Consider the following 51,264-nt stretch of genomic DNA (forward strand, 5'->3'; position numbering starts at 1 on the left):
TGGAGCAGCTTGGTAGCTCGTCGGGCTCATAACCCGAAGGTCGTCGGTTCAAATCCGGCCCCCGCAACCAATTTTCGGACGATGACAATTCCTTGTTTTGTGCGAAAGATGCTATCCCGTCATGCAATGAGGCGGTGATCATCACCTTCTGTACTGCTCTTTCAATAATGCTGCGAAGCATGAATCCCTAAAATGAAACCCATGTCCGATACAGATGTTCGGATGTTTTTGTCGTTTCACTTTTCTACCTTAAAAACCACTGTCTCTCTTAGCATAGAAAGATAGGGTGTTTCCCTTGTTCATTAACAGACTTATCCACAGAAAATGAAATGTGGATAACTTGGTTGATAACAATGAGTAGACAACATATTCCTCTTGTCAAGAAAGGATCTTTTTTCGTTTTTACAATTAATGTTTAAATGCGTAAATTTGTATTCATTTGTTTTTAAAGGGTTTTTGTGTTTTTTCTTGATTTTAATGACGTTGCTTTTTGATCATTAAGCTCTGCTTTATTGATCCTAGTCATTGATTGGATATGTGTTTAACTTTTTTTGTCTTCGAGTTTGTAAGTAACTTTGCTAATTTTTTCCACATTTTGAAATTTGAGATGGGAATCAAATATTGCAACGCAAAAATGTGTGGTTGTTATCTTGCATCTCTTGGTAGCCCTTTATCGACGATGCGTATCAGTCTTTGCTTTTTTACATCAAGGGAGAAGTGGCCAGCTTGGGCTGCTTGTTCTTCCAATGCCCAGTTGATGTGTTCATCCAGTAATTCACTCATTCCCTTGCGAGACTCAAGAGCCGTGACGATTTGTGGAGAGAAAGGTGCGTTGCCCATCGCGACGGCAATATTTCTGAGCCATTGCAGATGGCCAATGCGGCGAATCGCGGAGCCTTCCATGTTTTTTAGGAAAGTCGGTTCGTCCCACTGAAACAATGCAATGAGCGAGGCGTTGTTCAAGGGCGATCTCCGGTGGAAGTCACCTTGTTGTGTCAAGTCTGCGTAACGGTTCCAAGGACACACTAATTGGCAGTCATCACAGCCATAAATTCGATTGCCAATTGCTTTACGAAACTCTGGCGCGATGATTCCGTCGTGTTCGATGGTGAGATAAGAAATGCAGCGACGAGCGTCGACAACTTTGTTATCGACAATAGCTTGGGTGGGGCAAGAGGTGATACAGGCTTGGCATTTTCCGCACGCCTCTTCACTGGCTTGGTCTACTGGTAATGGTAAATCAATCAGCAGCTCGCCTAGGAAGAACCATGAACCTGCGTCTTTATCGAGAATGAGCGAATGTTTTCCTGTCCAGCCAAGCCCAGCTTTTTGAGCTAAGGGGCGCTCTAGGATCGGTGCTGAATCAACGAAAGGGCGATAGCCAAATTGACCCACTTCGGCTTCAATTTTTTTTGCGAGGGCAGAAAGCTGCTTGCGCACTAATTTATGATAGTCACGGCCGAGAGCGTAGCGGCTAATATAACCTTGTGTCGGATCCGCGAGATCGGCTGCGAATTGCGCTTGAGGAGGCAGGTAGTTCATACGAACACTGATCACTCTTACGGTTCCTGGTAAGAGTTCGGCTGGACGTGCGCGCATCATGCCATGTCTTGCCATCCAATCCATGCTGCCGTGATAACCTGCGTCGAGCCATTTTTGCAACTGTGCTTCGTGCTCCGTTAAATCAATGTCGCAGATCCCGACTTTTTCAAAGCCGAGTTCTTTTCCCCATTGTTTTATTTGCTGTGCAAGTTGCTGGTAATCCATGGTGACTGCCTGTTCAAAACGGACGCGGATCTTACTGGATCTTCACGTTAGGTTCTAGCACAACCCTCAATCGAGAGCGATTTTTCGTTGAAATGACAATTGGGTGCTTGTCTCTCAAAATGGACACGGTTTACTATTCGTGTTCTTTTGATTTTTATATAGTCAACTTCGATATTCAGAGATACATGATCATGAACGCAAAACAGTTCGAACTGAAAGATGAGCAGGCGACCATACTGCTTGGAACACAACTCGCCCATCTTTGTTCTCAACAGACCACGATTTACTTACACGGTGATCTTGGGGCTGGAAAAACCACTTTTAGCCGTGGTTTTGTAAGAGCGCTTGGTCATGCTGGTAACGTAAAAAGCCCAACCTATACCTTAGTCGAGCCTTATCAGTTAGCCGATTGGCAAGTGTATCATTTTGATCTTTACCGTTTGGCCGATCCTGAAGAGCTCGAATTCATGGGCATTCGCGACTATTTTACCGCGGATGCGATCTGCTTAGTGGAGTGGCCGGAGAAAGGGGAAGGTCTCCTCCCTAAACCGGATCTGGATATTGATATTCGCTATCAAGGTGAACAACGTATTGCTCAGGTAAAAGCAAATAATGACTATGGCCTAAAGCTGCTCAGTAAATTGGAGTTATGTTGAGTTTAAAGCGCATTCAAAAAGCAGCAGTTTGGCTGTCTGCTCTTTACTTTTTGATCCCTTCTTTAGTTTGGGCCAATGTTTTACAAGGCGTGAGGGTATGGCCTTCACCGGATGAAACTCGAGTGGTGGTAGATTTAGCGGACGAAGCAAACTTCAGCTATTTCTCATTGACCAAGCCTGATCGTTTAGTGGTGGATCTGAAAAGTACATCACTCAAAACTAAGCTGCCGATTACCGTCAGTGATAGCCCGGTGCTGTCTCGCATCCGTCAAAGCTCACCGCCAGAGCAAGGCACCTATCGTTTGGTGTTTGAGTTGAAGAAAAGCGCCCCGGCTGAATTGTTCAAGTTGGCGCCAACCCCTGGAGGTGACTACGGGCACCGCTTGGTGATCGACTTACCGCACAAAGCTCGCAGTACAACGACATCGAGCAACAATAATGCGAAACCGCAAACGGTGAATAAGGACATTCAATCTGTTCAACGAGCGGAAGAAATTTTGATCGTGATTGATCCCGGCCATGGGGGTGAAGACCCAGGTTCGATTGGTCCGACGCGTCGCTATGAAAAAAATGCCACATTGAGCATTTCACACAAAATTGCCGCAGAGCTTGACGCGGTTCCTGGTATCAAAACCAAGCTGACGCGTTCTGGGGATTACTTTGTCAACCTCAACCGCCGCGTGGCGATTGCTCGTGAAAACGACGCACACCTGTTGATCTCTGTGCATGCGGATGCTTTTACTTCACCGCAACCACGTGGTGGATCGGTGTTTGTGTTGAATACCCGTCGCGCGAACACGGAAATTGCACGTTGGGTTGAGAATCACGAAAAGCAATCTGAAATCTTGGGTGGTTCAGGCGCGGCGTTTACGAACATCAATGATAAGAACGTCAACCAAACCTTACTGGATTTACAGTTTAGCCACTCGCAGAAAGAGGGCTACAAACTCGCCACAGAGATTTTGTCGGAAATGGGAAAAGTTGCGCAGTTGCATAACAGCCAGCCAATCAACACCAGTTTGGCGGTTTTGCGCTCCCCACAAATCCCTTCAGTACTGGTAGAAACAGGATTTATCTCCAACCCAACCGAGGAAAAACTGCTGTTTCAGCGCGCACACCAAGATAAGCTGGCTAAAGCGATCTCAAAGGCAGTGCTGAAATACCTGAAAGATAATCCACCGGAAGGAACGGTGTTTGCCTCCAGTGCGAAGCCGATTGTTCACACCGTTAAACGGGGTGAGTCGTTAAGTGTGATCGCTGAGCGTTATGGCACTTCAACGCAAACGATCATGAAAGACAATCAGTTAAAATCTTCAACTCTGTCGATTGGTCAAACGTTGAAAATTCACCGTGGTGTGCCCGGACCTAAGGTGATTGCGGCTCAACCGAATACCGTGGAAACCAAGACCATTACCCACAAGGTCAGCAAAGGTGAATTTTTGGGCATGATTGCCGATCGTTACAAGGTATCGGTCGCTGATATTCGTCGAGAGAATAAGCTCAAGTCTGACACCTTATGGGTAGGGCAGAAATTGAGCATCACCGTGAACTTGAAAGATCAACCGATCCGCAAACACACGGTAGCTCGTGGAGAGTTTCTGAGTAAAATTGCAGCCAAGTATGGTGTGAGTGTTTCGAGCATCCGCCAAGCGAACAATTTGCGTTCCGATGAGCTGGCAATTGGGCAGGTATTGATTATTCCAAATAAATAGGCAGAGAGATGACGATCCGGATACTACCAGCGCGTTTGGCGAACCAGATAGCGGCTGGTGAAGTGGTTGAACGCCCCGCTTCTGTGGTCAAAGAGTTAGTGGAAAATAGCCTTGACTCAGGGGCAACTAAGATTGACATCGATATCGAGAAAGGCGGCGCAAAGCTGATTCGTATCCGTGATAACGGCTCTGGTATTGTGAAAGATGAGCTGGGCCTTGCGCTAAGTCGACACGCAACGTCAAAAATCCACACCTTGGACGATCTGGAAGCGATCATGAGTCTTGGGTTTCGTGGAGAAGCGTTAGCCAGTATCAGTTCAGTATCGCGTTTGACCCTTACCTCTCGCCCTGCAACGCAAGAGCAAGCGTGGAGTGCTTATACGGAAGGGCGGGATATGCAGGTAAAACTGCAGCCTACCGCTCACCCGATTGGTACCACCGTTGAAGTGGTCGACCTGTTTTTTAACACCCCCGCCAGACGCAAATTTCTTCGTACTGAGAAAACCGAATTTGCTCATATTGATGAGCTGCTAAAACGGATTGCACTCAGCCGCTTTGATGTGTCGATAACCTTACGCCACAACGGCAAAGTGATCCGCCAATACCGTGCTGCACACAATGATCTTCAGGCAGAAAAACGCTTAGCCACCGTTTGTGGTCAAGCGTTTGTACGTTGCATGCTGAAAATAGAGCTAGAACATCAAGGCCTCAAACTTCACGGTTGGATCACCACGCCAGAAGGGGCTCGCCAGCAAAGTGATCTGCAATATTGTTATGTTAATGGCCGGATGATGCGCGACAAGCTCATCAATCATGCCATTCGCCAAAGCTATGAGACGAGCTTAAAGCCTGAGCAATTTGCCGCTTATGTTCTATTCATTGAGTTGGACCCACATCAAGTTGACGTCAACGTTCATCCGGCCAAACATGAAGTGCGATTCCATCAAGCCCGCTTGGTGCATGATTTTATTTATCAAGCGCTTGCAAGTGCGTTGGCGCAAAGTGACAGTATCGAGCAACCGCAAATCAATGAGTCAGCTTTTCATTATCAAGCCGAGCCAGAAGTTGCTCCACAAGGCAGCTTTCCTGCCGAAAGTAATGAGGTTCCACAAGCGGTTTATCATGCGATTGAAAAAGCGCCAGCCTATCCACGAAAAGCAGGACAAGAGCAACAGTTACAGCCAGTAGCACCTTTGGAAAGCTCGTTTTCTAGTGAACAAGGCCGTGAAGTTTCACCTGCGCCACACAATGAGCGCAAGGCTTGGATGGAGTCACGATCCCCTGCGCGCCATACAACATCTTCAAATCAGAGTGAACGCTATGGCGAGCCAGCACCCAGCAAACAGCAAGTCAAAGCCTATGCTGAGTTACTTCATACCCCGGATTTTCCGTCCCAGAATGTGGAATGTCATCCGTCGCCCTCTATCGCCTCTCCTGTCCAAGAGTTAGGGAAGGCGGTATCTGTGGTGGCGCAACGTTATCTTTTGACGACAACGAAGGCGGGTTGCCAACTGATTTCTCTTGCTCGTGCAGAGTTCTATCGAACCCTTGGGCAACTGAATGGCGATAAAGCGCCATTGAAGTCTCAGCCTTTGTTGGTGCCGCTTTCGCTAAAACTGGAAAAAGGGTTGGTTCATGCCGCGCAAGAGCATCAAGATCGTTTTGCTCGCATGGGGATCCTCTTCAAAATGCGTAATGAGAAAGCCCTGATGGTGATGGGGGTGCCTGCGCCATTAAGGCAACAAAATTTACAACTTCTTATTCCAGATCTGTTATCTTACGCCGCTTCGCAAGCCCAGAAGGAAGAGCAGGCAAAAAATGACACGGCGATGGCGCAGTGGTTGGCGTTGCGTGTGGCAAAAGTGAAAAGCCACTATACACTTTCTGAGGCGATACAAATTATTTCGGAACTCGAACAACTCTGGCAAGAGAAGCTCCCGCTACAGGATTCTCAACTGGTCACGAGTGTCGATTTCTCGGCAACGATTGCACAACTGACATGACACCATGACTGAACAATTACCTTTAGCTCTGTTTTTAATGGGGCCGACAGCATCGGGAAAAACGGAATTAGCAATCCGATTGCGTCAACGATATCCAGTTGAACTTATCAGTGTCGACTCTGCTCTAATTTACAAGGGCATGGATATTGGCACTGCCAAACCTGATGAACGCGAGCAACAACTGGCACCGCATCGTTTGATCGATATTTTAGATCCGACCGAAGCCTATTCTGCGGCTGATTTTCGTCGTGATGCTCTCGCAGCAATGAACGAGATCGTTGCACAAGGCAAAATTCCGCTGCTTGTTGGTGGAACTATGCTGTATTTCAAGGCGTTACTCGAAGGTCTGTCACCACTTCCTGCTGCAAATGCTGAAATACGTCAGCAAATTGAACAAGAAGCATTGACGAAAGGTTGGTCAGTATTGCACGATGAGCTTCAAGAGATTGATCCTGTATCGGCAGCGAGAATACACCCGAATGATCCGCAAAGATTGTCGCGTGCATTGGAAGTTTATCGAATTTCAGGTAAAACTCTTACTGAGCTGACGGAAACGAAAGGGGAAAGTTTACCGTTTCGTGTCAAGCAGTTCGCAATAGCTCCCAAGGAAAGGGCAGAGCTCCATCGTCGTATTGAACTGCGTTTCGATAAAATGATGGAAGCCGGATTTGAACAAGAAATGAGAGCCTTGTATACACGCAAGGATCTTCATCCGGATCTTCCTTCCATTCGATGCGTCGGTTACCGACAGATGTGGGACTATTTAGACGGGAATTGCACTTTAGATGAAGCGATCTATCGTGGTATCTGTGCAACTCGTCAATTGGCCAAGCGACAAATTACCTGGTTGCGCAGCTGGGATAATTTAACTTGGTTGGATAGCGAAAACATTGAACAGTCACTAGAAACTCTCTCAGAAGCCATAGCATCTGATAGAGATAGCTGTGTATAATGTGATCGTTTTTGCGTGAATACACTCTAATAAGGATCAGTTTCTGGTAACTTGCTGTTTAGGCTGCTAGTAACTAAGGGTGTTTTTTGTTCGTTTAGCTCAGATGCAAAGGCATTTTCTTTTGCAGTGCACCACTAGCTAAATAATTACAACTACAAATTAAATAAGGAAAATAAAATGGCTAAGGGGCAATCTCTACAAGACCCATTTCTAAACGCACTCCGTCGTGAGCGTATCCCTGTATCGATTTACCTAGTAAACGGTATCAAGTTGCAAGGTCAGATCGAGTCGTTCGATCAATTTGTGATCCTGCTGAAGAATACAGTAAACCAGATGGTTTATAAGCACGCAATTTCTACTGTGGTTCCTGCTCGTCCAGTGAGTCACCACAGCGGCGAGCGTGGCTCAGATCGTCCAAGCGAGAAATCGGAAGATTAATTTCGTTATCGATCATTTAAACACTTTAAGGAGTTGATTGCTTGTTTGACCGTTATGAATCCGGTGAGCGAGCCGTACTTGTTCATGTCAACTTCACGCAACAAGGCGAGTGGGAAGACCTTGCAGAATGTGAAATGTTGGTTTCTTCCTCAGGGGTAGAAACGTTACAGGTCATTACTGCAAGTCGTCAATCACCACACGCCAAATACTACGTCGGAGAGGGAAAGGCTCAGGAAATTGCTCAAGCTGTGCAATTGACCGGAGCTGAAATCGTGATATTTAATCACGCCCTCTCTCCTGCCCAAGAGCGCAACCTCGAAAGATTGTGTCAGTGTCGAGTCATCGACCGTACCGGTCTGATTCTGGATATTTTCGCCCAACGAGCTCGTACCCACGAAGGTAAACTTCAAGTGGAGTTGGCTCAGCTTCGACATATCTCTACTCGCTTAATTCGCGGTTGGACGCACCTTGAGAGGCAAAAAGGTGGTATTGGCTTGCGTGGACCTGGGGAAACTCAGCTTGAAACAGACCGCCGTTTACTGCGTGAGCGTATTAAAGCGATTTTGCGTCGTCTAGAAAAAGTAGCGAAACAACGTGAGCAAGGGCGCCGTGCCCGAAATCGTGCAGAAATTCCAACCATTTCTTTGGTCGGGTATACCAACGCAGGGAAATCCACCCTGTTTAACCGTATCACTGAAGCTGGGGTTTATGCTGCCGACCAATTGTTTGCGACGTTGGATCCGACTCTGCGTAAGATTGAACTGGCGGATGTAGGGCCAGCCATTTTGGCGGATACGGTCGGATTTATTCGACATCTACCACATGATCTGGTCGCAGCATTTAAAGCAACCTTGCAAGAAACGCAAGAAGCTGACATTTTGTTACATGTTGTTGATGCCAGTGATGAGCGTTTTCGTGAGAATATTCAAGCTGTTCACGTAGTACTAGAAGAAATCAATGCTCACGAGATACCAACGCTCGTGGTGATGAACAAGATAGACAATATGGAAGACCAACGTCCACGTATTGAGCGCGATGATGAAGGGGTACCCCAAGTCGTCTGGCTTTCTGCAATGGATGGTCAAGGTATCGATCTCCTGTTTGAAGCGCTGACGGAACGTTTGGCCTCAAGCATGGTGGAGTGCCAGTTGCGAATCCCTCCACAACATCAAGGACGGTTTCGTAGTACATTCTTCCAGATGAAATGTATTCAACAGGAAGAATATGATCAGGATGGTAACTTGTTGATCGATATTCGAATGCAGCAAGTAGATTGGTCTAGACTTGAAAAAAGAGAAGGGGCAGTTTTGAGTGACTTTATCGTTACTTAAAGGACTGCTACAGTATAACGTCATATCAAATGATGGAGCTTTCTAATGGCGTGGAATGAGCCTGGAAATAACAACGGCAACAATGGCCGCGATAATGACCCTTGGGGTAACAATAATCGTGGTGGTCAGCGTCCGGGAGGACGAGACCAAGGGCCGCCGGATTTGGATGAAGTGTTTAACAAACTGAGTCAAAAGCTGGGTGGTAAGTTTGGCAACAAGGGAGGGCGTGGGCCTTCAATTGGTGGTGGCGGTGCAATTGGCTTTGGTGTCATTGCCGTTATTGCCGTACTTGTCTGGGTTTTCGCAGGCTTCTACACCATTGGTGAAGCGGAGCGTGGCGTGGTGTTACGTCTAGGCAAATACGATCGTATCGTTGATCCTGGTCTAAACTGGCGCCCACGTTTTATTGACGAAGTCACACCTGTGAACGTGCAAGCCATTCGCTCGCTGCGTTCATCCGGTACGATGCTGACTAAAGACGAAAACGTCGTGACGGTTTCGATGGATGTTCAGTACCGTGTTGCGGATCCTTACAAATACCTGTTCCGAGTGACTAACGCTGATGACAGCTTGCGTCAAGCGACAGACTCGGCACTGCGTGCCGTGATCGGCGACTCATTGATGGACAGCATTTTGACCAGTGGTCGTCAGCAAATTCGTCAAAGCACTCAACAGACGCTAAACCAAATCATCGATAGCTATGACATGGGCTTAGTGATTGTGGATGTGAACTTCCAGTCGGCTCGTCCGCCTGAACAAGTAAAAGATGCATTCGATGATGCGATTGCGGCGCGTGAGGATGAAGAGCGTTTCATTCGTGAAGCCGAAGCGTACAAAAATGAAATCTTGCCAAAAGCAACAGGTCGCGCAGAGCGTCTGAAGAAAGAGGCTCAAGGTTACAGTGAACGCACCATCAACGAAGCGTTGGGTCAAGTGGCTCAGTTTGAAAAGCTGTTACCTGAATACCAAGCTGCACCGAAGGTTACGCGTGATCGCCTCTACCTAGATACGATGGAAGAAGTGTATTCAAGCACATCGAAAGTGCTGATTGATTCTGAATCAAGTGGCAACTTACTTTACTTGCCGATTGATAAGTTGGCGGGTCAAGACTCTCAAACGGATACCAAGCGTAAAACGAAATCATCTTCGACTTACGATCAGATCCAATTGGAATCAGAGAGCTCGGCTGACAATACTCAGAACACGCAATCTCGTTCAACAGGTTCACGTCAAGGGAGATACTAAGAATGCGTAAGTTAATGATCCCTGTACTGGTTCTTGTACTTGCAACCCTATTAATGTCGTTGTTTGTCATCCCAGAAGGTGAGCGTGGTATCGTGGTTCGTTTTGGTCGAGTACTCAAAGATACCAATGACGTTACCCGAGTTTACGAACCTGGTTTGCATTTCAAAATGCCGTTGTTTGATCGCGTGAGAACGTTAGATGCACGTATTCAGACAATGGACGGACGTTCAGACCGTTTTGTGACGTCAGAGAAAAAAGACGTCATCATCGATTCGTATGTGAAATGGCGTATTGAAGATTTCGGCCGCTACTATCTTGCAACGGGCGGTGGCAATACGCTAACCGCAGAAGCGTTACTTGAGCGTAAAGTGACCGATATTTTACGTGCAGAAATCGGTGCTCGTGAGATCAAACAGATTGTGTCTGGTCCGCGTAACGGCGATGTGTTGCCAGAAAGCGTGACCAGCGCGGAAGTGAGCACTGAAGCGGCGCGTCAAGCTCTGGAGATCGATGGTGAACGTGACCTGATCATGTCGAATGTATTGAAGGATACGCGTGAAAGTGCCATGAAAGACTTGGGTGTTCGCGTGGTGGACTTCCGTATGAAGAAAATCAATCTTCCGGATGAAATCAGTGAATCTATCTACCGTCGTATGCGTGCAGAGCGTGAGTCAGTTGCGCGTAAGCACCGTTCTCAAGGTCGTGAGAAAGCGGAAGTTATCCGTGCTCAAGCTGAGCTAGAAGTGGCGACTATTCTAGCTGAAGCGGACAAAACAGCGCGTGTCACACGTGGTGAAGCGGATGCTAAAGCAGCGAAGATTTACTCTGATTCTTACAACAAAGATCCTGAGTTCTTTAGCTTCATGCGCTCATTGAAAGCGTATGAGAAGTCATTTGGCACTAAGAGCGATATTCTTGTGTTGGATCCAAAGAGTGAGTTCTTCCAGTATATGAACAACGCAAAAGGCGCCGCAGCAAACTAACACGGTGACCTTGTGTTTTGATGAAAAGGCTCCGTTGGAGCCTTTTTTCTTGTCTAAAACTGGCGTATTAAGGGGTAAATTTAACTCATCATGTAAGCGATAACCGCACCAGCCACGACAAGGCAGCCTCCAATGCGGCGTAACTGATTATCGGGTTGCTCACTTAACTGTGCTACCATATTTCGCCACCCTCTCGGAGCCAGCAATGGCCCCAATCCTTCCACAATCAATACCAGCCCAAGCGCCACCCAAAGTGAGTTCGACATTGCATAAATCCGCAGTGAAAATAAAGTGAAATATTATCAGTGATATGATGGTGGCAAAAGTGGCCGTGCTGAGGAATGACTGAACGGAAGGGATCGCTGTGCACAAAAAATGACTGCAAGATGCGTAATTCGGTGCTAGAATCCTTTTTTAACTATCAATCAGACTTGGAAAGATGGCAAATAACGTAGTCGTTCTGGGCACCCAATGGGGTGACGAAGGTAAAGGTAAAATCGTTGACCTTTTGACTGAAGATGCAAAGTATGTGGTTCGCTACCAAGGCGGTCACAATGCTGGTCATACACTAGTAATCGACGGTGTTAAAACCGTTCTTCACTTAATTCCATCAGGTATCCTACGCGATAACGTAAAATGTGTTATCGGTAACGGTGTAGTACTTTCACCTGAAGCGCTAATTAAAGAAATGAAACCTCTTGAGGAGCGCGGTATTCCAGTTCGCGAACGCCTATTCATTTCTGAAGCTTGTCCTCTCATTCTTCCTTACCATGTTGCTATGGACCAAGCTCGCGAAATTGCTCGCGGTAAAAAAGCTATCGGTACAACAGGTCGTGGTATTGGTCCTGCATACGAAGATAAAGTGGCTCGCCGCGGTCTACGTGTTGGCGACCTATTCGATATGGAAGCGTTTGCAGAAAAACTAAAAGAAGTAATGGAATTCCATAACTTCCAGCTAGTGAACTTCTACAAAGCAGAAGCAGTAAGCTACGAAGAAGTGCTTGAGCAAGCGAAAGGCTATGCTGAGCTACTGACTTCAATGGTGATTGATGTTACTGACGAACTAGATGCAGCACGCAAGCGTGGCGATAAGATCATGTTCGAAGGTGCTCAAGGTACTCTGCTAGATATCGACCACGGTACTTACCCATACGTAACCTCTTCTAACACAACCGCTGGTGGTGTTGCAGCAGGTTCTGGTTTTGGTCCTCGTTACCTTGGCTATATCCTTGGTATCGCAAAAGCTTACTGTACTCGCGTAGGTGCTGGTCCATTCCCGACTGAGCTTTACGATGGTCAAGAAAAGCAAGATCCAGTGGGTAAACACCTAGGTACTGTTGGCCACGAGTTTGGTGCAACAACGGGTCGTCTACGTCGTACTGGTTGGTTTGACGCTGTGGCAATGCGCCGCGCAATCCAAATCAACTCTGTTTCTGGTTTCTGTCTAACCAAACTTGATGTTCTAGATGGTTTGAAAGAACTGAAAATCTGTACTGGTTACCAGATGGAAGACGGTTCTGTTCTAGAAGTTTCTCCAATGGCGGCAGAAGCGTTTGAGAAAGTGACGCCAATCTACGAAACCATGCCTGGTTGGTCTGAGAACACCTTCGGTGCCAAATCTCTAGAAGATCTACCACAAGCGGCGATCAACTACATCAAGCGTATTGAAGAGTTGACTGGCGTGCCAGTAGATATCATCTCTACAGGCCCAGATCGTAACGAAACGATCATTAAGGTTCATCCATTCGAATCTTAATCGCGAACTCAGATGACAACGAAACCGGCCTCTTGGCCGGTTTTTTGTATTCTCTAATGGGAGTCATTTTCCACTGCACTCAAGCTGGTGAAAAACTATACTAGCTATGGCAAGCTATTGCCGATAAGCGGCAATTTTTGTCTAAAGCTAAGCGGTCTTTTGCCGATAATGTTATCAAGCCTGTGATTTCAAAGAGACGCGTTGGCTGAGGATAAACATTAAAGAGTGATGAATATGAGATTACGAACAGTAGCTGCTTCGCTACTGTTGGTGTTGAGTGCTCCTTTTTCTAAAGCGAATGTCGCAGAAGTCGGAGCGCCCGTACCGATTTATACCGAAGCAGAGCTTATTAAGCTGATTGAGCAAAATAAGCACCTTGAGCGTGTGCGCGCGGATAATTGCCAGCTGGTGGAAGATATCGTGGCGCGGGCAACGAGAATTAACCTACCTGCGTACGAGTTCCTTTATGGTGATATGCTGGCGTGGGGTGTGTGTGTCGAGCAAGATGTTGAACTCGGGCTCTACTACATGGAAAACGCAGCCCACCAAGGGCTACCGGCAGCGTTAGAGCAACTGGGGCGCTACTATTCACGTGGTACCTTAGTGCAGCAAGACAAAGAAAGAGCGATTCCCTACCTTCGCGAAGCGGCGGCCATGGGTAACCTCAATGCGCGTATCCATCTTGCTGAACTGCTGCTGCGTGATTATGGCAGCCCTTTGGATTACGAAGATGCCTATCGCTGGCTCTACAACTCAGTCACTGCTGACCAACGTCAGCACCAACGAATTTCAATGCTGCGCCAAGGTTTAGAGCAGCGCATGCCAGAGAATATTATCGCCCGAGCGAAAAGGCGAGATACGTTCTGGTAATACCTTGTCATCACTCTTCTCTCTTTGAATGCCAAAGCCCACCAACTCGGTGGGCTTTTGTGTCTTGTGTGGTTGAGTTCAACGAACCTTGTCGCACTCTAGTACTAAACCACTTTGTGTGGGCCAAAACATTCGTAATGGAACTGTTGTTCAGGCACTCCCATCTCAAGCAATTGTTTGGCGATAAACTGCATAAAGCCAACAGGGCCACAGAAGTACACTTGTACATCAGCCTGTTTGAGGACGGTTTCAATCTCATGCAGGTTCACCCATCCACTGAACTGGAAATCGTCACCGATTTTATCGTCTGAGTTTGGTTGGTTGTACCAAACTAACGAATTGAAATGCGGATGCGTTTCAACCAATTGCTTGACGTGTTGTTTAAATGCGTGTTGTTGGCCATTTTCAGTTGCATGAATCCAAGTCACCGGCGCTTGATGCTCGGTTAGGCTTTCAAGCATAGAAAGTGTTGGCGTGAGGCCGACACCCGCAGAGATAAGCACGACTGGTGCCGTTGGCGCGGCATCAAGGAAAAAGTCACCGGCAGGCGCTGCGAGTTTGACTTTGCTGCCAACGTCGAGATGATCGTGCAGATAGTTAGAGACTCGGCCGCTTTCTTCACGTTTCACTGAAATGCGATAGCAATCAGGACGTACAGAGGATGACAAGCTGTATTGGCGAATTTCTTGATTTTCAAACTGCTCATCGTTGATGTAAATCCCTAAATATTGCCCTGGTTTGAAGCTAACGACAGAGCCACCATCGACGGGCTTAAAGACAAAGCTACAGATGTGTGTACTCTCGTATTGTTTTTCGACCAGTTCAAACTCTCGCAAGCCACGCCAGCCGCCGGTTTGCGATTGGTTGTCTTGATAAATTTGCTCTTCTCGCTGAATGAAGACATTCGCCAGCACACCATAAGCTTCAGCCCAGGCATCGAGCACAGCTTGCCCCGGAGAGAAAAGTTCATCAATGGTTGCCAGCAAGTGACCGCCGACAATTTGATATTGATCGGCAGTGATCAGAAAGCTGGAGTGCTTGTGAGCGATTTTTTCTACCGCGCCTAAGAGTGCAGGCAGATTGTCAATGTTGCTGGCGTAGGCGCAGATGGCGTTGAACAACGCTTCTCGTTGGTCACCATTGCGTTGGTTGCTCATGTTAAAGATATCTTTGAGTTCAGGATTGTGCTCAAACATACGTTGGTAGAAATGGGCGGTCAGTTTTGGTCCTGTTTCGGCCAACAGGGGGGCGGTCGATTTTACAATGTTAATGGTGTTTTCGCTGAGCATAGCGGGCTTCCTATTAGGATTATTTGTTTAATTTTAAGTTGCATCTGTAATGCATGTTTAAAGTTGTATCTCAAATGTATCTTTCAATCAAGAAAAGTTTTAGACTTTCTTCACCAGAGAGGAGCCCACCATGCAACTGACGAGCTTTACTGATTACGCCTTGCGCACCCTGATTTATCTCGCGTCGTTGCCGGATAATGAACAGACCAATATCACCGATGTGACTGAGCTATTTGGTGTTTCACGCAACCATATGGTCAAGGTGATCAACCGTTTGGGGCAGTTAAACTACATTCAAACCGTAAGAGGAAAAAATGGTGGGATCCGCTTGAATCGTCCGGCGAAGACGATTTTAGTTGGAGAGGTTGTGCGAGATTTGGAGCCGTTGGATCTTGTCAATTGCTCGGTGGAGTTTTGCCATATTACGCCCGCATGCCGTTTGAAGGAGCGCTTATATCGCGCGAAGCTGGCCTTTTTGGCGGAGTTGGATGACTGCTCGATCGCTGAGCTGTTGGATGACAACGCAGAGCTCCTGATCTTGCTGCAAAAAGCCTAACTGGCGTTGCCAGTATGCCCTAACCAAAGATAGAGCACACTGTTGCTGCAGAACGTCGTGGAGTTAGCGAATCTCTTCGCCCGAGTCGAGCACGGTTTTACGGACGATGTCAGTAAAGGCCAGTGCTTCTTGGCGAATTTGTTCCTCATTCACCGTGTTGATTTGGCGCTCTTGCATGATCAGCTTGCCATCAACAATGGCATGGCGCACATTGCCGCTGTTGGCTGAGTAAACCAAAGCAGAGTATGGGTTGTAAACGGGGACCATATTTGGCGCTTTGGTATCGATAACGATGATGTCCGCCAGTTTGCCGACTTCAAGAGAACCGATTTTATCTTCCATATGCAGTGCTTTTGCTGCGCCCATGGTCGCCATATCGATCACTTTGAGTGGTGGCATGGCTGCACGATCGTGATTGACCAGTTTGTGGACTTTCGCCACTTGGTTGAATTCATCAATGGTGCTCAGCGTGTTGCCCGACATTGGACCATCGGTACCCAAACCAATACGCACGTTTTCGTTGTACATCTTGAGGGCTGGGGCGACACCTTTGGCGGACTTAATGTTGGCACTCATGTTATGAGCCACGCCCATATCGGCCTGCTTCACTAACTCAATGTCTTTGTCGTCGACCAAAATCATGTGAGCGCCGACGAGGTTGGCATTCAATGCGCCGATTTGATGCATGTACTGCACCGGTGATAAACCGTTTGATCGTTCAGCAATCTTTTCTTGCTCACGGGTGGATTCGGCTAAGTGAATCAAAACAGGTACGTTCTTTTCTAGCGAGAGCTTCGCAATTTTCTGTAGCGTTTCTGTGGTGTTAGTGTAGGGCGCGTGCGGTGCAAACGCTGGGGTAATTCTTGGGTGATCTTGGTATTGGTCGATAAAGTTCAGAGCGTATTGAATGCCTTCATCTGCGTTTTTTGCATCGGCGACAGGAAACTGAATCACACTCTGGCCAAGCACGGCACGCATACCAATTTGGTCGACCGTTTTCGCCACTTCATCTTCGAAGTAATACATGTCTGCGTAGGTCGTTACGCCACCTTTGAGCATTTCAACGTTACCCAAGTTTGCGCCAATGCGCACCATATCGCGTGACACCAGTTTGGCTTCCAATGGGAAAATGTAGCGATGCAGGCGGTCAGGCACATCGTCACCTAATGAGCGAAATACCGTCATCGACACATGCGTGTGCGTGTTAATTAAACCCGGCATCACGATATCGCCGTCGACATCAAGCACTTGTTTTGCTTGATACTGCTTTGCCACATCCGCATCACCCACCGCGATGATTTTGTTCTCTTTTACCACTACAGTGCCGTTTTGATACACCACTTTGTCTTTGTTCATGGTGAGGATCATGGCATCGGTGATCATGAGATCCGCGGGTTGTGCGGCATAACTCATGGACGAAAACAGGCTCATGCCTGCGATGGCAGCAGCAATTACGTTACGTTTCAGCATTCTATTTTCCTTGGAACAGGCATCGGTATAGTTTGCCGCGATAGTAAGAGATTCATGATGAATTGCAAACGTTTGCCCCTCGGTTTGCATACTTCTGTGATCTTGGCACGGAGATGTAAACGAATCAGAAGAATGATGAAAAACTATGAAAAATAAGTGTTAATTTGCTGAAACTGCGACGCGTGGCTGTAGCTTATGAGCAGAGTCAGATATACTACAACCATACCTTCCTTGCTAAATAGGCGTGCCTATGTCAGACGTTATTCAAAACGATCCTTTTGCTGATCGTGAATCAGAAAATTACGAAAATCCCATTCCAAGTCGTGAGTTTATTTTAGAGTTTCTCGAACAAGCTGGCGTACCGATGAATCGCAATGATTTGTTCGAAGCACTGCAGTTAAAAGACGAAGATCAATATGAAGGGCTAAGACGCCGTTTGCGTGCAATGGAGCGCGATGGGCAGCTCGTCTTTACTCGTCGTCAATGCTATGCCTTACCTGAAAAATTGGAAATGATTAAAGGGTACGTGATTGGTCACAAAGACGGCCACGGTTGGGTAAGACCAGAAGGCAGTGTGAACAAAGACGATGACATTCTGTTGCCTCATCATCAGATGAAAACCTTGATTCATGGCGATTTCGTTTTAGTGCAACCAACGGACAACAGCAAGCGCGGCCGCAGGGAAGGGCGTTTAGTGCGTGTGTTGGACGAGCGCAAAGCGCAAATCGTTGGGCGTTTTTTCCTTGAGTATGGCTATTCCTATGTGGTGCCGGACGACTCACGCATTAGTCATGACATTCTCATCCCAAATGAGCACAAAGCGGGCGCTCGCATGGGCAACGTGGTGGTGATTGAAATCACCGATCGTGGTGCTCGCTCACGTGGCATGATGGGCAAAGTGGTGGAAGTGTTGGGCGAAAACATGGCGCCGGGCATGGAAACGCAAATTGCCATTCGTACACACCAAATCCCTCATGAGTGGCCGGAAGAAGTCGATAAGCAGATCGCAAACTTAGGCGAAGAAGTGCCTGAAGAAGCGAAGGTTGGTCGCGTGGACTTGCGTCAACTGCCGTTGGTCACCATCGATGGCGAGGACGCTCGTGACTTTGATGACGCGGTTTACTGTGAGAAGAAAAAAAGCGGCGGCTGGCGCTTATGGGTGGCGATTGCGGATGTGAGCTACTACGTTCGCCCTGACTCGGCGCTCGACAAAGAAGCGATCAACCGCGGTAACTCGGTTTATTTCCCATCACAAGTCGTTCCTATGTTGCCAGAAGTGCTGTCCAATGGCCTCTGTTCGTTGAATCCTCAAGTAGATCGCTTGTGTATGGTGTGCGAAATGACCATTTCAGATAGCGGTAAGCTGTCAGGTTACAAGCACTATGAAGCGGTGATGAATTCCCACGCCCGCTTGACTTACACCAAAGTCAGCCAAATCCTGGAAGGGGATGAAGAGCTGCGTGAGCGTTATGCGCCATTGGTGCCACACCTTGAAGAGTTGCATGCGATGTACAAGGTGCTCAAAGAAGCGCGTGATCAGCGTGGGGCGATTGAATTTGAAACCGTGGAAACCAAGTTCATCTTTAACGCCGAACGTAAGATCGACCGTATTGAGCCTGTGATTCGTAATGATGCACACAAGATCATCGAAGAATGTATGATCATGGCCAACATTGCGTCTGCCTCGCTGGTGGAAAAAGCCAAAGAGCCTGCGCTCTATCGTATTCACGAATCGCCAGGAGAACTTCGTCTGCAAGGCTTCCGCGATTTCTTGGGCGAGTTAGGCTTAGATCTGAAAGGGGGCTTGGAGCCATCACCGACAGATTATGCGGATTTGGTGAAGCAAATTGGCGAACGTGCCGATAAAGAGCTGATCCAGACCATGTTGCTGCGCTCAATGAAGCAAGCGGTGTACAACGCAGATAATGCTGGTCACTTTGGTTTGGCCTTGCAGCGCTACGCGCATTTCACCTCGCCGATTCGTCGTTATCCGGATCTGTTGTTGCATCGAGCGATCAAATATCTGATCGCTAAAGAGAAAGGCCAAAATCAAGATCGCTGGACCCCAACGGGTGGCTTCCACTATTCATTTGATGACATGGATTTCTATGGCGAGCAGTGTTCAATGACCGAGCGCCGCGCCGATGACGCCACACGTGATGTGGCTGATTGGCTCAAATGTGAATACATGCAAGATCATGTGGGTGACGAACTTGATGGGGTGATTGCCAATGTCACCAGTTTTGGTTTCTTTGTTCGTCTGACGGAATTGCACATCGATGGTTTGGTGCACATTTCGACGCTGGCCAATGACTACTATCAATTTGATCCGATTGGTCAACGACTTATCGGTGAAAGCTTTGGTCACATTTACCGTTTAGGCGACGCCGTCAAAGTGAAAGTGCTGGCGGTGAACTTAAATGATAAGCAAATTGACTTTGAATTGGTGGGAACAAGCCGTAAGCTACGCGGCGAAGGCAAAACCGCGAAGAAGCGCGTCGCGGAAGCGAAAGAGAAAGCCAAAGCGAAGAAAAAAGGTGTCGCTCGAGCATCGAAAGCGCCAATGCGTCACGAACCTGTCGTCGAACCGACCAAGCGTCCGGAAGAAAAAGACGGCAAGAAAAAGAAAGTGAAAAAAGCGCAGAAGAAAAAACCACACAGTAAACCGAAGAAAGCCAAGCGCAGTAAAAACGCAGCGGAGTAATCGGTCCGGTATCTTCTACGAGTAAACAGGTTAACCCATGAGTAATGAATTTATTTACGGCATCCATGCTGTAAGAGCCGTTCTGGACAAAGAGCCAGAGCGTTTTATTGAAGCCTATGTGCTAAAAGGGCGTCAGGATGACAGACTGATGCCGATCCTCAATGAGCTGCAAATGGTGGGCGTGTCACTACAACAGATGACACGTAAAACCTTGGATGACAAAGCGCATGGCGCAAACCATCAGGGCATCATTGCACGGGTAAAACCGGCCAAGCAGCTGAATGAGAACGATCTGGATGACATTTTGGCCAAGCACGCTTCGCCACTGTTGTTGATTTTGGATGGGGTGACCGACCCACACAACCTTGGCGCATGTTTGCGTAATGCCGATGCCGCGGGTGTGGCGGCGGTCATCGTACCGAAAGACAAGTCAGCACCGATGACAGCGACCGTTAGTAAAGTGGCGTGTGGCGCGGCCGAAACGGTGCCTTTGGTGCGCGTGACCAACTTGGCGCGCACCATGCGTCATCTGCAAGAGCAAGGTATTTGGATTGTGGGTACGGCGGGTGAAGCAACGCACGATATCTATCAAGCGAAGCTGACGGGCTCTTTGGCCATTGTGATGGGTGCAGAAGGGGATGGCATGCGCCGTTTAACCCGTGAAACCTGCGATGACTTGATCAAAATCCCAATGGCAGGGGCGGTTTCTAGCCTCAATGTTTCCGTGGCCTCCGGCATCTGTTTGTTTGAAGCGGTGCGTCAGAGACTGGCATCACAATAACCACTTCGGTATAGTGAGCGGATGAAATTGAACACAAGGATGGCAATGACCATCCTTTGTTTTTAGTGAGCCAAGTTTAGTGAGCCAAGTAGTGATGACTCAACAAGAGATAAAATTAATCGCCTTCGACCTTGATGGCACCTTGCTAGACAGCGTGCCAGATTTGGCCGTTGCGGCGGATCAAGCGACACGTGCAGTCGGTTTTCCGGGAGTAACCGAGCTGCAAGTTCGCGATTACGTCGGTAATGGCGCAGACATTCTGATTGGTCGTGCCTTGAGCCAAAGCTTAACCATCAACCCAGAGTTGAGTGATGAATTGAGAGCTCAGGCGCGTGAGCTGTTTGATGATTTCTATCAGCAGACTGGTCATAAGCTTAGCCACCTCTACCCAACGGTGAAAGAAACGCTGAAAGAGCTGCACCAAGCGGGCTTCACCTTGGCGTTGGTGACCAACAAACCCAGCAAGTTTGTTCCGGATGTGTTGCAGCAGCACGGCATCGCTGATTACTTTGTCGATGTGCTTGGTGGTGATTCATTCCCAGAGAAGAAACCCAACCCAATCGCACTCAATTGGCTCATGGAAAAACATCAGATTCAGCCAACCGAGATGTTGATGGTGGGCGACTCTAAGAACGATATTCTGGCAGCAAAAAATGCTGGTTGTGCCTCGTTTGGTTTGACCTATGGTTACAACCATGGCGAACCTATTGCCGCCTCTGAGCCGGATTTCGTTGCCGATAGCTTGGCGCAATTGCTTGATGTGGTGCTCGTTTCTGCTTGAAGTGCGATTCGTCTCCGTTCCATACGGTGAAAACCACTAGAAAAATACTCGCTAATGAGTACACTGAGAAAACCGTGCGCTGAGTCTGCACGGTTTTTCATTTATTTAGATTAAGAAGTCAAAGGAATCATCCCCATGAGCAAACCCATCGTATTGAGTGGTGTTCAACCGTCAGGTGAACTAAGTATCGGTAACTACTTGGGTGCTCTACGTCAATGGCAGCAGATGCAAGACGACTATGATTGCCAATACTGTGTGGTAGACCTTCATGCGATTACGGTTCGTCAAGATCCGAAAGCGCTGCATGAAGCGACCCTCGACGCATTGGCCATTTGTCTCGCAGTTGGTGTTGATCCGAAGAAGAGCACGCTATTTGTTCAGTCACATGTACCAGAACATGCTCAACTTGGTTGGCTTCTTAACTGTTATACCCAAATGGGTGAATTGAGCCGTATGACTCAGTTCAAAGACAAATCAGCCCGTTACGCCAACGATGTTAACGTTGGTTTGTTTGGTTACCCAGTGTTGATGGCGGCAGACATCCTCCTTTACGGTGCACATCAAGTACCCGTGGGCAGCGATCAGAAGCAGCACCTGGAGTTGGCACGCGATATCGCGACACGTTTCAACAACATCTATTCACCAGAAAACCCAATTTTCACCATTCCTGAGCCGTACATTCCAACGGTGAACGCGCGCGTTATGAGCCTACAGGATGCGACGAAGAAGATGTCGAAATCGGATGATAACCGTAAGAACGTGATCACTCTGCTTGAAGACCCGAAATCGATCATCAAAAAGATCAACAAAGCGCAAACCGATACCGAAACGCCGCCACGCATTGCCCATGATTGGGACAATAAAGCGGGCATTTCCAACCTGATGGGACTGTACTCTGCGGCCACTGGTATGAGCTTTGAAGAGATTGAAGCCAAGTACCAAGGCGTAGAAATGTATGGTCCATTCAAGAAGGATGTCGGTGAAGCATTGGTGTCGATGCTTGAGCCGATTCAAGCGGAATATCACCGTATTCGTGAAGATCGTGGCTACATGAATGAGGTGATGCGCCAAGGGGCAGACAAAGCATCAGCACGCGCAGCGGAAACGCTAAAGAAAGTATACGAAGTGGTTGGCTTTGTTGGTCGCCCTTAATTCGGACATATTTTTTGACTATTTTGAGGTCGCCGTTAGGCGACCTTTTTTATTATTATAAATCCACTAATTTAAACATTGCTAATATAAGCTAAATTTCATATCACATCTCAATAATTACAACTGAGTTGTAGCTCTAATTTATTTAAATTCATTTCATATTATTTATATTGATTCTTTTATCTGTTGAAAATATAAATCAGCCCATATTAATAGTTTTATAATTGTGAAACATTTCGCATTTAGACTGCATCCCACTTTTCTTTTTTCACCAAATAGAGACATTACTCTAGTTTATTAATGTGCTGGTTAAACCCTAACCGTTGTTGCCTTCAGATAAGGTGACTGGCTTTGTGCGCCCAAAATTTGACCGATATCTATTTCGTTGGCCAATCACTGAAATAACAGAGCCCTGTTTAACCGATACAAACAAATTCCCAAATTGGATATCGAGATACAAGGAAATAGCAATGTTGAAACGAAATGCAGTGGCAATGGCGATCTCCTCGCTATTGATGGCGTCCGCAGCGCAAGCCGCCACCATCTACGAAAATGAGAACGGAGACTATCTCAAGCTGTATGGTGAAGTCGGCGTGGGTGGCCACATTGGTGCGAACTTTGAGTATGGTGAGTTTTACACCGACGAGAAAAGCTACATTGATGACTCGTTCGCAACCATGGGTGTGCGTGGCAAGAATGGCCGAATGCACTACCGCTTAGAGTTGGATTATGAGCGCGAAAACTGGCAATACGGATCGGGTGATTTAGTCCTGAGCATCGATAAATTGTTCCTCGGCTATGACTTGCTGGAAAGCAATGATTTCAACCAATACATCGAAGTGGGCTTAACCGATACCGCCTTTGACGACTACGACAAATGGGGTGACTTCACGTTTGATACCACGGTAGAAACTGGTGAAGCGGGTGACCAAGATATGACCATCAAATACGAAGGTCGATTCTTCTCGGACATCAAAGTGGGTGCGTCATACACCTACGGTGGTAAATCGTCATCGGGCTCTGAGCTAGGCGATATCGTCAATGGTTACTTGGGTTACTTTGGTGAGCGCTTCTCTGCGGTTGTTGGTCTAGAAGGCCGTGGTGGCTCTGATGGTAAGTCGAAATACGGTGAACAGCAGCTGCTTGGTTTTGGTGCTCGCTTTGCGGTAACAGAGGCGATCCATTTAGGCTTTAACGCCTTCCTTGAGAAAGAAGACATTGCTCAAGATAAAACCTTGGTTTCAACCGATCCGACAACAGGTGAGAAAAGCTACGTTTACAACAATTTCCAAACGGAAGAAAACAAAGGTGCGCTTGTGTCGGCTAAGTACATCTTTACCCCTCAGTGGGAGTTCACCGCATCGTACAACTTCGAGCAGTACGAGAAGTGGGATAACACCAGCGATGTTTGGGATGGTAAAGACAACAGCTGGGGTAAAGAGCGAGTTTGGGGCACCTTGGGTGTGAACTACAAACCAACCAAGTCAACCGTGATTGCATTGGAAATGAACACGGGTGAAGCGGCACAAGATGCGTACGCATACGCACGTGTGTACTTCTAATCGGTCAGAGAGGATTTAGGGAAATGAACAAAAAAATGACTTTGCTTGCTGGTGCGATTAGTAGCGTGTTAAGTGGCGCAGCGCTGGCAGATATTAATGACATCATCATCACTGAGTATGTTGAAGGTTCAGCGAGCAACAAAGCGGTAGAAATCAGTAATATTGGTACAAGCAATTACACTTTTGATGGCACGCTATCATTGTATTATTCGTCTTATAAAAATGTTATCAAGAATTCAAAAGGTCAGAATGTACTTGAAGGCATCACTTTAGCACCAGGAAAAAGTATCGTGGTTGTGAATGGTGATTCAAGTACAGAACTTCGCCAGTACGTAGAGCGCCTCGGTGGTAAGGATGCTCTTGTTGTCGCTGGCACTTACGATCAAGTTCAGCATTCAGCAATGAATTTTAATGGTGATGACGCGGTTTGGCTAGGTGTTGGCTCTGATGCTTCTGGCGTTAAAGATATTTTTGGTAACTATGGACATAGTGGCGACAAGATCTGGGCTGATCAAACCATGCGCCGTAAGTCAGGATCTAAACCATCTACGACTTACCAAGAGGCGGAGTGGGAGAAACTGAGCATCAATGCCTTTGGTGGTTTAGGGCATCCAACGGATGTGAACGATGAGCCACTTCCTCCTCCTCCAGCAAATCTTCCTTGTACTGATGCAGAGGGCACAGTTAGCCACAAAACCATCGGTGAAGTGCAAGGCGAAGCTTACTCCTCTCCTTTGATTGAATCGGGCTATACCTCAAAAGACGAATATCTTGTCACGGGTGTGGTCAGTGCTGTGGCCACTTCGTTGGTTAAAGGTTTTTATCTGTACGATGACAACGCCGATGGCAATGTGAAAACATCGGACGGTGTTTTTGTGAAAACATCGGGCGCGGTGAGTAAAGATATGATAGGCCAGCAGATTTGTGTGCGCGCTAAGGTCAATGAAGACTACGGTATGACCACGTTGCTGCCAACGGGCAATATCTGGGAAGTGAAAAACAGCACTCCTGTTGAAGTAACACCGGTGAAACTGGAGCGTATCGATAGCGATGATGACACATTCCGTTCAACGCTAGAGCGTCTTGAAGCGATGCCTGTTGTGCTGGTGGAAGATATGGACGCTGCTGAAGGCAACCAGGATATGCGTGTATCACGTACGTTCAGCTTTGACTACAGCGCGAAGCGCAACAATATGGTCATCGCTTATAAGCGTCCAAACCCGCAACCAAACCAAGACCATGTCGCGGGCAGCGATGCCGCGAAGGCGCAAACCGCGCAAAACAAAGATTACCGCATTGTGGTGGAATCGGATGAAAAACCAGCCAATGGTAAAATCCCTTACTACCCAGAGTTTGCAAGCGACCCACACAACAACTACATCCGTATTAACGATTCCGTTGTAGGCATGACTGGGGTACTTCACTACTCTTACAATGAGTTCCGTTTGATCCCAACAGCGAATGTGACGAAAGCGAATTTTGTTCACAACACACCACGCACATCGTCGCCAGTGATTAAAGAGTCGTACGGGGATGATGGCTTTACCATCAAAGTCGCGACGCAAAACGTGTTGAACTACTTCAACTCGCCATACGGTGGTCATGACAACCAGTTTGGTGACAACCGAGGTGCAGAGTCTCAGCAAGAGTTTGAGCGCCAACAAGCGAAAATCGTCGAAGCGATCTACGGCTTGGATGCGGACATCGTTGGCTTGATGGAAGTGGAAAACAACGGTTTTGGTGATTTCTCGGCGATTCGTGAACTGCTAGAAGCGATCAACGCGAAGTACTACAAAGAAAACTACAAAGATCGTTTTGCGCGTGAGTCGATCCACAACCGTTACGTCTTTGTCGGGTTTGATAAAAACGGCGACCAAGTGCTGGATCAGTTTGATACGATCGGATCGGATGCGATCACCACAGGCATCATTTACCGCCCATCGAAAGTGTCAGTGATCGCCGGTAAAGTGATCCCAATGCCTTGGCAGGACGCGCCAATGATCGTCGATGCAGACGGAAAACCAGTAGTAGATGGTAAAGGTGAGTTGGCTGAAAGCGGTAAAAACTATCAGCGTAACACCGTTGCTGCGACCTTCCGCGTGCTCAATACAGGTAAACAGCTAACCGTTTCAGTGAACCACTTGAAATCAAAAGGCTCAACCTGTTGGGATGATTACGTTGGTACCAAAGCGGTCGATGATGATGCGCAAGGCTCGTGTGAAAACTTCCGTGTGGCTTCGACTTACCATCTAGGTCAGGAAATGGCGAAGATTGGTGGTGACCAAATCGTTCTCGGCGACATGAACTCTTATGCACATGAAGATCCAATGCTGGTGCTAACGAGTAACCCGACGAAAAAAGCACTAAAAGCGGCGGATTACATCAAAGTGGGTAACAAGTGGCTATTCAACGCCGAGCAAGGCCCTGTAATCAGCAAGACATTTGGTTATATCAATGCAGTGGACTACAAAACCCCAGAAGGTGAGACCTCTTGGAGCTACTCTTACAATGACGAAGTGGGCTCACTCGATCACCTGTTGATCACCTCCTCGTTGAAATCACGTCTTGTGGACGCCGTCGATTGGCACATCAATGCGCCAGAATCAACGCTGTTTGACTATTCGAACAAGTACAAAGGCGGTGATTCGAATGAAGCGAACCCATTCTACAAAGATGATGCGTTCCGCTCTTCAGACCACGATTCAGCGCTTGTGACCATTGGTTATAAGTACGGTGAAGCGGGTGAAAGCCAAGTGGTGATTGGTACTAAGAGTGATCGCGCTGACGTTTACTTCCCTGTATCAGAAAGCGTGAAGCAAGGCGATGTGGCTGAGCTCACCATTTCGCCAGCGCCACAAGGTGTGGTTCCTCTGCGTGAAACCGTCGGTAAAGATGGTGCTCAGACACTACGCTTCGATGTGGCTGGTTTGCCAAAAGGCGAATACACCATGACTATGCGTGTGCTTCGCTCAGCAGCAACTCGCGCAGCGGCAGATGAAACGGTGGTAGAAAGCAAATCGATGACGGTTACTGTTGCGAAGCGTGATTCAAGCAACGTCAAACCAGTTGTACCTGCCTATGATGGTTCTGGTGGTGCATTCGGCTTCGGTGCGCTGCTATCACTGTTCGGTTTTGGCTTCTTACGTCGCCGCCGTTCGCTATAAGCATAAAGTGTAAACCCTTAAGGCCAGCAATTTGCTGGCCTTATTTTTGTTCTATCGGTCAAAAGGCTTGCCTTTCGCGACTGGTGCTGCAAAATACCGCCCTTATCTATCCGTTCATCTTTGAGTGAGTTGTTGTTTTCCAATGCTATTGATCATCGATAATTACGATTCGTTTACTTACAACCTTTACCAGTACTTTTGTGAACTGGGCGCACAGGTGCAAGTGGTACGTAATGATGAGATTGATCTGGCGGGTATCGCACAACTGAACCCCACACACCTGGTGATCTCTCCTGGGCCTTGTACGCCAAACGAAGCGGGGATTTCGCTGGCTGCGATTGAGCACTTTGCCGGTAAACTGCCGATATTGGGGGTGTGTTTAGGCCATCAAGCGATCGCGCAAGTATTTGGTGCGAAAGTGGTGCGAGCCAGACAAGTGATGCACGGCAAAACCTCGCCTATTACGCACAATGGCCGAAGCGTCTTCAAAGGGTTGAACAATCCACTGACCGTGACGCGTTACCACTCACTGGTGGTGGAAAATGGCTCGCTACCAGAGTGTTTTGAGCTCACCGCATGGACAACCCATGTCGATGGCAGCATGGACGAAATCATGGGCTATCAGCACAAAACACTGGCGATTGATGCGGTTCAATTCCACCCAGAGTCGATCAAAACTGAGCAAGGACATCAGTTACTGGCGAACTTTCTAGCGCGCTAATCCTGATCGCGATCACCTTTCTTAACATTTTCTTCATCTTTTTTTGCTTTTGCGATGAGTGAAAAACTATTCGCGCCGTTCTGCATTCTGTTTTCATTTTTCTTACCACATCAGCAAGCTTCTGCACTTTTTAAAAAAGTGCTTCAATAATTTACCAACTTGATGCATAAATAGTCATTAATAGTGACTATCAGGATTTACACCCCGAACCAAAAAGAATAAATCACTATTGAAATCGTTAATTAATTGTAAATACAATGCCGCATCAGCGTAAATGCAAGACAATATTTGCCGAACAGTGAAAGTCGGTGTAATTCGCTATCTGCTGCGGTATCGAGAGGGAATGTGTAATGACAGTGGAAATGAAAGTAGAGCGTGGATTGTTCGATGAGGTGATGGTGCCTTGTTACAACCCAATGGAGATGATTCCAGTTAAAGGGCAGGGTTCTCGAATTTGGGACCAAAACGGTAACGAGTATATCGACTTTGCTGGTGGTATTGCGGTGAGCTGTTTAGGCCATTGTCACCCAGTGATGGTGAACGCACTGACAGAGCAAGCGGGTAAGCTTTGGCATTTGAGCAACGTTATGACCAATGAGCCAGCGTTGCGTTTGGCAAAAAAACTGACCGAAGTGAGCTTTGCTGAACGTGTGTTCTTTGCCAACTCAGGCGCGGAAGCCAATGAAGCGGCACTGAAACTGGCGCGCCGTTATGCCGCAGACGTTTATGGCCCAGAAAAATCAGAAATCATCGCGTTTAAACAGGGTTTCCACGGACGTACTTTCTTCACCGTGACGGTGGGTGGTCAGGCGGCGTACTCGGATGGTTTTGGTCCGAAACCGGGCGACGTTACTCACCTTCCTTACAACGATATTGAAGCACTGCAAGCACACATTTCAGACCGTACCTGTGCGGTCATGATGGAACCGTTACAAGGCGAAGGCGGCATCATTCCACCAACAGCGGAATTCATTCAAGCCGTGCGTGAACTGTGTGACAAACACAATGCGCTATTGGTATTTGATGAAGTGCAAACGGGCAATGGCCGTACGGGCGAGTTCTATGCTTACCAAGGTCTGGGTGTCACGCCCGATATTCTCAGCACGGCCAAATCGCTTGGTGGCGGTTTCCCGATCGGGGCTATGCTCACCACGGCGAAACTGGCTGAACACCTAAAAGTGGGCACGCATGGTTCAACCTATGGCGGTAACCCATTGGCTTGTGCCGTGGCAGAGGCTGTGGTCACAGAAGTGTCTAAACCTGAAACGCTACAAGGCGTGAAAGAACGTGAACAGTGGTTCCGTGAAGGATTAGCTAAACTGAATGAGAAATACCAAATCTTCGCTGAAATCCGTGGTAAGGGATTATTGCTTGGTGCCGCACTGAATGAACAATGGCAAGGCCGTGCTCGTGATGTGTTGGTTGCAGCTGGCAAAGAAGGTTTATTAGTGTTGGTGGCGGGCGCAAACGTGGTGCGTTTCACACCTTCACTGGTCATTACTAAACAAGAAATCGAAGAAGGTTTCGCGAAGCTAGACAAAGCGATCGCTTCTCTAGTCTAAGCGCTGCTTATGCCGAACATTCACCCATGGAAGCGGGTGAATGTTCGATGCCTTTCCTAGGAGCTAACGCATAGAACCTAGGGCCTTCTATCCCCTTACTATTTGAAGTTGCAGGTGCGTTGGCTATGCTCGTTCCCCTAATCACATAGTCTATCTATGCTGATGGGGATGAACTCACTTACCGCCTACCTGCAATGCCAATTCGTTTGGGTATGTGCATCTGGAGGGAGTATTGATGCTAGTTGTTCGCCCTATTGCAATGTCGGACTATGAATCTTTGCACACCTGCGCTGTTGAGTCAGGGCATGGATTCACTTCTCTACCGGTTAACGAAGAGCTGTTAACCAATCGAATCAAACATTCTGAATACAGTTTTGCCAAAGCCAATGTGACCGAACCCGGTGACGAAGGCTATCTGATGGTCGGTTTTGACAGTGAAACTGGCGAGGTTGCAGGAACCACGGGTATCGAAGCCTCAATTGGCTGGGATGTGCCGTTTTACTCGTATCACATCAGCAAGATTGTTCACTCATCGCCGAAATTAGGCGTTAACAATGTGGTGAAACTGCTGACCTTTGGCAATAACTACACCGGTTGTAGCGAAATTTGTACCCTATTTTTGCGCGAGAAGTTTCGTCAAGGTTTGAATGGTCGCCTGATGTCTAAGTGCCGTTTTCTGATGATGGCAGAGCATCCACACCGTTTCTCTCAAACCATTTTTGCCGAAATGCGCGGTGTTTCTGATGCGCAAGGCAATTCGCCATTTTGGCAGTGGTTGCAAGAGCACTTTTTCTCAATCGATTTCACCATGGCGGATTACCTCACGGGTATCGGTAAGAAAGGTTTTATTGCCGATTTAATGCCAAAGCTGCCGATCTACATCAACCTGCTCAGCCCAGAGGCGCAAGCAGTCATTGGTCAAGTGCATGACAACACAAGACCTGCGTTGAAGTTGTTGGAAAGAGAAGGGTTTACCAACCGCGGTTATGTCGACATTTTCGATGGTGGCCCAACGGTGGAATGCGATTTGCGCAATATTGAATCGGTGCGCCATTCCGTGCGTGCGAAAGTGCGGATCAGTGAGCATTCGAGCTCAAAAGCGTTCTTAATTGCCAATACTTCATTTGAGGATTTTCGTGCGACTGCCGCCAAAGCAGCGTATGACCCAGCAACATCAAGCGTGATTTTATCTCCAGCCGTCGCCGAAGCGTTGAACGTTGAAGATGGTCACTACGTACGCATGTTGCCGCAGTAAACAGAAAGGAAGAGATGATGACACAGTGGATTGCAGGTGAATGGGTCGAAGGTTTAGGTGAAGAGTTTACCTCTCTCTCCCCGTATGACAATCAGGTTGTTTGGCGTGGCAAGGGAGCCACGGCGGAACAAGTGGAGATGGCGGTGAAAGCAGCGCGCCAAGCGTTTGTTGGCTGGAAAACATTGTCCGTTGCCGAGCGAGAGGCGGTGGTGTTGGCCTTTGCTGAGCAAGTGAAAGAGAACAGTGAAGAGATCGCCCAAGTGATCGCCAAAGAAACCGGCAAGCCGCTTTGGGAAACGCGCACTGAAGCGGCGGCCATGGCGGGTAAAATCGCCATTTCGATTCGTGCGTACCATGAGCGTACCGGCGAGTCGCAAAAAGAAGCCGCAGGCAACCAGATTGTTTTGCGTCACCGCCCGCTTGGTGTGATGGCGGTCTTTGGCCCGTATAACTTCCCGGGTCATTTACCCAATGGTCACATTGTGCCTGCGCTACTAGCCGGTAACACTGTGGTGTTTAAACCTTCTGAGCAAACCCCGTGGACGGGCGAGCTTGCCATGAAGCTGTGGCAAGCTGCAGGCCTGCCTCAAGGGGTGATCAACCTGGTACAAGGTGGCAAGGAAACGGGCATTGCTTTGGCGGAATCGAAAGGCATCGATGGTTTGCTGTTTACGGGAAGTGCCAACACAGGTCATTTATTGCATCGCCAGTTTGCTGGTCAGCCGGGCAAGATGCTGGCACTTGAGATGGGCGGCAACAACCCTATGGTGATCACCGATCACTATGGCGATCTTGATGCTACCGTCTACACCATTATCCAATCGGCTTTTATCAGTGCCGGGCAGCGTTGTACCTGTGCGCGTCGTCTCTACATCCCATTGGGTGAGAAAGGCGATGCACTGATCACCCGCTTGGTCGAAGCGACCAAGAAGTTGCGTGTTGATCAGCCATTTGCAGAACCTGCTCCCTTCATGGGACCACAGATTTCGGTGGCTGCTGCAAACTTCATTTTGGCGGCGCAAGCCAACCTGCAATCGCTTGGTGGAGAGAGCTTGATTGAAGCCAAAGCGGGTGAGGCGGCATTTGTCACGCCGGGTATTATCGATGTTACCAACATTGCTGAGTTGCCCGACGAAGAATACTTTGGCCCATTGCTGCAAGTGGTGCGTTATCAAACACTAGAGCAAGCGGTTGAGCTCGCCAATGATACCCGCTTTGGTTTATCGGCTGGTTTGGTGTCAACCGATGATGGTGAGTGGCAATATTTCGTTGACCATATTCGTGCTGGCATCGTCAATCGTAACCGTCAGCTAACGGGCGCGAGTGGTGATGCACCGTTTGGTGGCCCCGGTGCGTCGGGCAACTTGCGCCCAAGTGCGTACTACGCCGCGGATTACTGTGCCTATCCAATGGCTTCGATGGAAGGGGAGGAGACATTACTCCCTGCAACGTTAAGCCCAGGCGTCGAACTGTAAAATAATAATAAGGGCGTGTTAGTCGCCCAAGGGCGCAGTGGGATCGAGCCTGAGTCACTGTGGCCCAACTATAAGTGAGGTTTTTTACACCTCGGTCATCGCCGTCACAGGTTGATGGCGATGTCGGTTGCACTCTGGACAGCAACCGCCATCGCCATTTTTCCATTTACGCTATAACCGACAACGTGAATCTACAACAACAAGGAGGCGTTATGACGCCAGCTGTTCTCTTTCAATCGCTATGGAATGACTATATTCAACGTTTGTGTCCTTCCGCTGCAAAAGTTCATCAACTGCTAGAAGAAGATGAGCCATTGATCAACGACCACATCGCTTTGCGCACATTTAATGTTGCTCCGCTGGGTATCGAGACGCTAGCCAAGCCATTTCTAGAGCTCGGCTATGTGGCGTGTGGTGATTACCTGTTTAAGAGCAAAAAGTTGATTGCCAAGCACTTTGAGCATCCCGACCCGACCCAACCTAAAGTGTTTATCAGCGCGCTAAAAGTGGATGAATGCTCGGCGGAGTTACAAGCCATCGTCGAAAAATTGGTGGCGCAAGTCGACGCTTCACGTCTAGAAGACAGTGCATTTTTACACGGTGGTCGCTTATGGGATCTGTCGTTTGCTGATTACCAAACCCTAGCAAAAGAAAGTGAATATGCGTCTTGGCTGGCGGCTCATGGCTATGGTGCCAATCACTTTACCGTCAGTGTCAATCAGCTCAAGGCGTTGGACTCGGTCAAAGGCGTGAATGATCACTTACGCAACGCAGGTTTTGTCATTAACGAAGTGGGTGGTGAAGTCAAAGGCTCACCTGAGGTGTTGCTCGAGCAATCCTCGACCATGGCCGACAAAGTGGCGGTGCACTTTAGCGAGGGCAGTGAGATCGTACCTGGTGGTTTTTACGAGTTCGCTAAGCGTTACCCGATGGACAATGGTGAGCTTTACCCAGGGTTTGTGGAAGCGTCTGCCGATAAGATTTTCGAAAGCACCAATGGTTAACAGAATCGAGAACGGGCTGCGCCCTGAAGGTTCGAGAATGCTTTGCTGCGAGAGATTTTAACACTCGGAATCTGAGAGGGTTTAGTCTCGAAGGAGGAAGTTTGCTGCTGAAGCGTAGTGCTCTTGACTTCCAATACCTGTCTCTGTGAAACAAAAAAGCCACTCATGTTGCCATGAGTGGCTTTTGAAATTGTTCATCGTTAATGGAAATTAACGAGTACCGTAAACAACGATAGTCTTGCCGTGTGCAGAAATCAGGTTCTGCTCTTCGAGCATCTTCAAGATACGACCTACTGTCTCACGAGAACAGCCAACGATTTGACCGATTTCTTGACGAGTGATCTTGATCTGCATGCCATCTGGGTGCGTCATCGCATCTGGTTGTTTCGCCAGATTCAATAGCGTCTGAGCGATACGACCAGTTACGTCTAGGAATGCTAAGTCACCCACTTTTTGGCTGGTCACTTGCAGACGGCTTGCCATCTGAGCAGATAGACGCATCAGGATGTCAGGGTTTACCTGAATGAGCTGACGGAATTTCTTGAATGAGATTTCTGCGACTTCACAAGGTGATTTTGCACGAACCCATGCGGTACGCTCTTGACCTTCTTCGAACAGGCCTAGTTCACCAATAAAGTCACCTTGATTTAGGTAAGAAAGGATCATTTCTTTACCTTCTTCATCCTTAATCAGTACCGCAACAGAACCTTTTACGATGTAGTAAAGCGTTTCTGCTTTTTCGCCCGCATGAATGAGCGTGCTTTTTGATGGGTACTTATGAATATGACAGTGTGAAAGAAACCACTCTAGTGTTGGATCGGTTTGAGGTTTACCTAGAACCATAATATCTCACTTCCTCTGCAGGGTACGCTTGCCGCTATCCATATTTTAGCGAAGCCTTAATCTTGGCTTCCTAGAATAAGAGCTGTTAACTAAGGCTGCAAGCTATCTTGTGTTTCGGTTTGAAATAGTATCCTTTTTCGAAAACGATTTCTTGATTTTAATCGTGCCGAGTATCGGATTTTTTAAGCAAAACTGTGCACATGATCACGGTATGAAAAGTAATCGCTCTCCGTGCTGAGTTTTTATCCAATTTTGCCCGTTTCAATCAATTGTTGCAGGATAGGTTGCACAATTAATTCCATAGCAAAACTCATTTTTCCTCCCGGCACCACAAGGGTGTTGTGGCGTGACATGAACGAGCCATCGATCATCGCCAGTAGGTATGGAAAATCAACGTTCTTGATTCCTCTAAGACGAATCACCACAAAGCTTTCATCAAGGCTTGGGATGCCTTTGGCGTTGAGCGGATTGGAGGTGTCGACCGTTGGAACTCGCTGAAAGTTGATGTGAGTACGAGAAAATTGCGGTGTGATGTAATTCAGATAGTCATCCATTGAGCGCACAATCGAATCCATCACTGCCTCGCGTGAATGGCCGCGATCTCGGGTATCTCGCACGTATTTCTGTATCCACTCTAAGTTGACGATCGGCACCATGCCTATCAAGAAATCGACGTGTTGCGCGACATTCACTTCGCCATCCACCACGCCACCGTGCAGTCCTTCATAAAACAGCACATCGGTATTTTCCGGTAGCTTTTGCCATGGGGTAAAAGTGCCGGGCATTTGGTTATAGGGTACCGCTTCGTCAAACGTGTGCAGATAGCGGCGCACTTCACCAGTGCCAGATTTACCGTATTGGCGGAAAAATTCGCCTAGAGCTGGGAAATCGTTGGCTTGAGGGCCAAAATAGCTGATATGACGGCCTTGTTCTTTTGCCTTGCGAATTTCGACGTCCATCTCTGGGCGCGTAAAACGGTGGAAGCTATCCCCTTCGACCCATGCGGGCTTGATGCTCATCATATTGAACATCTTGCGGAAAGCTTCGGAGGTGGTGGTGGTGCCGGCACCGGATGAACCTGTGACGGCTATTATTGGGTGTTTTGCAGACATGACAGACCTTGTCGTATTCAAACTTACCTGTTGAGCGGGAATCGGCCTCCCGCGGAGCAATCGTTTGTCCCACTATAGCACGTTCACTTTGCTTGTCATGGGATAGGATTCGGTAAAGTGTGGCGCAGCTAGAATTTTTGTTTTAACTGAATATCCACGGTTTCGTGTAACTCAGAGAAAACCACCACCGCTTCACCGCATTCCAGTTGCTGCTGTACTTGTGCGATTTTTTCTTCTAGTGAGTATTCACTTTCACCGTAATCGGTGCCTTCACGCAGGACAAACTCGCGAATCAAATTGCTCAGTGCCTCAGGACTGATTTGTTGCCATGGAACGATCATAAATACCTCTTTATTCTATGCTCGTGAGTGGATTTGTCGGCCGACAGGGGCGCTATTATCCAGAAACCGCCATACTTTCATAGTAGGCGGGCAGCGCTTCTTCTAGCCAAAATCGCGGTTGCAGGGCGGTTCCACTGAGAAAGCCGACATGACCACCGTGATCAAACAGTCGATAATCGATGTTGTCTGGGAGCACAAACTTAGGGATCACTGCGTCGGTCATAAAGGGATCGTCTTTCGCGTGAATGATTTGAGTCGGAATGCGAATATCACGAAGTTTGTTGAGCCCAGAACACTGCTGATAATAATCGGCGGCATCTTGAAAGCCGTGCAGCGGGGCGGTGATCAAGTCATCAAAGTCGTACAGTCTTGTTACTCGTTTAATCGCTTGATAGGAAAGATCGAGTTCGCCAGCCAGCAAATGGTGCTTACGCAGTGCATTGCGTTTGAGCGAGGAGAGTAAGTAGCGACGATAGACGCGCGAAAACCCTTGCTCAATACGTTGCGAACAAGCGGACAAATCCAGAGGCGCAGAGACGATGGTCGCTGCATCCAGCCGTTCGTCTCCCTGATACTTGGCAAGGTAGTTGGCCAGCATATTGCCCCCTAAGGAGATGCCCACGGCGACTTTGACCGTGTGAGGAAACGCGTCGTGCAAATGCGTAAGAAACAGTCTTGCATCCTCAACTTCGCCGGAGTGGTACGCGCGCGCGAGGCGATTGGGCTTACCGCTGCAACCACGAAAATGCATCATCACCGCCAACCAACCAGCGTCAGCAAACGCTTTCATTAGACCATTGGCGTAAGGGCTATAGAAGCAGCCTTCAAGGCCGTGAAATAACACAAACAAGGGTTTGTTTTTGGCTTGATCATTGTGTGGAGATTCGCTCCAAGCGAGATCCAAAAAATCACCGTCAGGCGTATCCAGCGTTTGCCATAAAGGTTCAAACAAGGCTTTTTTGCGAATTAAGCGCGGCAATAAGGTTTGTAGGTGTGGATTTTTTATCCCAGCTGCGGCGGTAAACAGAGTCATGTGTGTTGCTCTTTGAGTTATTTGGATCAGCGAGGCATTTCACTGATCTTTGTATGCGTGATACGAGTTAATTTAGTCCTTCTGCTCAACTTTTCGTCAATCATTGAGAGTGATGTTCTTTGTGAGACGGGCTCAGGATCACACTTCAACCGAGTTTCTGCGACGGTGAGGCAACGGCGAAGGCGTTGTAGAGATGCGCGGCACCGAGATGTTGGCAGTAGCGCTGTGTGAGCGGCTGTTGCTGGTTGGGTGACAGCGTTAGGGTGTTGATGCAATCAACGAGATCGGATTGTTGCTGCTTTTCCAATTGCAGTTCAAATTGCAGTGCTTCGCGATAGAGGGTATCCGGCAGATGCTGTTTAAACTGGCGGCGGAGATCGCGATAGGTATGCAGTAGGGTTTCAGAGCGGCCCAAGCAGGCTTGTACTTGGTGCCACTCTTGCTCTTGAAACGTCAGTTGTTGTTCATCGAGCCATTTGAACAGCAACAGTAAGTTGACGTTGCCGTTAAAGTTGTTCTGCAAAGCAAGGCACGCCTCTTTCACTTCTCGAATCGAATAATATTGTAGGCTGAATTGCCACAGCCTTTCGAGGGTAAGTGAAGGTTGGACGTGCTCTGAACTCATTGGCTATTGAACTCCTGTTCCATCTGTTCCAGTACTTCCTGTTCTGCCATCCACTCCATTTCAATCTCTTCGAGAGCGGATTTACTTTGTGCTTGCAGCGCCAGTACTTGAGTAAGTTTAGCTTTATTTTCGGCATCATACAGTGAGTTATCAGACAATTGCTGCTCTGCTTCTGCCAACGCTTCGCCCAACTTATCCATTTTCGCTTCCAACTGTGTCAGTTTTTTGCGAATTGGTGCGGTTAACTTACGAAAATCGGCTTCACGACGCTTTTGCTCTTTTTTCGCTGCGGCACTGTTGCTGCTGTCTTTGGCTGGCATTTCTGCGGCCGCTTCGCGACGCTCCGCTTTTTGCTGTTCAGTGAGCCATTTGTAGTAGTCGTTGAGATCACCATCAAACGGAGCCACTTGGCGATCGTGCACTAGGTAAAGATCATCGGTGGTCGCGCGGATCAAATAGCGATCGTGTGAGACGATCACCATCGCGCCTTCAAAGGTTTGCAGTGCCAGTGTCAGTGCTTGGCGCATATCTAAGTCTAGGTGGTTGGTCGGTTCGTCGAGCAGCAGTAAGTTTGGTTTTTGCCAGACGATCAACGCTAACACCAAGCGCGCTTTTTCTCCGCCTGAAAATGGCGCCACTTTCTCCAGCGCTTTGTCACCGTGAAAACCAAAACTACCCAGATAATTACGCAGTTCTTGTTCGGTTTTATCTGGCGCGATCTGCATCATGTGTTGCAGTGGCGTTTCTTCGGGATGCAAGGTTTCCAATTGGTGCTGAGCAAAGTAACCAATTTTGACGCCTTGCGAGTAAGTCAAATCGCCACCTTGGGCTTTCAACTCTCCGGAGAGGAGCTTGATCAGCGTTGATTTACCGGCGCCGTTACGGCCGAGCAAACCGATGCGGCTGCCTGGCACCAGATTAAGACGAATTTTATCGAGGATGAGGTTGTCACCGTAACCAGCAGAAACGTCATCCATCATCATGATCGGATTTGGCAGCACGGCAGGTTCACGAAATTCAAAGCTAAATGGGTTATCAAACTGTGCGGGGAGCACTTTTTCTAACTTCTCCAGCGCTTTGATGCGGCTTTGCGCTTGGCGTGCTTTGGACGCCTTGTAGCGGAAACGATCGATGTAGCTTTGCATGTGCGCCATCTGCTTCTGCTGCTTCTCAAACATCGATTGTTGCAGGATCAGTTTCTGAGCGCGCTGGTTTTCAAATGATGAGTAGTTACCGGTGTACTCATTGAGTTTCTGGTTTTCAATGTGAACGATGCGGTTCACGATTGGGTCGAGAAAATCACGGTCGTGCGAGATCAGCATCAAAGTACCTGGGTAGCTTTGTAGCCAACGTTCTAGCCACATGACAGCATCAAGGTCTAAGTGGTTGGTTGGTTCGTCAAGCAGCAACAGATCAGAACGACACAGCAGGGCTTGAGCAAGGTTGAGACGCATGCGCCAGCCACCCGAAAACTGGGTCAGGTTCCAATGCATCTGCTCTTGGCTAAAACCTAAACCATCTAAAAGCTCCGAAGCGCGTGCACGAATGCTGTAGCCGCCAATGGTTTCAATTTTACCGTGCAATTCAGCAATGCGAGTCCCTTGCTCTTGTGCTTCGGCTTCCGCCAACTGGCGTTCAAGCTGACGATATTCACGGTCGCCATCAATCACATATTCAATGGCGCTGCGTTCTAAAGCGGGCGTTTCCTGTGCGACCCAAGCTAACTCCCAATGTTGTGGAGAGCTAAATGAGCCCGCATCAATCGAAAGTTCGTCTTTAATTAAGGCAAACAGGGTGGATTTACCACAGCCATTTTTGCCGACAAGGCCGATTTTATCACCCGGATGAATCGTTGCGGATGCTTGGTCAAGGAGAGGAGAGCCGCCGCGCAGCAGCTGGATATCTGAAAAGGTAATCATGTCGTTCTGCTTAGTTTATCAATGCTGTTTATTCGTGCACTTTCTTGCTGCGCATAGTAGGAGGAAAGAGGATAAATGTCGATCATTATGCAAATATGAGTATGATGAGTAACAAGTGAGTAACACTTTGTTTTATTCGCTTCCACGCAAGTTCAAGGGGAGCCGATCACAAAGACGAAAAATGGGACGAACGGAAGACGCCATGATGATCAATAGCGCGATAACAAAAAAACAGCCCAAAGTTTTGGTGATTTATGCCCACCCGGAGTCACACACGTCCGTGGCCAATCAGGTCATGATTAAGAAAATCTCCTCATTGTCGCACGTGACCATTCGTGACCTTTACGCCATCTACCCAGATTTCTTTATTGATGTGAAAGCCGAGCATAAATTGTTGCGTGAGCACGATGTTATTGTTCTTCATCACCCGATGTTTATGTATTCCTGCCCCGCGTTACTCAAAGAGTGGATTGACCGTGTGTTGGGCAAGGGCTTTGCGTTTGGGTAAGGCCAAGCGTTGGCGGGGAAGTATTGGCGCAGCGTTATCACCACCGGTGGCAAAAAAGAAGCATTTAGCGCCAAAGGCTACAATAAATACCCACTCGAAGAGATTCTGCAGCCATTTGAATTAACCGCGGCACTGTGTCAAATGCACTGGATTGAACCCTTAGTGCTCTATTGGGCGAGAAACGTCTCTGATGTAGAACGCTATCAACATGCCGAGCAGTATCGGCAGTGGCTCAACGATCCGTTAGGAGGTTTTGATGGCTCTCACCAGTGATTTTTTACAAACCAGTGTGGTCTTTCTCTCTGCTGCGGTAGTCGCGGTGCCATTGGCGCAGCGCTCTGGATTGGGTTCGGTCCTAGGTTATCTGCTGGCAGGCGTGGCCATTGGCCCATGGGGATTGGGGCTCATTAGCGATGTTGACGCCATCTTACACTTTGCCGAGCTTGGCGTGGTGCTGCTGCTGTTTTTGATTGGTTTGGAGTTGAATCCGAAAAAATTATGGCAAATGCGCGGTCCTATTTTAGGCTTGGGTGGCGCTCAAGTGGTGATTACCACCTTATTGATTGCCTGCATCATTCAATGGTTTGGCGTGAGTTGGAATACTGCGCTGGTGATTGGAATGGGGCTTGCGCTCTCGTCCACCGCGATTGCGCTTAAAGTACTTGAAGAGCAAGGGCTTGCAAGAACGGAAACGGGTCAGTCTGGCTTTGCCGTGTTGCTGTTCCAAGATATTGCCGTTATTCCTATGCTCGCGTTGTTGCCGCTGTTGGCGGGAAGCGGCATGAGTGGCGATTGGCTGAGTTCCTTACTGACCTTCTCTGCGGTGGTTGGGCTTTTGGTTGGCGGACACTTTTTATTGCGACCGCTGTTTCGCTATGTGGTGCTCACTGGGGTCAGAGAGCTGTTTACCGTCACCGCTTTACTGGTGGTGCTTGGTATTGCGATGCTGATGCAGCAGTTGGGTTTGTCGATGGCACTTGGCACTTTCTTAGCTGGGGTGTTGTTGGCGGAAAGTGAATATCGCCACGAGCTAGAGATTGCGATTGAGCCTTTTAAAGGGTTACTACTTGGTTTGTTTTTCATTGCCGTCGGCATGGCGGTCAACTTAGGGTTACTGGTGGTCCATCCGATAGAAGTGATTTCTGCGGTGTTGGGATTGGTGGCGCTTAAAGGGGCAGTACTTTACTTGCTGGGGCGCGTGAGTCGTATGCGTGCGAAAGCGCGCAGCCGTATGGCGGCGATTCTTAGCCAAGGGGGAGAGTTTGCCTTTGTTATTTTTACTGCGGCGAGCAAAGAGGGGCTGCTTAATCCCAGTGAAGTCTCGTTCTTACTGGTGGTGGTGAGTTTGTCGATGGTCACCACCCCACTATTGCTCAATATTCAAAAATGGTGGTATGCCCGAACGTTAAATCAAGAGAGTGACGTGCTGGCACCGGATGTTGTGGATACGGAGCCGCGAGTGATCATTGCGGGTTTTGGCCGTTTTGGTCAGATTGTCGGCCGCTTACTGTATGCCAACAAGATCAAAGTAACGGTCTTGGAGAGCGATGCTAGCCAGATCCAACTGTTACGGAAATATGGCTACAAGGTTTTTTATGGTGATGCCACTCAGTTAGATTTGCTACGAGCTGCAGGCGCGGCCAAAGCCGAAGCGTTAGTGATTTGTACTGATTCACCGGATCAAGTGATGAGTATTGTTGAGTTGTGTCAGCAGCATTTCCCGAATTTGAAAGTGTTGGCGCGAGCACGTAGTCGCGTGGAAGCTTATCAATTGCTCAGTCATGGTGTGAGCACCTATTCGCGTGAGACCTTTTTAGGTGCGCTTGATCTTGGGCGTCAAACCTTAGTGGAAATTGGCATGCACCCCTATCAAGCAAAGCGGGCAGAAGCGCATTTTCGCAAGTTGGATAATGCTATGCTTAAAGAGTTATTGCCGCAGCACAATCAAGATAAAAAATTGGCACAGCGTGCTAAAGAAGCGAGAAAGGAACTAGAAGAAATCTTTGCGCATGAGATGGAAAACGATCATCAGTCGCGAAATTTCTGGGATGAAAGGTAGTTGAGTCAGTGAAAAGCAAAAAACGTTTTATTGCCGGGGCAAGTTGCCCTTCCTGCCAACAGCAAGATACTTTGCTTTGGTGGTCGGAAAACAATATTGAGCTGGTGGAGTGTGTCGAGTGTGACTTCAAAGAACAGCGAAAACCGAAATCTGTAGATAAAAATAAACACGCAGATCAGGAAATGATCGGTATTTTTAAGCCGGAATAATTGAGTTTCTCAGATTGATCCCCATAATATCGGCATTGATATTTGGTTCTGGCTGATTTGTATTAGTCAGGCAAATTAACCCTCTCTGGAGTAGTTATGAAAATTGAAAAGAACGTGGTTGTTAGCCTTGCGTATCAGGTAAAACTGGAAGATGGCATTGTGGTTGACTCTTCAACAACCGATGCACCACTGGATTACCTGCACGGTCACAACAACCTAATCACTGGCCTAGAAAACGAGCTTGAAGGCAAAGTGGCTGGTGATAAATTCACAGTGACAGTTGCTCCGGAAGATGCGTACGGCGAGCACAACGATGCATTGGTTCAACGTGTACCAGCGGAAGTATTCCAAGGTGTTGACCAAATCGAAGTGGGCATGCGTTTCCTTGCTGATACAGACCAAGGTCCAATTCCTGTTGAAGTGACAGAAGTTGATGGCGATGAAGTGGTGGTGGATGGTAACCACATGCTGGCTGGCCAAACACTGACATTTGACGTAGAAGTGGTTGCTGTTCGTGAAGCAACAGCGGAAGAGATTGAGCACGGTCACATCCACCAAGGTGGCGGTTGCTGTGGTGGTCACGATCATGACCATGACCACGATCACGACCATGAAGGCGGCTGTTGTGGCGGCGAAGGTCACGGCCACAGCCACGGCGAAAAAGACGGCTGCTGCGGTGGCGGTAGCTGCGGTTCACACTAATTGAACCCATCTCTCGAATAAGTCGGGAAAGTTAAGGTAAACAAGCGCAAGCGGAGAAATCTGCTTGCGCTTTTTTCTATTCTACGCTCAGATATTGGCCAAGGATTCTTAACGAGTAGAGCCACGATGAACAAGCCTTTTTCCATTGCCATTCACGGTGGTGCCGGCACCATTTTACGCAGCCAGATGAGCGATGAGCTCAAAGAGGCCATTTTGTCCGATTTACAACACGCGGTCAGAGCGGGGTATCAATTACTTGAGCAAGGAGCCGATGCATTGGATGCGGTGGTGGCTGCGGTCAAAGTGTTGGAAGACTCGCCGAATTTCAATGCAGGAAAAGGTTCGGTGCTGACTCACAATGAAATGGTGGAGATGGATGCCTCTGTGATGCATGGACGAGAGCTCAAAGCGGGGGCCGTTGCTGGGGTTCGCCATATCAAAAACCCCATAGAACTGGCGCGTGATGTGATGCAAAACAGTGCTCATGTCCTGCTCATCGGGGAAGGGGCGGAGAAATTTGCTTTTGAGCAAGGTCACCAGTACACCGAACAGGATTATTTCTTTACTGACCGACGCTATGAGCAACTGCTCTCGATGCGTGAAAAAGGCTTGTTTGCGTTGTCGGAAGCCAAATATCCCGACGACAAAAAACATGGCACGGTGGGGGCGGTGGCGCTGGATCAGCAAGGCAATCTTGCGGCCGCTACCAGTACGGGCGGTGTCACCAATAAAAAATATGGCCGCGTTGGCGATTCTGCGCTGATTGGCTGTGGCACTGTCGCAGAAAATGGTGTGGTGGCCGTTTCGACCACTGGGGTGGGCGAGTTCTTTATTCGTAAGCGTGTGGCTGAAGATGTTGCGGCGCGAATGCGCTATCTCAACGAAGATGTGCATACGGCGTGCGAGCACATTATTCACGGAGAGTTGAAGAGCATGGGCGGAGAGGGTGGTTTAATTGCGGTTGATGCGCAGGGGGATATTCATTTTGCTATGAACAGTTCCGGTATGTATCGAGCGGCCATCAATACCCAAGGCGAGCTTTGCGTGAAAATCTACGCGGACGAATAAACAACGCAGCAAGCCGCCATCCTACTATCCGTAACAAAACACTAAGCCCAGCAGATGTGCTGGGCTTAGTTGATTTTGAACTTAACTTTTGAGTTTAGTAATGCGGTGGTGGTGGCTCTTTCGCTGGGTCCACCATGTTTGAGCTGTCCATATTCTTCATTTTGCCGACCACATACTTCATCTGATCTTGCATCTTGGCAATCAGCAGTTGCTGCTGCGTCAGAGCGTCGTTCAGTTCTTCAATCGTCTGTTCTTGAAACGCCACCTGACACTCCAAGTCATTGATGCGGTTTTCAAGCAATGCGATGGTTTTTTCTGTCATGCTTAATTCTCCAATGGCCATGCTTGGGCGATGCCTGCAGAGGTTGCCGTAATCACTCGGCGCTGAGCATCAAAAGCGGCATCATACACTACCGCGCGAGGAGGGCGAGCATCTTTTAACGGTTCCACCTCATAACTTTCAATTTGTTTACCGCTGGTGGTATTCCAAACCGCGACTCGACCTGAAGGGGTTCCTGTCACCAATAAACGACCATCATCAGAAAAACGTGCCGTAGAGAAGATTAACTGGCGTGACCAACTTTTTAATTGGCTAATTTGTTGACCCGTTTTTAAATCCCACACAATCGCTTGGTTGCCGCCATCCGAGGTGAAGGCTAATTGGCCGTCACGTTGTAAAGCAACACGATTGACGCGCTCTTCGTGCTCAAAGGTGCGCATGACTAATCCTGTTTCAGTATCCCAAAGGTAGGCTTTGTAATCATTTCCGCCAGTCAGTGCGAAACGGCCATTGGCGGAGATGGCGACAGAATTCACTTTTTCTCGGTGAGCAAGGAACTCCATTCGCCGTCCGGTGACTAAGTTGACGTAAATGGCTTTCCCGTTGGATAAACCAAGGAGGACTTGTTCGCCGTTGCTACTGATATCAACATCACGGATCAATCCGTCTGAGATCGACCAAAGACCTTCAGACTGGCTTAAGCCAAGATCCCACACCGCAAAGTTCATTTGCGTGGCGGTCACCGCGAAGCGGCCGTTATCAGAGATTCGGATGTTGGACACGACGTTGGCTTCAGGATCTTGCTCGCCGAGTTGGGCAAGTTCTTTGCTCTCGACCAAATCCCACAACACCAAATGGCGTTGGGTCGAGTAGAGTAACGCAAAGCGGCCATCACGACTTAAGGCGAAACTGGTGGAACCTTGTGGTTCGATTTCCCAACGTTGTTCATCCTGCGTAGAAAAAAAACAGCCATTTAACAGAGGAATGACAATTAGCAAGAGTAAGGAATGAAGAATTCTTTGCATCACATCTAATAATCCGGTTTGTGTCCCAAGACATATAGCTAGTATATTGGTATAACAATCGACTTCACCAATCTGTTATGAGATTTGTGGACAATAACCAATGGTTTATCCATTAATTGGAGAGTTTAATGAAATCAGTTTTAAAAGTGTCACTGCTTGCAGCTACTGTAATGCTGGCAGTCGGCTGTCAGAAAGAAGAAGCAAAACCAGCAGCCGCACCACAAGCAGAGCAGGTACAGGCAGAAACCGGTAAAGCGGTTCACTTTAAATCAGAAGATGACAAAGCGGCTTACGCGATTGGCGTGTCGTTTGCTAACTACCTAAGTGCAAGCCTAGACAAGCCAAGTGAAATTGGTATCAACCTAAATAAAGATTTGGTGCTTAAAGGTATCGAGCATGTTTTTGCTGGTAACCCTGAGCTGAATGAAGAAGAAACACGCGCGGCGCTAGAAGCGCTAGATAAGCGCGTAGCTGAAACTATGCAGAAGAAAGCGGCAGAAAAAGCAGAAGCTGCAAAGAAAGCCGGTGATGAATTCCGCGCTGAGTTTGAAAAACAAGAAGGTGTAGTGAAGACGGACACTGGTCTTCTATACCAAGTGATCACGCCTGCTGAAGGTGAGAAACCAAAAGACACCGACACAGTTCAAGTTCACTACAAAGGTACATTAACAGATGGTACTCAGTTCGATAGCTCTTACGATCGTGGTGAGCCAGCAACTTTCCCACTGAACCGAGTTATCCCAGGTTGGACGGAAGGTGTTCAATTGATGCCAGTAGGTTCTAAGTTCAAGTTCGTTATTCCACCTGAGCTAGCGTACGGCGCGCAAGACACGCCAAGCATTCCAGCGAACTCAACATTGGTGTTCGAAGTCGAACTATTGAAGATTGAAAACGGCGACAACGCGCAGTAATTTGCAATAGTTTCGCAATCAAAAGGGCTCGAATCATTCGAGCCCTTTTTTGTTCTAAGTCACTAGTTCGTCACTTAGCTAGGTGTTCTGCTCAAAATTTCTGATAAACTTACAGCAATTTGTTGATTATTCGCTCTAAGGCTAAGAAAAAGTGACAACGACAGAAACACTAACTGCAGATATGTTGCTCGAAATGGAGTCCGTTCATGTGAAGCCATTTACTGAGCACGACAAAATCATTCTTCGTTCTTATGAAGCCGTGGTTGACGGGATTGCCAGCCTGATTGGGCCATTTTGTGAGATTGTTTTACACTCGCTGGAAGATTTAAATACCTCTGCGATCAAAATCGCGAACGGTGAGAACACAGGCCGTCAGGTCGGCTCCCCAATTACCGATTTGGCGCTCAAAATGTTGCGTGATATCGAAGGGTCTGAGCGTAACTTCTCACGTTCGTACTTTACTCGAGCCAAGGGCGGGGTATTGATGAAATCGATCACCGTCGCAATCCGTAACGGAGACAATCGTGTCATTGGCTTGTTGTGTATCAACGTCAATTTGGATGCACCATTCTCGCAAGTGTTGCAATCTTTCATGCCAACGGAAGAAGCGAAGCAAGCGGCTTCCTCTGTTAACTTCGCAAGCGATGTGGAAGAGTTGGTCGATCAAACGGTTGAGCGCACCATTGAAGAAATCAATGCTGACAAATCCGTCTCCAATAACACTAAGAACCGTCAAATCGTCATGGAACTGTTTGATAAAGGCATTTTTGATATTAAAGATGCCATCAACCGAGTGGCTGACCGACTGAATATTTCCAAACACACGGTTTACCTCTACATCCGTCAGCGTAAAACTGAGGAAGACGAGAAGTGAGCACGTTACGCTACACTTTGGTGGTGAATGGCTCAGTGTATGGTAGCCAATCGGCGCGAACGGCGTATCAATTTGCTACCGCTTTGATAGAGAAAGGGCATACCTTAGTAAGTGTCTTTTTCTATCAAGATGGCGTCACCAATGGCACTGAGCTCACCGTGCCCGCCAATGATGAATTTCATTTGACCAAAGCATGGCAACAGTTGGCAAAGCAACACAATGTAAGGCTGGAGACCTGTGTCGCTGCCGCACTGCGTCGCGGTGTTGTGAGCCAATCTGAGGCCGCGCAGCATGGCCTGTTGCAACATAATCTGGCGGACGGGTTCGAACAAGCAGGTTTGGGCAGTTTGGCAGAAGCGATGTTAACCCAAGATAGAGTGGTGCAATTTTGAGTCAGTTAACGTATCTCTTTCGCACCGCGCCACACAGCAGTTCTTCTGGTAGAGAAGGCGTTGATGCGTTGCTAGCGGCCTCAGCGTATTGCGAAGCGATCAGCGTGGTCTTCATCGGTGATGGTGTCTATCAGTTGCTGGCAGGTCAGCAAACGGCATCCATTCTGTGTAAAGATTATGCGCCAATGTTCAAGTTATTTGATTTGTACGATATTGAGCACGTGTACGTTTGCCAGCAATCGCTGCAGCAACGTGGCTTAACGAGTGAAGATTTGCTCATTGAGGTCGAGGTGGTTGACACTGCGCAGCTACAAGGTGTTCTTCATAACTCGGCGCAACTGCTTTCATTCTAAGGAATATCATGCTTCATTTGATTAAGAGCTCTCACGCCTTGGAAGAGGCTCTACTCCTCTGTACGGCTTCTGACGTCATCGTCTTATTGGAAGAAGCGGTTTATGCCGCCACATCTGTGCACCCATTGCAGTCACTCTTACCTAAACAGGGCGTCTATGTGTTGCTCGGTGATGTGCTGGCAAGAGGCCTTGAATCGCGACTAAGCACCAATATCGCCATCGTGGACTACCACCAATTGGTTGATTTAACGGTGGAACATTCACCTTCCCTAACGTGGTCGTAACCCATTCTTTTGTGCTTGTAGAGGAGAGGAAAACCAGTTGGACAAAAAAGATCCGTATATTTCTTGACACACTTCTCACTGCTGCATAGAATTTTGCGTCCCTAACTCGCTTGCGTGGTTGGGGATTAGATTTTTCACAAAGCTTACTTTAAGTAAATCAGGAGCTAGTTAATGGCAACTATTAACCAGTTGGTACGCAAGCCACGTGCGAAGCAAGTTGTTAAAAGCAACGTGCCAGCACTTGAAGCGTGCCCACAAAAACGTGGTGTATGTACTCGTGTTTACACAACTACACCTAAAAAACCTAACTCAGCACTTCGTAAAGTTTGTCGTGTACGTTTGACAAACGGCTTCGAAGTAACATCGTACATCGGCGGTGAAGGTCACAACCTTCAGGAGCACTCGGTTGTTCTTATCCGTGGTGGCCGTGTTAAAGACCTTCCAGGTGTTCGCTACCACACAGTACGTGGTGCACTTGACTGTGCAGGCGTGAACAACCGTAAACAAGGTCGTTCTAAGTACGGTGTGAAACGTCCTAAGTCTTAATGCCCTTCTTGTTACAAGAGAAGCGTTAAGTAAGGCCAAACACTAAAATTAAATTTTAATTTTGAAGAAACTGAAAAGTTTTGGATAACCTGAAGAATAAGACAACGGAGAATATCCATGCCACGTCGTCGCGTTATTGGTCAGCGTAAGATCCTTCCAGATCCAAAGTTCAAATCTGAACTGCTGGCAAAATTCGTTAACATCCTTATGGTTGACGGTAAAAAATCTGTTGCAGAGAAAATTGTTTACACTGCACTAGACACTATGGCTGAGAAATCTGGTAAAGATCACTTAGCTGTATTTGAAGAAGCTCTTGAAAACGTTCGCCCAGCGGTAGAGGTTAAATCTCGCCGTGTTGGTGGTTCAACTTACCAAGTTCCAGTAGAAGTACGTCCGGTTCGCCGTAACGCACTTGCTATGCGTTGGTTGGTTGAAGCTGCGCGTAAGCGTGGTGAAAAATCTATGGCTGCTCGCCTAGCTGCTGAAATGCTAGACGCGTCAGACAACAAAGGTACTGCTGTTAAGAAACGTGAAGACGTTCACCGTATGGCAGAAGCGAACAAAGCATTCGCTCATTACCGCTGGTAATACCTTCTGTGCTGCGAGGTCCTCTCGCAGCACTTTTCTACACTCTAAGGAATCCCTTAGTAAGAGGATACAATCGTGGCTCGTAAAACTCCTATTGAGCGCTACCGTAACATCGGTATCTGTGCTCACGTAGATGCAGGTAAAACAACCACAACTGAGCGTATTCTGTTCTACACTGGCCTTTCTCACAAAATCGGCGAAGTTCACGATGGTGCTGCAACCATGGACTGGATGGAGCAGGAGCAGGAGCGTGGTATTACTATCACATCTGCTGCGACTACGACCTTCTGGCGTGGTATGGAAGCACAATTCCAAGATCATCGCGTAAACATCATTGATACCCCTGGACACGTTGACTTTACTATCGAAGTAGAGCGTTCTCTTCGTGTACTAGATGGTGCTGTGGTTGTGTTCTGTGGCTCATCTGGTGTTGAACCTCAGTCTGAAACTGTATGGCGTCAAGCAGACAAATACCACGTTCCACGTATGGTATTCGTTAACAAGATGGACCGTGCAGGCGCAGACTTCCTACGCGTTGTGGACCAAATTAAAAATCGTCTTGGTGCAAATCCTGTTCCGATTCAACTAAACGTTGGTGCGGAAGAGGACTTTAAAGGTGTCATCGACCTAATCAAGATGAAAATGATCAACTGGAATGAAGCCGATCAAGGCATGACCTTCACCTATGAAGAGATTCCAGCGGACATGATCGAACTTGCTGAAGAATGGCGCAACAACCTTGTTGAAGCGGCAGCGGAAGCAAGCGAAGAGCTAATGGATAAGTACCTTGAAGAAGGTGAGCTGACTGAAGCTGAGATCAAACAAGCCTTACGTGCTCGTACACTAAACAACGAAATCGTACTTGCTACTTGTGGTAGTGCGTTCAAAAACAAAGGTGTTCAAGCGGTATTGGATGCAGTGATCGAATACTTACCATCGCCAATTGATGTTCCTGCTATCAAGGGTATCGACGAAAATGACAACGAAGTTGAGCGTCATGCTGACGACAACGAGCCGTTTTCTGCGTTGGCATTCAAGATTGCAACTGACCCATTTGTAGGAACGCTAACCTTTATTCGTGTCTACTCTGGTGTGGTAAATACAGGTGATGCTGTTTACAACTCCGTGAAGCAAAAGAAAGAGCGTTTTGGACGTATCGTTCAGATGCACGCGAATAAACGTGAAGAAATTAAAGAAGTTCGCGCAGGTGACATCGCAGCAGCGATTGGTCTGAAAGACGTTACAACGGGTGATACTCTCTGTAACTCAGATCATAAAGTGATCCTTGAACGAATGGAATTCCCTGAGCCAGTAATTCAAATTGCGGTTGAACCGCGTTCGAAAGCTGACCAGGAGAAAATGGGTATTGCACTAGGTAAACTGGCTGCAGAAGATCCATCATTCCGCGTAGAAACGGATGCGGAAACTGGTCAGACGCTGATCTCTGGTATGGGTGAACTACACCTAGATATCATCGTTGATCGCATGAAGCGCGAATTCAGCGTGGATTGTAACGTAGGTAAACCTCAGGTTGCTTACCGTGAAACTATTCGTGGTAAATCGGAAGTTGAAGGCAAGTTTGTTCGTCAATCAGGCGGTCGTGGTCAATATGGTCACGTGTGGATCAAACTTGAACCTTCGGAACCTGGTGCAGGTTTTGTCTTTGTTGATGAAGTGGTTGGTGGTGTTATTCCTAAGGAATACATCAGCTCGGTAGCGAAAGGTATCGAAGAACAAATGAATAGTGGTGTGCTAGCGGGTTACCCAGTACTCGATATTAAAGCAACACTATTTGACGGTTCTTACCACGATGTCGACTCGAGCGAAATGGCGTTTAAGATCGCTGGTTCGATGGCATTCAAGAAGGGCGCACTAGAAGCGCAACCTGTTATTCTTGAGCCTATGATGAAGGTTGAAGTAACCACTCCAGAAGACTGGATGGGTGACGTGGTGGGTGACTTGAACCGTCGCCGCGGCATCATTGAAGGTATGGATGAAGGCGTGGCTGGTCTGAAGATCATTCGCGCTCAAGTGCCACTCTCTGAGATGTTTGGTTACGCTACCGACCTGCGCTCTGCGACTCAAGGTCGTGCCTCTTACTCGATGGAATTCTTCGAGTATGCAGAAGTGCCTAAGAACATTGCGGAAGCAATTGTCGCAGAACGTGGCTACTAATCGGGAGTATTGATCGTGAAAAAGGTTCTTTTTTGCAGATCAATACGTCCAAATATTGCGCTGACGAGCGTTGGCGCATAAAATAACAATTTCTGGCGCGTCTCGATCAATTCTGATCGTGGCGAATCATAACTAGGAAGGAACACGAACGTGTCTAAAGAAAAATTTGAACGTGTAAAACCGCACGTAAACGTTGGTACTATCGGCCACGTTGACCACGGTAAAACA

The 51,264-nt window shown here is 47.9% G+C and carries 47 protein-coding genes and 1 pseudogene; 35 read left to right on the top strand and 13 right to left on the bottom strand.

Features of this window, described 5'->3' with window-relative positions:
* Both PQQ36_RS19800 and queG read right to left on the bottom strand, forming a co-directional pair.
* On the bottom strand, nucleotides 1–181 hold a 181-nt coding region (locus PQQ36_RS19800; RefSeq protein ID WP_206626045.1), incomplete at its 3' end, for a hypothetical protein.
* Between the two features lie 464 nt (nucleotides 182–645).
* On the bottom strand, nucleotides 646–1,767 hold the full coding sequence (gene queG / locus PQQ36_RS19805) for a tRNA epoxyqueuosine(34) reductase QueG (protein ID WP_011079271.1): 1,122 nt from the start codon (nucleotides 1,765–1,767) through the stop codon (nucleotides 646–648).
* Nucleotides 1,768–1,958: 191 nt separating this feature from the next.
* Between queG and tsaE the strand changes: the two genes are divergently transcribed.
* The 8 genes from tsaE (at nucleotide 1,959) to hflC (ending at nucleotide 11,087) form a co-directional block, all read left to right on the top strand.
* Nucleotides 1,959–2,423, top strand: coding sequence for a tRNA (adenosine(37)-N6)-threonylcarbamoyltransferase complex ATPase subunit type 1 TsaE (gene tsaE / locus PQQ36_RS19810; RefSeq protein ID WP_026130582.1), 465 nt, complete (start codon nucleotides 1,959–1,961; stop codon nucleotides 2,421–2,423).
* On the top strand, nucleotides 2,417–4,135 hold the full coding sequence (locus tag PQQ36_RS19815; RefSeq protein ID WP_011079273.1) for an N-acetylmuramoyl-L-alanine amidase: 1,719 nt from the start codon (nucleotides 2,417–2,419) through the stop codon (nucleotides 4,133–4,135). Before tsaE ends, PQQ36_RS19815 begins: the two co-directional genes overlap by 7 nt.
* Nucleotides 4,136–4,143: 8 nt before the next feature.
* Nucleotides 4,144–6,138, top strand: a complete 1,995-nt coding sequence (mutL, locus tag PQQ36_RS19820; RefSeq protein ID WP_225465556.1) for a DNA mismatch repair endonuclease MutL — start codon at nucleotides 4,144–4,146, stop codon at nucleotides 6,136–6,138.
* Nucleotides 6,139–6,142: 4 nt separating this feature from the next.
* Entirely contained in the window at nucleotides 6,143–7,090 is a 948-nt protein-coding gene (gene miaA / locus PQQ36_RS19825; protein ID WP_011079275.1) for a tRNA (adenosine(37)-N6)-dimethylallyltransferase MiaA, read from the top strand.
* Between the two features lie 177 nt (nucleotides 7,091–7,267).
* On the top strand, nucleotides 7,268–7,528 hold the full coding sequence (hfq, locus tag PQQ36_RS19830; RefSeq protein WP_011079276.1) for an RNA chaperone Hfq: 261 nt from the start codon (nucleotides 7,268–7,270) through the stop codon (nucleotides 7,526–7,528).
* 41 nt (nucleotides 7,529–7,569) lie between these two features.
* Complete coding sequence (gene hflX, locus PQQ36_RS19835) at nucleotides 7,570–8,859, top strand: ribosome rescue GTPase HflX (protein WP_011079277.1); 1,290 nt, start codon at nucleotides 7,570–7,572, stop codon at nucleotides 8,857–8,859.
* A gap of 45 nt (nucleotides 8,860–8,904) precedes the next feature.
* Nucleotides 8,905–10,104 (top strand): FtsH protease activity modulator HflK, encoded by a 1,200-nt coding sequence (gene hflK / locus PQQ36_RS19840; protein ID WP_011079278.1) that lies wholly within the window; start codon nucleotides 8,905–8,907, stop codon nucleotides 10,102–10,104.
* A 2-nt stretch (nucleotides 10,105–10,106) separates the two neighbouring features.
* Entirely contained in the window at nucleotides 10,107–11,087 is a 981-nt protein-coding gene (gene hflC, locus PQQ36_RS19845) for a protease modulator HflC (protein WP_011151327.1), read from the top strand.
* A gap of 80 nt (nucleotides 11,088–11,167) precedes the next feature.
* On the opposite strand, the gene PQQ36_RS19850 is transcribed toward hflC, so the two are convergent.
* Nucleotides 11,168–11,353 carry a DUF2065 domain-containing protein gene (locus tag PQQ36_RS19850; protein WP_011079280.1) on the bottom strand — a complete coding sequence of 62 codons (186 nt, stop codon included), beginning with the start codon at nucleotides 11,351–11,353 and terminating at the stop codon, nucleotides 11,168–11,170.
* A gap of 173 nt (nucleotides 11,354–11,526) precedes the next feature.
* Between PQQ36_RS19850 and PQQ36_RS19855 the strand changes: the two genes are divergently transcribed.
* The gene (locus tag PQQ36_RS19855) at nucleotides 11,527–12,843 is read left to right on the top strand and encodes an adenylosuccinate synthase (protein WP_013570993.1); all 1,317 of its coding nucleotides are present in this window, start codon (nucleotides 11,527–11,529) and stop codon (nucleotides 12,841–12,843) included.
* A gap of 234 nt (nucleotides 12,844–13,077) precedes the next feature.
* Complete coding sequence (gene motX, locus PQQ36_RS19860) at nucleotides 13,078–13,713, top strand: flagellar protein MotX (protein WP_011079282.1); 636 nt, start codon at nucleotides 13,078–13,080, stop codon at nucleotides 13,711–13,713.
* Nucleotides 13,714–13,817: 104 nt separating this feature from the next.
* Here motX and hmpA read toward each other — a convergent pair whose 3' ends face one another.
* A complete protein-coding gene (hmpA, locus tag PQQ36_RS19865) occupies nucleotides 13,818–15,002 on the bottom strand; it encodes an NO-inducible flavohemoprotein (protein ID WP_225486186.1) in 1,185 nt (394 codons plus the stop codon).
* Between the two features lie 130 nt (nucleotides 15,003–15,132).
* Here hmpA and nsrR point away from each other — a divergent pair, with 130 nt between their 5' ends.
* Nucleotides 15,133–15,558 (top strand): nitric oxide-sensing transcriptional repressor NsrR, encoded by a 426-nt coding sequence (gene nsrR / locus PQQ36_RS19870; RefSeq protein ID WP_011079284.1) that lies wholly within the window; start codon nucleotides 15,133–15,135, stop codon nucleotides 15,556–15,558.
* Nucleotides 15,559–15,621: 63 nt separating this feature from the next.
* Here nsrR and PQQ36_RS19875 read toward each other — a convergent pair whose 3' ends face one another.
* On the bottom strand, nucleotides 15,622–17,028 hold the full coding sequence (locus tag PQQ36_RS19875) for an amidohydrolase (RefSeq protein ID WP_103201093.1): 1,407 nt from the start codon (nucleotides 17,026–17,028) through the stop codon (nucleotides 15,622–15,624).
* Nucleotides 17,029–17,278: 250 nt separating this feature from the next.
* On the opposite strand from PQQ36_RS19875, the gene rnr reads away from it, so the two are divergent.
* From rnr to PQQ36_RS19930, 11 genes are all read left to right on the top strand, one after another.
* Complete coding sequence (gene rnr / locus PQQ36_RS19880; protein ID WP_013570996.1) at nucleotides 17,279–19,732, top strand: ribonuclease R; 2,454 nt, start codon at nucleotides 17,279–17,281, stop codon at nucleotides 19,730–19,732.
* Nucleotides 19,733–19,769: 37 nt separating this feature from the next.
* Nucleotides 19,770–20,513 (top strand): 23S rRNA (guanosine(2251)-2'-O)-methyltransferase RlmB, encoded by a 744-nt coding sequence (gene rlmB, locus PQQ36_RS19885; RefSeq protein WP_011079287.1) that lies wholly within the window; start codon nucleotides 19,770–19,772, stop codon nucleotides 20,511–20,513.
* A gap of 94 nt (nucleotides 20,514–20,607) precedes the next feature.
* The gene (locus tag PQQ36_RS19890; protein WP_043920933.1) at nucleotides 20,608–21,294 is read left to right on the top strand and encodes a phosphoglycolate phosphatase; all 687 of its coding nucleotides are present in this window, start codon (nucleotides 20,608–20,610) and stop codon (nucleotides 21,292–21,294) included.
* A 135-nt stretch (nucleotides 21,295–21,429) separates the two neighbouring features.
* Nucleotides 21,430–22,446 carry a tryptophan--tRNA ligase gene (trpS, locus tag PQQ36_RS19895; RefSeq protein WP_011079289.1) on the top strand — a complete coding sequence of 339 codons (1,017 nt, stop codon included), beginning with the start codon at nucleotides 21,430–21,432 and terminating at the stop codon, nucleotides 22,444–22,446.
* A gap of 470 nt (nucleotides 22,447–22,916) precedes the next feature.
* Entirely contained in the window at nucleotides 22,917–24,008 is a 1,092-nt protein-coding gene (locus PQQ36_RS19900) for a porin (RefSeq protein ID WP_026130587.1), read from the top strand.
* 23 nt (nucleotides 24,009–24,031) lie between these two features.
* Entirely contained in the window at nucleotides 24,032–27,172 is a 3,141-nt protein-coding gene (locus PQQ36_RS19905; protein ID WP_273662481.1) for an ExeM/NucH family extracellular endonuclease, read from the top strand.
* A 142-nt stretch (nucleotides 27,173–27,314) separates the two neighbouring features.
* Nucleotides 27,315–27,893: an aminodeoxychorismate/anthranilate synthase component II gene (locus PQQ36_RS19910; RefSeq protein ID WP_072605308.1), complete on the top strand. Its 579-nt coding sequence runs from the start codon at nucleotides 27,315–27,317 to the stop codon at nucleotides 27,891–27,893.
* Nucleotides 27,894–28,243: 350 nt separating this feature from the next.
* Nucleotides 28,244–29,455, top strand: a complete 1,212-nt coding sequence (locus PQQ36_RS19915) for an aspartate aminotransferase family protein (protein ID WP_011151317.1) — start codon at nucleotides 28,244–28,246, stop codon at nucleotides 29,453–29,455.
* Between the two features lie 235 nt (nucleotides 29,456–29,690).
* A complete protein-coding gene (gene astA / locus PQQ36_RS19920; RefSeq protein WP_011079294.1) occupies nucleotides 29,691–30,710 on the top strand; it encodes an arginine N-succinyltransferase in 1,020 nt (339 codons plus the stop codon).
* Nucleotides 30,711–30,727: 17 nt separating this feature from the next.
* On the top strand, nucleotides 30,728–32,185 hold the full coding sequence (astD, locus tag PQQ36_RS19925) for a succinylglutamate-semialdehyde dehydrogenase (RefSeq protein WP_026130588.1): 1,458 nt from the start codon (nucleotides 30,728–30,730) through the stop codon (nucleotides 32,183–32,185).
* Nucleotides 32,186–32,397: 212 nt separating this feature from the next.
* Nucleotides 32,398–33,189, top strand: coding sequence for a DUF1338 domain-containing protein (locus PQQ36_RS19930; RefSeq protein ID WP_045596025.1), 792 nt, complete (start codon nucleotides 32,398–32,400; stop codon nucleotides 33,187–33,189).
* Between the two features lie 210 nt (nucleotides 33,190–33,399).
* On the opposite strand, the gene crp is transcribed toward PQQ36_RS19930, so the two are convergent.
* The 6 genes from crp to PQQ36_RS19960 all read right to left on the bottom strand — a co-directional run bounded on the left by crp (nucleotide 33,400) and on the right by PQQ36_RS19960 (nucleotide 39,062).
* Nucleotides 33,400–34,032, bottom strand: coding sequence for a cAMP-activated global transcriptional regulator CRP (gene crp / locus PQQ36_RS19935; protein WP_011079297.1), 633 nt, complete (start codon nucleotides 34,030–34,032; stop codon nucleotides 33,400–33,402).
* Nucleotides 34,033–34,274: 242 nt separating this feature from the next.
* Nucleotides 34,275–35,144, bottom strand: a complete 870-nt coding sequence (locus PQQ36_RS19940) for a phosphoribulokinase (protein ID WP_011079298.1) — start codon at nucleotides 35,142–35,144, stop codon at nucleotides 34,275–34,277.
* A 128-nt stretch (nucleotides 35,145–35,272) separates the two neighbouring features.
* The gene (locus tag PQQ36_RS19945) at nucleotides 35,273–35,485 is read right to left on the bottom strand and encodes a YheU family protein (RefSeq protein ID WP_011079299.1); all 213 of its coding nucleotides are present in this window, start codon (nucleotides 35,483–35,485) and stop codon (nucleotides 35,273–35,275) included.
* A gap of 55 nt (nucleotides 35,486–35,540) precedes the next feature.
* Nucleotides 35,541–36,518, bottom strand: a complete 978-nt coding sequence (locus tag PQQ36_RS19950; protein ID WP_225471010.1) for a hydrolase — start codon at nucleotides 36,516–36,518, stop codon at nucleotides 35,541–35,543.
* A 145-nt stretch (nucleotides 36,519–36,663) separates the two neighbouring features.
* Nucleotides 36,664–37,143 carry a TIGR02444 family protein gene (locus tag PQQ36_RS19955; RefSeq protein WP_011079301.1) on the bottom strand — a complete coding sequence of 160 codons (480 nt, stop codon included), beginning with the start codon at nucleotides 37,141–37,143 and terminating at the stop codon, nucleotides 36,664–36,666.
* Nucleotides 37,140–39,062 (bottom strand): ABC transporter ATP-binding protein, encoded by a 1,923-nt coding sequence (locus PQQ36_RS19960; RefSeq protein ID WP_225471011.1) that lies wholly within the window; start codon nucleotides 39,060–39,062, stop codon nucleotides 37,140–37,142. Before PQQ36_RS19960 ends, PQQ36_RS19955 begins: the two co-directional genes overlap by 4 nt.
* Before the next feature lie 202 nt (nucleotides 39,063–39,264).
* Between PQQ36_RS19960 and kefG the strand changes: the two are divergent.
* From kefG to PQQ36_RS19985, 5 genes and pseudogenes are all read left to right on the top strand, one after another.
* Nucleotides 39,265–39,843, top strand: a pseudogene (gene kefG, locus PQQ36_RS19965) (glutathione-regulated potassium-efflux system ancillary protein KefG).
* The gene (gene kefB, locus PQQ36_RS19970; RefSeq protein ID WP_013571006.1) at nucleotides 39,827–41,629 is read left to right on the top strand and encodes a glutathione-regulated potassium-efflux system protein KefB; all 1,803 of its coding nucleotides are present in this window, start codon (nucleotides 39,827–39,829) and stop codon (nucleotides 41,627–41,629) included. Before kefG ends, kefB begins: the two are co-directional and overlap by 17 nt.
* 8 nt (nucleotides 41,630–41,637) lie before the next feature.
* Complete coding sequence (locus tag PQQ36_RS19975) at nucleotides 41,638–41,838, top strand: YheV family putative zinc ribbon protein (protein ID WP_086016862.1); 201 nt, start codon at nucleotides 41,638–41,640, stop codon at nucleotides 41,836–41,838.
* Between the two features lie 96 nt (nucleotides 41,839–41,934).
* The gene (gene slyD / locus PQQ36_RS19980) at nucleotides 41,935–42,540 is read left to right on the top strand and encodes a peptidylprolyl isomerase (RefSeq protein ID WP_045614038.1); all 606 of its coding nucleotides are present in this window, start codon (nucleotides 41,935–41,937) and stop codon (nucleotides 42,538–42,540) included.
* Between the two features lie 126 nt (nucleotides 42,541–42,666).
* Nucleotides 42,667–43,608: an isoaspartyl peptidase/L-asparaginase family protein gene (locus PQQ36_RS19985; protein WP_017789743.1), complete on the top strand. Its 942-nt coding sequence runs from the start codon at nucleotides 42,667–42,669 to the stop codon at nucleotides 43,606–43,608.
* A gap of 94 nt (nucleotides 43,609–43,702) precedes the next feature.
* Here the strand turns inward: PQQ36_RS19985 and PQQ36_RS19990 are convergent, their stop codons facing one another.
* Together PQQ36_RS19990 and PQQ36_RS19995 are read right to left on the bottom strand one after the other, a co-directional pair.
* On the bottom strand, nucleotides 43,703–43,930 hold the full coding sequence (locus PQQ36_RS19990) for a SlyX family protein (protein ID WP_011079308.1): 228 nt from the start codon (nucleotides 43,928–43,930) through the stop codon (nucleotides 43,703–43,705).
* 2 nt (nucleotides 43,931–43,932) lie between these two features.
* A complete protein-coding gene (locus PQQ36_RS19995) occupies nucleotides 43,933–44,913 on the bottom strand; it encodes a WD40 repeat domain-containing protein (RefSeq protein ID WP_013571009.1) in 981 nt (326 codons plus the stop codon).
* Nucleotides 44,914–45,041: 128 nt separating this feature from the next.
* Between PQQ36_RS19995 and fkpA the strand changes: the two genes are divergently transcribed.
* The 8 genes from fkpA to fusA all read left to right on the top strand — a co-directional run bounded on the left by fkpA (nucleotide 45,042) and on the right by fusA (nucleotide 51,036).
* Complete coding sequence (fkpA, locus tag PQQ36_RS20000; protein ID WP_011079310.1) at nucleotides 45,042–45,824, top strand: FKBP-type peptidyl-prolyl cis-trans isomerase; 783 nt, start codon at nucleotides 45,042–45,044, stop codon at nucleotides 45,822–45,824.
* A gap of 151 nt (nucleotides 45,825–45,975) precedes the next feature.
* Entirely contained in the window at nucleotides 45,976–46,698 is a 723-nt protein-coding gene (locus PQQ36_RS20005; protein ID WP_011079311.1) for a helix-turn-helix transcriptional regulator, read from the top strand.
* On the top strand, nucleotides 46,695–47,090 hold the full coding sequence (gene tusD, locus PQQ36_RS20010) for a sulfurtransferase complex subunit TusD (RefSeq protein WP_038939577.1): 396 nt from the start codon (nucleotides 46,695–46,697) through the stop codon (nucleotides 47,088–47,090). The genes PQQ36_RS20005 and tusD overlap by 4 nt, the downstream gene beginning before the upstream one ends.
* Entirely contained in the window at nucleotides 47,087–47,443 is a 357-nt protein-coding gene (tusC, locus tag PQQ36_RS20015; RefSeq protein ID WP_038939578.1) for a sulfurtransferase complex subunit TusC, read from the top strand. The genes tusD and tusC overlap by 4 nt, the downstream gene beginning before the upstream one ends.
* A gap of 8 nt (nucleotides 47,444–47,451) precedes the next feature.
* Nucleotides 47,452–47,727, top strand: a complete 276-nt coding sequence (gene tusB / locus PQQ36_RS20020; RefSeq protein ID WP_038939579.1) for a sulfurtransferase complex subunit TusB — start codon at nucleotides 47,452–47,454, stop codon at nucleotides 47,725–47,727.
* A 171-nt stretch (nucleotides 47,728–47,898) separates the two neighbouring features.
* Nucleotides 47,899–48,273, top strand: coding sequence for a 30S ribosomal protein S12 (rpsL, locus tag PQQ36_RS20025; RefSeq protein WP_011079315.1), 375 nt, complete (start codon nucleotides 47,899–47,901; stop codon nucleotides 48,271–48,273).
* A 117-nt stretch (nucleotides 48,274–48,390) separates the two neighbouring features.
* Nucleotides 48,391–48,861 (top strand): 30S ribosomal protein S7, encoded by a 471-nt coding sequence (gene rpsG / locus PQQ36_RS20030; protein ID WP_011079316.1) that lies wholly within the window; start codon nucleotides 48,391–48,393, stop codon nucleotides 48,859–48,861.
* A gap of 75 nt (nucleotides 48,862–48,936) precedes the next feature.
* On the top strand, nucleotides 48,937–51,036 hold the full coding sequence (gene fusA / locus PQQ36_RS20035; protein WP_011079317.1) for an elongation factor G: 2,100 nt from the start codon (nucleotides 48,937–48,939) through the stop codon (nucleotides 51,034–51,036).
* Nucleotides 51,037–51,264 lie beyond the last annotated feature (228 nt).

The organism is Vibrio sp. CCUG 15886 (assembly GCF_028570825.1).
Classification (GTDB): Bacteria; Pseudomonadota; Gammaproteobacteria; order Enterobacterales; family Vibrionaceae; genus Vibrio; species Vibrio vulnificus_B.

Coding starts and splice junctions, on each gene's coding strand:
- PQQ36_RS19960 (WP_225471011.1), bottom strand. CDS start 39,062: ATGATTACCTTTTCAGATATCCAGCTGCTGCGCGGCGGCTCTCCTCTC.
- PQQ36_RS19990 (WP_011079308.1), bottom strand. CDS start 43,930: ATGACAGAAAAAACCATCGCATTGCTTGAAAACCGCATCAATGACTTG.
- queG (WP_011079271.1), bottom strand. CDS start 1,767: ATGGATTACCAGCAACTTGCACAGCAAATAAAACAATGGGGAAAAGAA.
- rpsL (WP_011079315.1), top strand. CDS start 47,899: ATGGCAACTATTAACCAGTTGGTACGCAAGCCACGTGCGAAGCAAGTT.
- tusB (WP_038939579.1), top strand. CDS start 47,452: ATGCTTCATTTGATTAAGAGCTCTCACGCCTTGGAAGAGGCTCTACTC.
- hmpA (WP_225486186.1), bottom strand. CDS start 15,002: ATGCTCAGCGAAAACACCATTAACATTGTAAAATCGACCGCCCCCCTG.
- hfq (WP_011079276.1), top strand. CDS start 7,268: ATGGCTAAGGGGCAATCTCTACAAGACCCATTTCTAAACGCACTCCGT.
- PQQ36_RS19855 (WP_013570993.1), top strand. CDS start 11,527: ATGGCAAATAACGTAGTCGTTCTGGGCACCCAATGGGGTGACGAAGGT.
- trpS (WP_011079289.1), top strand. CDS start 21,430: ATGAGCAAACCCATCGTATTGAGTGGTGTTCAACCGTCAGGTGAACTA.
- rpsG (WP_011079316.1), top strand. CDS start 48,391: ATGCCACGTCGTCGCGTTATTGGTCAGCGTAAGATCCTTCCAGATCCA.
- astD (WP_026130588.1), top strand. CDS start 30,728: ATGACACAGTGGATTGCAGGTGAATGGGTCGAAGGTTTAGGTGAAGAG.
- hflC (WP_011151327.1), top strand. CDS start 10,107: ATGCGTAAGTTAATGATCCCTGTACTGGTTCTTGTACTTGCAACCCTA.
- rnr (WP_013570996.1), top strand. CDS start 17,279: ATGTCAGACGTTATTCAAAACGATCCTTTTGCTGATCGTGAATCAGAA.
- PQQ36_RS19815 (WP_011079273.1), top strand. CDS start 2,417: ATGTTGAGTTTAAAGCGCATTCAAAAAGCAGCAGTTTGGCTGTCTGCT.
- rlmB (WP_011079287.1), top strand. CDS start 19,770: ATGAGTAATGAATTTATTTACGGCATCCATGCTGTAAGAGCCGTTCTG.
- tsaE (WP_026130582.1), top strand. CDS start 1,959: ATGAACGCAAAACAGTTCGAACTGAAAGATGAGCAGGCGACCATACTG.
- PQQ36_RS19995 (WP_013571009.1), bottom strand. CDS start 44,913: ATGCAAAGAATTCTTCATTCCTTACTCTTGCTAATTGTCATTCCTCTG.
- PQQ36_RS19940 (WP_011079298.1), bottom strand. CDS start 35,144: ATGTCTGCAAAACACCCAATAATAGCCGTCACAGGTTCATCCGGTGCC.
- PQQ36_RS19930 (WP_045596025.1), top strand. CDS start 32,398: ATGACGCCAGCTGTTCTCTTTCAATCGCTATGGAATGACTATATTCAA.
- crp (WP_011079297.1), bottom strand. CDS start 34,032: ATGGTTCTAGGTAAACCTCAAACCGATCCAACACTAGAGTGGTTTCTT.
- PQQ36_RS19900 (WP_026130587.1), top strand. CDS start 22,917: ATGTTGAAACGAAATGCAGTGGCAATGGCGATCTCCTCGCTATTGATG.
- mutL (WP_225465556.1), top strand. CDS start 4,144: ATGACGATCCGGATACTACCAGCGCGTTTGGCGAACCAGATAGCGGCT.
- miaA (WP_011079275.1), top strand. CDS start 6,143: ATGACTGAACAATTACCTTTAGCTCTGTTTTTAATGGGGCCGACAGCA.
- fkpA (WP_011079310.1), top strand. CDS start 45,042: ATGAAATCAGTTTTAAAAGTGTCACTGCTTGCAGCTACTGTAATGCTG.
- PQQ36_RS19875 (WP_103201093.1), bottom strand. CDS start 17,028: ATGCTGAAACGTAACGTAATTGCTGCTGCCATCGCAGGCATGAGCCTG.
- PQQ36_RS19945 (WP_011079299.1), bottom strand. CDS start 35,485: ATGATCGTTCCATGGCAACAAATCAGTCCTGAGGCACTGAGCAATTTG.
- PQQ36_RS19915 (WP_011151317.1), top strand. CDS start 28,244: ATGACAGTGGAAATGAAAGTAGAGCGTGGATTGTTCGATGAGGTGATG.
- PQQ36_RS19950 (WP_225471010.1), bottom strand. CDS start 36,518: ATGACTCTGTTTACCGCCGCAGCTGGGATAAAAAATCCACACCTACAA.
- nsrR (WP_011079284.1), top strand. CDS start 15,133: ATGCAACTGACGAGCTTTACTGATTACGCCTTGCGCACCCTGATTTAT.
- motX (WP_011079282.1), top strand. CDS start 13,078: ATGAGATTACGAACAGTAGCTGCTTCGCTACTGTTGGTGTTGAGTGCT.
- slyD (WP_045614038.1), top strand. CDS start 41,935: ATGAAAATTGAAAAGAACGTGGTTGTTAGCCTTGCGTATCAGGTAAAA.
- PQQ36_RS19910 (WP_072605308.1), top strand. CDS start 27,315: ATGCTATTGATCATCGATAATTACGATTCGTTTACTTACAACCTTTAC.
- PQQ36_RS19985 (WP_017789743.1), top strand. CDS start 42,667: ATGAACAAGCCTTTTTCCATTGCCATTCACGGTGGTGCCGGCACCATT.
- PQQ36_RS19850 (WP_011079280.1), bottom strand. CDS start 11,353: ATGTCGAACTCACTTTGGGTGGCGCTTGGGCTGGTATTGATTGTGGAA.
- kefB (WP_013571006.1), top strand. CDS start 39,827: ATGGCTCTCACCAGTGATTTTTTACAAACCAGTGTGGTCTTTCTCTCT.
- hflK (WP_011079278.1), top strand. CDS start 8,905: ATGGCGTGGAATGAGCCTGGAAATAACAACGGCAACAATGGCCGCGAT.
- astA (WP_011079294.1), top strand. CDS start 29,691: ATGCTAGTTGTTCGCCCTATTGCAATGTCGGACTATGAATCTTTGCAC.
- PQQ36_RS19905 (WP_273662481.1), top strand. CDS start 24,032: ATGAACAAAAAAATGACTTTGCTTGCTGGTGCGATTAGTAGCGTGTTA.
- PQQ36_RS19890 (WP_043920933.1), top strand. CDS start 20,608: ATGACTCAACAAGAGATAAAATTAATCGCCTTCGACCTTGATGGCACC.
- PQQ36_RS19955 (WP_011079301.1), bottom strand. CDS start 37,143: ATGAGTTCAGAGCACGTCCAACCTTCACTTACCCTCGAAAGGCTGTGG.